Origin of the sequence: Paenibacillus sp. FSL F4-0243 (assembly GCF_037963295.1) — a bacterium.
Taxonomy (GTDB): Bacteria; Bacillota; Bacilli; order Paenibacillales; family Paenibacillaceae; genus Paenibacillus_AQ.
The window spans coordinates 4378902-4436572 of record NZ_CP150151.1 but is presented as its reverse complement, the minus strand read 5'-3'; the positions used below and the strand labels follow the sequence as shown (position 1 = coordinate 4436572).

Below are 57671 nucleotides of genomic sequence, written 5' to 3'. Positions count from 1 at the left end.
TATGCAGCTAAATCTTTTAGTTCTGTGTTTATGCCTACGATAATGCAAGTGTTCATAACACTTTTGTTCATATTTGAGAATTGGAGTATTCGCAGAGTAAAGCAGCAGGTTCAACCCAATGATCCTAACCGTTCCATCAGACAAGACGCAACTTACCGCCGTACTTGGTCATATTTTATGCTTACAGCAAGCTTCTTAATGGTTATCCTGTTTTCTGTTGTGCAACTAAACATGATATCTCTGCTTAACATGAATTTCGCTATCCCTATTATCCTAATCATAATAGCCCTTATTATCATATACGCCTTTGCCTTAACGTTCTGGGCTGGTCAGGGCGAAAGCAGCTTGAAGCGATCTGCCGATAGCTCCAATGTCAGACCTGTCCATGATGATGATAAATGGCGATTAGGTATGATTTATTTCAATCGTAAAGATCCAAACCTAATCGTCAAGAAAAGGCTCGGAGTCGGCTGGGGATTAAATTTCGGTCACCCAGTAAGCTGGCTGTTTTGGCTCGGAATTATTGTACTGTTAGTTGTGGTGCGGTAACAAGGTTTGGAGGTTAATACTCACCGGAGTATAGGCGAAGTTAGAGTTTCGAAACAGAATATTTACCGAAAAAACGCCTAAAGGGCGTTTTTTTATTATCTTTAAGTATCTCAGTAATATCTTTTTTGAATTAAATCGCATATCAAAGAGTATTTCTCGTATTAATATCTCTTTGTTACAATCAAATTGTTATCTAAAGGAGGGTATAAATTGAACTATCGCAAATTAGGAACGAGTGGTTTACATCTAAGTGAGATTGCTTATGGTAATTGGATTACACATGGTGCTCAAGTGGACAATGATACTGCCCATGCTTGTGTTCACGCTGCATTGGATGTAGGGATCACAACATTTGATACTGCAGATGTATATTCCGATACGAAAGCTGAGATGGTGCTGGGCCAAGCATTAAAAGGAGTGCACAGAGCTGATATCGAATTGTGTACCAAGGTGTGCCATCCCACAGGGACGGGACGTAACGCAAGAGGTCTGTCCCGCAAGCATATTATGGAGGCGTGCCATGCTTCACTGAACAGATTACAGACCGATTACATTGATATCTATTATGCGCATCGCTTTGACGCAACAGTATCCCTTGAAGAAACCTTCTTGGCTTTTTCGGATCTGGTACGTCAAGGTAAGGTTCTCTATGTCGGGATAAGTGAGTGGACGGCGGATCAGATAGCAGAAGGTGCTGTTTTGGCGAGAGAATTAAAGGTGCCATTGGTGGCTAGTCAACCTCAATATTCGATGTTATGGCGCGTGATGGAGACGGAGGTAGTTCAAGCTTGTGAGCAGGAAGGGATTGGACAGGTGGTCTGGTCGCCGCTTGCTCAAGGGATTCTTTCAGGCAAATATATGCCAGGGCAACCATTGCCAGAGGGTTCTCGTGCTTCAACAGCTGCGGGCTCACCTTTTATGAATAAATTGGCGGGTCAATGGCTTCGGACTGAGGTGCTTGAGGCGATCTCGAATCTCTCTACCATCGCCAGCGAAGTTGGGTTGACGCTTCCGCAATTGGCTATAGCATGGGTGTTGCAAAATCCACAAGTCTCATCTGCAATTATTGGGGCATCCAAGCCTGAGCAAGTAATAGAAAATGCCAAAGCTGCGGGAGTTCGTCTGGATAGGGAAGTTATGATGCAAATCGATAGGGTGCTAGAAGGACTCGTTGAACGTGATCCTAGAAAAACGGGCTGAATATTATATCATTCACCATTAATAACTTCTGAACTCATTTGTCCTATGATCTCTAGTAACGCGGATAAGGAGGCACGATCGGAATCGGTTCTCCAAGCGGCATAAAGGGGAATCGATGGTGTGCTTTCTTCAAAGGGACGAAATACGACACCTTCGCGCTGAAAAATAGCAACTGAAGAGGGCACAATGGAAACTCCAAGATTAGCAGCTACCAAGTTTACAATGGTGTACATCTGAATGGCTTCCTGTACAACATTCGGATACATGTCGTGTTGGGCGCAGAAGCTCATAATGAGGTCATGAAAAGGAGCTCCTAAATGACGTGGGAACGATATAAACGGCTTTAAAGCTAAAGAGCGAATGGATAACACCGGTAAATGAGCTAGGTGATGCTTCTCTGGCAAAACGGCAACAAGCGATTCATTGACTAAGGGACGATGGTCGATATGCTTGCCCGACTCTGTATAACGTACAAATCCAATGTGAATCGTTCCTTCATGTAAAGCCTGCCACTGCTGAGCAGACGTCATCTCATGTAATGTGAGTTGTACTTGTGGATAACGTTCCCGAAACATTTTTAACATATCGACCAATACTCCACCAGCTGCAGAATCTATAAATCCAATGTTCAAATGTCCGATAATTCCTTGATCGACTAATTGTGTTGTTTTAATAGAGCGTTCCAGTTGAGATAAAATGGATTTAGCCTCCTCTAGAAATACCGCCCCCGCTGGCGTTAAACGAACTTGTCTTTTGTTCCGTTCTAATAGTTTCACACCAATCTCATTCTCCAGAGCTTGAATTTGCTGGCTTAAGGGAGGCTGCGTCATATTCAGCTTCTCTGCTGCACGGTTAAAATGCAGTTCCTCTGCTACTGCGATAAAGTATTGCAATTTTTTTATGTCCATACTGTTCAATCTCCCTTGAAATGCTTCTCCAAGCAAGTATAAGGATCTTTGAACGAAAATGAAAGGAAGGGCTCGTGGTCCCCCCATAAGCCTCCCACCCCATCTTAATTTTTGACAAAAAACATTATTGCAATTAGATCGTAGAATTTGTTAAAGGGGACTAGAGATGGTTTTATTCGAGTGCACGATGCGCTAGACTAGATATGACGAACTGTTTAGATTGGTCATAAGGGGGAGAACGACGATGATAAGAGGATTAACAACAGCAGGTTTGGGTGAGATGGGTTCTAATGAAGAATATATCAGACTTGCGAGCCAATTCGGCTTTCAGTCGATAGACGCAAATCCATTGGAGTTAGTGCAGCAGTATGGTAAGGATGGGGCTGTTCAATTACTGGAAAGACATGGCATCATGTTAGGATCATTTGGTTTAGCGGTAGATTGGCGCACGACAGAGGATAGCTTCAGGGAAGGGTTGAAATCGCTTACCCAAATGGCTGAGGCCGCTGCTGTATTAAATTGTACGACATGTTGTACATATATTTTACCTTCGACAGATCTTCCGGTCGCAGCTTTTATGATTGCAGCCACAAGACGTTTAAGACTATGCGCGGAAATATTAGGCGCTTATGGAATTACATTAGCATTAGAGTTCGTAGGCCCTCATCACTTACGTACACAATGGGCAAATCCACTGATCTGGACGATGCAAGATACGTTGAGCTGGATGGAGACGATTCAAGTAAGGAACATCGGATTGTTATTGGATTCTTACCATTGGCATACGAATGGATTAACGAGTGAGGATCTGCTGAAATTACAACCGCATCAAATTGCATATGTCCATATTAATGATGCTAAACCTCTACCGATAGAGGAATTGTTAGATTTCGATCGATTGTATCCAGGAGAAGGTTCTATTGATCTCACAGGATTCTTGGGAAGCCTGAAAAAGATCGGGTATGCCGGTGTGATCGCCCAAGAAGTTCTGGCGCCAGCTTCCGCGCAAAGTTCATCTGAATTATTTTCTCGTTCTAAAGCAGGCTTCGATAAAGTATTCTCATCACTGGAAAACGTACCCATATAGAATGAACTTGAAAATATTCAAAAAAGGGAAAAGTGGTCGAAGGGAATTTTGGAACTGAAGGAGCGGTAGCGTCCGCCCGAAAGCTTTCCGTAGGAAAGCTCGCTTCGAAAGCATAGGCAGTCTGCGGATTTCAACCGTTAAGAACGGTATAAATCAAGAAATCTGCAGACAACAGCGGCCGGAAGTCCAAACATTCTCTGGAGTCGCGACCAACCCGAAATAGGAAAATCATCAGATCAATCTATTTAGCATTTGATGATCTCGCGTAAATTAAGTTCTATAAAAACTTCTGCCAAAGTGTTGGTAGAAGTTTTTTTCTGTTAGCAAACGCTCTCCCCATGTGATAGTATTTCACTAAAATACGGAGATGATTATTTAACGGATCCAATGTTAGTGAGAGGGGAACAGTCGTGTCGATTCGGATAAAATTACTGTTATCTTATACGGGAATGCTAGTCGTTAGTTTACTTATCATCGTAATGACGGCAGCTTTATTTACAATTGCATCTACAGGAGATGTTCACAGTCTTCGGGATTTTTATAAAGTGCACTATCAATTAAATCCGTTGTCGGAGCAAGAGGAATCTATTTTTTTAGAATTAAAGTATTTAGCCAAGCATGACCCGGATGAATTGCAGAACAAGGATTTGTTACTGGAATATGATTTTAAGCTAAAGACTGAGAAAGCGGGACTATTTGTAAGGCGAGTGAATGACCCTGTGTTTGAATCGCGCACCTTCAATCAACCTGAATTAAAGGATGCTTTACCTCCTTACGATCTCAATAACTATCAGATTCGTAACACGTTTAATATTAAAGAAAGATTTTATGGATATGCCAAATTTGACTTTAAATATTCGGATGGGGCGAAAGGCAGTGTTTTCGTCATCAAAGAGCATAGCCCTTTTGCGGAACTCACACGGAGGCTGCTACCAATCTTTTCATTGATATTAATTGGCGTTCTTGTGATTGCGAATGTGCTATTATATCGCTGGATTACAAGAAGTGTTATTAAGCCACTGAACAAGTTAAGGGATTCCGCAGAACGAATTCAAGAGGGTGACCTTCAATTTGAACTTAACCTGCAATCCAAAGATGAGATTGGGGAGTTAAATAAAGCGTTCGAGACAATGAGGCAGAGGTTGCAAGAGTCAGTGAGCCTTCGTCTGCAATATGAGGAGAATCGGAAAGAATTAATCTCAAATATTTCACATGATTTACGTACTCCGATTACGAATATTAAAGGGTTTATTGAAGGCATACGAGATGGTGTCGCCAATACACCTGAGAAGATGGACATGTACGTCGATATTATTTATAACAAAACCATTGGAATGGATAAATTGGTTGATGAATTGTTCCTATATTCCAAGCTGGATTTGAATCAGGTCCCATTTTCGTTCGAAGCAGTGGATATTATTGCATTCCTTGAGGATTGTATCGAAGAGATGCGCTACCATAACGAAAATAAAGGAGTTTCATTTCAGCTAGACGACAATAATTCCGAACGTATTGAGGTTATAGCAGATTTGGATAAATTAAAGCGGGTATTACTGAACGTAATTGGAAATGCGCTGAAGTATATGGACAAGCCGGACCCTTTCATCCGTTTTTCTTTGCAAGTGGATAGCGAATGGGTGACTGCTGAAGTGAAGGATAATGGAATGGGTATTGATGCCGAAGCTCTTCCACATATCTTTGAACGGTTTTATCGTGCAGAGCCTTCTCGGAACCTATCGACAGGCGGTAGCGGACTTGGTCTTGCGATAGCTCGTCAGATTATTGAAGGGCATGGTGGGTCGATATGGATGGAAAGTGAACCAGGTGTGGGATCAAGCTTGTTCTTTACTTTGAAGCGAACGACCGATGAAGGAGGATTTCATTCGCATGACAAGGATTCTGATTATTGAAGATGAGGCAACGATAGCGCAATTGGAAAAGGATTATTTTGAGCTGAACGGTTTTGCCGTTGATATATGTCATACAGGTTCTGAGGGGCTTGGGCAGGCTCTTGAAGGGGATTACAATCTTGTTATCGTAGATTTGCAGTTACCTGGCATCGATGGCTTTGAATTATGCCGCCGTATTAGGGAGGCTAAGGAAGTGCCGATCTTTATCGTATCTGCTAAGAAAGAGGAGATCGATAAGCTTCGGGCATTTAATCTCGGAGCGGATGATTATATTACGAAGCCCTTTAGTCCAAGTGAATTAGTAGCAAGAGCGAAAGCGCACCTAACGAGATATGAACGTATGCTCAGCAAGCTAGAACCAATGGAGAAGCATGAGATCCAAATCCGTGGAGTTCATATCGATAAAAATGCCCGCAGGGTGTTTGTACGTAATCATGAGGTTTTGTTTACCGCGCGGGAGTTCGATGTACTGGTCTTTTTAGCGAGTCATCCGAATCGGGTATTCAGCAAAGATGATCTATTCGAACGGATCTGGGGGATGGACTCCAGCGGAGATATCGCAACGGTTACGGTTCATATTCGCAAAATACGGGAGAAGCTGGAATCGGACCCCTCGAATCCACAATATATTGAAACAGTGTGGGGTGCGGGATACCGATTTACGGTGTAATGGCATTTTCTTGACGATTTTCGATATTTTTAAGCTCTAGTTAATACTTTATTAATAAATCGTTTCTGGGGAGTTTATTTCTTTCCTTTATCATTCAGTTATAGACATGAACAACAAATAACTTAATGATCTTAGGGGGAAATATAGTGAAAATCGTAGCTAAAAAAGCAGCAGCATTAATGGTCGCAGCAACACTAGGAGCAACCTCTTTACCCTTTGCGGTGTTAAATGTACAAGCAGCACCTACATCAGGCAACATAGGAATATCCGCAGCTGCATCTAAGTTATCAGATAAAGAAATTCAAGAAGCCGTTGAAGTACTTGCGGGATTAGGTGTGTTACAGGGTTATGCAGATCATTCGATGGGTGTGAACAATCCAATCAATCGTGCAGAATTAGCGAAAATGGTAGTATTGACTTTTAAATTACAAAGCACTGAAGAGAACACTGCCCCATTCACCGATGTGAATTCGAACGTATGGTATTACAAATATGCGTCAGTACTTGTTGGTTTAGGGATAATGGAAACGGAAGATGGTAAATTTAGCCCTAATAAAACGGTAACGGATGAAGAAATCGTGCAAGTTGTATCGAAGGCGTTGAAGCGTGATGTCTTATCGGTTAACTACTGGGCTAATAAATTGCAATTCACTTCTGGACCTGTAACACGTGGCGAAACAGCGGCCTTACTGAATACAGCACGTAAAGCAATGCCATCCGATAAAGCTCAAATTACAAGTGTGAAATCGATCAATGAAATTACATTAATCGTAACCTTAGATGCTCCTTTGACAGCTGAGAATGAGGTGTTTGCTAAAGCAAAAGAAGATTTTGTATTCAATGACGGTCTAACCTTAACGAATATGCCGCGGCTGAAATCGGGTTCTGTTGCAACGTACATTGTTCCTACATCGGTGCAAAAAGCTGGAACAACCTATAACTTAACGTACAAAGGTAAGAATGCAGGATCATTTGTAGGAAACGCAGCCAAGGTGGATATGACAGCAACCACTCAGGTAACCAACGACACCTTTGAGATTGAAGCACTGAAAACAAATGGCGTCATTGACTATGGATATGTCATCTCTGCATACAGTGGTGGACGTGGTGCTAACGCATTTGTTTTGGATGAGAACAACAGAGCAAATGGCATCACGTATCAAATCATTCCTTCCATGCAAGGTAGACAAGTAACGATTACCCCAGAAGGTGGAGAATCCATCGTTGCCAAGTATGTTCCATTTACACAATCAACAGATGGTAAGATTGAGCCGAAATTCCGGCTTCCTGAAGGACAAGTCTTGAAACCGGGTGTGAAATATACCGTAACATCTGACTGGGCCAATATTGCAAATCCTTCATTCGAAGCAAAAGAAATATCTCCACTGCAAATCTCTGGCGCTGAAGCTGTCACCGATACATCCATCAATGTATCCTTGGCTCAAGACCCTGGCGATGAATTGTTTTCGGGCCGTAGTGTACAACTAACCGCTCCAAACGGAGACAAATGGGTTGCAACCTATAAATTCTCCAGTCGTAAAGGTGCTGTTGGTGTATTCGATATTACGAATAGCGGTAAATTGGCTGCTGGGACAGTGTATACTGTAACACCACTAGGCGCATGGGCAACTTCTCAAGCCACATTCACTTCGAAATAAGGGGAGTCTACATGAAAGGTGTTGAATGTCATGCGCTTTCTCGTCTTAACATTCTTCCTCTTTATATCAGGATGTCAGACCGATGATTTCAAGGTGTTAAACAACCAAGGGCAGCAATCAACTCAGGAGGTGAATAATGAAATGGATAAGCTGAATCAAGCACTGTTAGCAGCGACTCGTCAAGGAGATAAGGAGCTTATAACAAAACTACTAACAGACGGTGCAGATATTGATGTTACAGATAATGAGGGTAGAACGCCCGCTTTAATCGCTGTACACACGAATCAACTGGATATATTCAAATTATTGCTTGAAAAAGGTGCCAACATCAATATCCGCGACAATCGCTCGGATAATCCACTTCTTTATGCAGGCGCTGAAGGAATGCTTGATTTTGTGAAGGTATCTATTGCTGCAGGTGCTGATACCTCAATTGTGAATAGGTTTGGGGGGACCGCACTCATCCCTGCTGCAGACCGTGGTCATGTGGATATTGTGAAAGAACTTCTTACAAGTTCTGACGTCAATATTGATCATGTCAATAATCTGGGTTGGACTGCATTACTAGAAGCTATCATACTAGGCGATGGGGGCAAAGAACATCAGGCTATAGTGCAATTGTTAATACATCATGGTGCTGATATTCATATAGCAGATTCTAACGGAGTTAGTCCCTTACAGCATGCGCAAAATAGGGGTTATCATGAAATGGTAGAAATGCTAATGAACAAGAGTAGTGATTCGATATAATTTTTAAAAAAGGAACTCCGCTCAAAACGGAGTTCCTTTTTTTTGTCCTTTGAAACTAGGATTACCCACCTCTATAAACCTCATAATATAGTATAATCAGACTATAATATTCAATAGTGGAAGATGGGAATATAGCACTATTAAATTTATCGAAGAATGAGGCGTACATGAGAACTTCGGAGAATAAAATTAAGTTAAGTCATATGTTATACATAGTAGTATTTATCGGTCTCTTGATTGTTGTGCGATGGGGCTGGCATAATCATTTTTCGTTGTCCAATCCACCTGCTGTGAAACAAGGTGTATTAGATTTACGTGGGGTGGATATTGAATCACTAAGCTCCTTTCCGCTGGATGGTGAATGGGAATTCTATCCTGAACAATGGGTGAACGCTACCAATATTAACAACGCTACGAAATGGCAGAGGCTTCAGGTGCCGGGTAACTGGACTTATAAATTCAATCCGGCAGATCAAGAGAAGGCATATGGATACGGAACTTATCATTTGCGTATTCTGCTGGATCAACCCTTATCTGAGCCGCTTAGCTTTTGGTTTCAATCGGTCTATACTGCTTCTGAAGTGGAGATTAATGGAACAGTCCTCTCACGATTCGGTAAGTTATCTGAAGAGAAAGAAGGCCATGTTTCTGTCACGAAGTCATTCTTGATCAGTTATGTACCGACAGATCAGAACCAAATGGATCTATTTGTTCGAGCGTCAAATTACGGGTCTCCGTTAAAAGGAGGCATTGTTAGGTCTGTAGAGTTTGGCATTCAACACGAGATAGATACAGTCTACTGGAATTCCATTGGCTTGCAGCTAGTTGTAGGGGTATTGCTTTTGATTCACGGGCTCTATTTACTGATTATTTATTTGATGGATGTGCGAAAAACAGAGTTGATTATTTTCTTTTCGATGATGGTCGCAGCAGCTGTATCTATTGGGGTTGAACATAATGGACTATTGTTCCGGTTTCTTCAAGTTGATTTTGCCTGGACATTGAAGCTAAAGGTTCTTTCATACATAGGGTTTTGCTTGTTTCTGTTCCTCATGGGAAGAGAGCTCTTTGGGAACCTGCGGAAAGGTAATGCTTTTTATAGTTATATCCTCTCACTCCTCGGTTTTACCCTATTTATAATCTTTGGTCCAGAAGAGACAGTGCTGTATTCGATCGAAAAAGGGGTCTATATGATCCTGTATTACATTCCAGTATTTTGGACGGCTTATTATTTTATGAAAATGGTATTTATTCAAGCTGAGGGAGCTCTATTTTTATTATGTTCAGTGCTAGCTGTGATTAATAATATATTGTGGGCGTCTGTCTATTACGCAGGAACCTCACAATTCATGTTTTATCCTGTAGATTTAATTGCTGCACTTGCCGCTTTTTCTACTTATTGGTTTAGGAGATATTTTCATCAATCCCATCAAAATGTGTTACTGAATGCTCAATTGGCTGAATCGAACAAATTAAAGGATCGTTTTTTGGCCAATACATCTCATGAACTACGGACTCCTTTGCATGGGATTATGAATATTGCTCAGAGTGTGCTCATAAGAAAGAAACATGTACTGGATGAAGAGAGTCAACGTGACATGGAACTGCTAATAATGGTCAGTCGGCGGATGTCGCTCATGCTGAACGATTTGCTAGATGTAGTGAGATTGCAGGATAAACGGATTGTGATGAACATCAAGGTGGTGCAAGTAAGGTCCTTGGCTGAGGGCGTGCTGGATATGTTACGCTTCCTGACCGGTGAGACTAAGGTGGAGCTTCGCATGGACATTAATGAGGATTTGCCGTGTGTATATGCTGATGAGGAACGATTGGTACAGATTCTGATTAATCTAGTTCATAATGCGCTTAAGTTCACCGAACAGGGAAGTGTTGTACTGTCAGCAGAACAAGTGGATGGGCAGGTATGGATCCATGTTACGGATACAGGAATTGGTATGGATGAGGCACTGAGAAAGCGTGTATTTATGCGTTATGAACAAGGAGCTTACGGTGAAGGTGGTATCGGTCTGGGTCTTAGTATTTGTAAAGAGTTGGTTGAGCTGCACGGTAGTGAATTATTATTGCAATCGCAGCCGGGCAAGGGAAGTAAGTTCAGCTTCAAATTACCTGAAGTAAATGAGAGTGTACAGTCTTCCATTTCTGATATTCATATAGAAAAAGATACGGACCCATTGTCACCTTTCAGTGAATGGATCACTGCTGAGGTATCTACTATGGTGGCCGCCACATACTCCACGAAGGAAGTAGAGCCACTCTCGAATACAGACGCTGATATTATTCGTGTTCTGGCGGTTGACGATGATTCGGTCAATCTAAAAGTTTTGCAAAATATTTTGTCAGATGGAACATATCAGATGGTGACTGCGACTTCTGCACGTGAAGCGCTGGATAAGTTAAACCATGATCGATTCGATCTGATCATCGCTGATGTGATGATGCCGGGTATGTCTGGTTACGAAATGACTAGATTAGTCCGCGAGCGGTTTACGATGTATGAATTACCTATTATTCTACTGACTGCACGCAGTGAGCGGGAAGATGTCTATGCGGGCTTCTTGGCTGGAGCAAACGACTATGTTACCAAGCCGGTAGATGCAATGGAGTTGAAGTATCGTGCCTTATCACTTTCATCTATGAAGCGAGCGGTCAATGACCGGTTGAGGATGGAGGGTGCTTATTTACAAGCGCAGATCCATCCACACTTTCTCTTCAATACACTGAATTCGATCATGTCCTTAAGTGACTTTGATACTGCCAAAATGAGAGAGTTATCAGATGCGTTCACAACTTATCTGCGCATAAGTTTTGACTTCTTAAATGCAGGCAAGCTCGTTACGCTGTCACAGGAGCTTGAGCTGGTGGAGAATTATATATATATCCAGCAGCAGCGTTTTGAGGAGAGACTCCATGTGGAATGGAAAGTAGATGCGAATCTTGAAATGTTGATGCCTCCGCTTACGATTCAACCACTAGTTGAGAATGCTGTTCGACATGGCGTCTTAAGTCGGGCTAAAGGCGGAACACTGCGTATTCACATTGAGACACGTGCGGATGCTGTTCATTTTAACATTGTAGATACAGGGATTGGAATGGACGAAGCACAAGTCAGCATGCTGTTAAATCCGAATGGCTATAAGAATCAAGGTATTGGACTGCTTAATACGGATAGAAGATTGACACAACTATATGGACGTGGCTTGCAAATTCAAAGTATCCCTGGTTTGGGAACTACGGTGTCATTTATCATTCCTGATAAAGATTAATTGTGATCATGGGGGAACTCCTTGGAGTTATCCCTTTTTGGTGTTTTCTTTAGGAAATTATGTGAATATTTCACTATTGTTGCATCATTGATTGTAAAAATAAAAGCTACCTGCCATTATTACAGAGAAAGGAAAATTTGTAATCAAAAAATCATTCATGATAGGAGAATTAGAATGACTAATAACTTATTTGTAAACGAGACAAGAGAACAACTGAGCTGGATGAATTGCCCCGAACGTTGGGAGTTTACAGACTTAGATGAGCTTACAATAATTGCACCACCTAAATCGGATTTTTTCCAAGACCCGGCAGGAAAACATATGGTAAGCTCAGCGCCATTCTTATCTACACCTGTTGGAGATTCATTTGAATTGACAACCAGACTTCGTGTCGAAATGCGCCATAAATATGATTCAGGATGTCTCATGTTTATGATGGACCATTATAACTGGGCCAAAATTTGCTTTGAGTTTGACGGACAGTATCCCATAATCGTGTCTGTGGTGACAAGGGAAGGGATGTCAGATGATTGTAACTCCGTACAAGTTGCTGTGGATAATCCATATTTGCGTATCACCAAGCAAAATCATTGTGTTACTTTCTCCTATTCAGAGGACGGAGCGAACTGGGCACTGATCCGATATTTTGGAATGAAGGAAGGTGCTGAATGCGTAGCGGGTGTTGTCGCACAATCTCCCCAAGGTGAAGGCTGCTCATTGAAATTCGACTATTTGAGTTTGTCGGAATCGAAGGGTGAAAGCCGCTTCTAATGGATCAATTTTTAATGAACAATCCTTTTCGGTCTAACTGTAATTGTTTTGAAGTGAATTGGATGATGAATTCCTCCACGGCGGATATGGTAGCAATGATACATACAAAGACATTCCAAATGGTGTGATCGATGTGGAGAAGCCATAGAGGAGTTATAAATAAGAGGAGTCCGGTCAGTTTATTGCCATAGGTGTGAATGCTTGCGTAAGTTTTGAATCTTCGGAGGGCAACCCCTATCGATGTTAGACGGATGACCGCGATCATGAAGATCCATATCATGATTTCGAGCGTAAGTCCCAGAAGCGGATATAGTGTAAATAAGGAGACCGCTATCAGTATCGTGTCGGCTGCGGAATCCAGTTTTGCTCCAAGGCTACTTGTTGTGTTCGTCATTCTAGCAATAGGTCCATCGATCAGATCGGTGACCCCGCAAAGGATATAAATTACAAGGAAGGCCAAACTTAGCGGATCGAGGAATAATAACAACATTGCCAAAATGATTCTGCCAAACGTAATTCCATTGGGTATTCTCTTCATCATTTAATCCCACCTTTGTATACGACCTTATCTTATTTCTATTTTACCAGAGGAGTGCAAATTCTATAAAAAACAAGCCGGAGCGAATGCTCGCTCCGGCTTGTTTCTATGTTTGTTAAAGCTTATTGCGCGGATACAGACTTGAACCATTCGTTAACTTCTTTAGTGATTTGGTCACCGCCATTGGATTTCCAATTGGCAACGAATTGGTCAAAGGAGTCTACTGGCAGTTTGCCATAAATAATTTTGTTGAAAGTTTCCATTTCGGACTGACGAAGCAGGTTCCATTTGGAAACCATTGTTGGTGTAGCAGCACCAGTAAAGTAGTTTTGTTTACGAACGTCTAGTTGTGACATAACCACTTTTCCTGCCGCCCAGTTTTCTGGTTTACGGAACTCTGCCATTTGTTTTTCATAAGGTGTTACAGGTGTCTCGCCGTCAGCAAGTTTAACCAAAGTCTTCATAAACAGATCAGGAATACGGGCCGGACCTGTTAAGAATGGGAATTCATTGGAGAAGTCTTTAATCTTGTCTTTATCACTTGTTGGTTCTCCATCAATCATATCCCAGTCGTAACCTTTAGCAAAGCCATATTCATATTGACTGCCTGCAGCAGGGTTAGCTAAGTTATCAAGCAAGTAGTTATAGTACAAGAAAATAGCTTCTGGATGCTTAGCATCCTTGTTAATCATGATACTAGCATTTACACCGGAATTCTGCCATTTGGTTCCAATCAAACCATCTGGTCCTGCTGGAACCGGATAACCTTTAATCTTCGCTCCAGGTACATTCTTCATAAGATCGGGAGCTGGCCAGTCTGGAACCCAGTTGGCGCCTGGCAGAATACCAGCTGCACCTTTCGTGAAGCTCTCAGCGGATTTACCTTCATCCCAAAGGGCGGAGTCCGTGTGAATATATCCTTTATCCATCCATTCGCTAAGCTTTGCGAGTGCTTGCTTAGCACCTGGGTTAATGGAACCATATTCAAGATTGCCATCTTTATCTTTGTTCCATTGTTCCTCAATTGTACCGTATGCCCCGAATAACCAGTCTAGTTGGCCCATCCAGGTATTTGTGTTGTTTTTCAAAGAAATTGCAAGCGGGTACACATCTTTAGGCGCTAACCCATCAGGGTTTTCGTTCTTAAATTTATCCATGATGTTCTCAAGATCGGCGATGGTCTTAGGCGCTTCCAGCTTCAGCTTTTCCATCCAATCTTCACGTAACCACAAGAGCGTATCATCATTGTCGGTATATTCAAGGATCGGCAGATTATATTTCTTACCGTCTTTAGTGAATGGGTACCAAAGTTCTGGATGTGCTGCAACGTGATCTTTCAGAATTTTGTTTGCATACTTATCAAACAACTCATCAATAGCGATGAACTGACCGGAATCAATAAGCTGATTGGTCAATACTGCGTTAGTTGGTGCAAAAACGAAATCAGGAAGCTTTTCGCCGGAAGCAATGGCAAGTTGAAGCTTTTGTCTGTATTGATCGTCATTTGCAGGATACCAAGTATCTTTATGCTTCATACCCAATGTTTCAAGCATCCAGCGATCGTGAACGTTGTTTTCTTTGGTATCACCTTGAACATACTTCTTAGGCATCAATACGGCACTGAACTCGATCGGTGGATCGTATTTGCCTTTTGCGAAAGCAGCATCTGCTTCGGATTGGGTATTATTGGTAGCGTTACCATTTTTGGCATTCTCATTAGATGTGCCGCTACTGCCACATGCTGTGAGAGTGATAAGTGCTGTGACCGTGAGAAGCGACCACATTTTCTTGAACTTGATCATTCTTCAATTCCCCCTACTGTGTATGATCTTTACAAGTGTAACTTTAACAACTTGTCGGGGATGTCATCTATATGAGATTTTTAGTTTCGATAGGACTCTATCATGTTATTTGTTAGTATCTCTATATTCCTGCGGCGTTACCCCAAACTGCCGTTTGAATACTTTGATAAAATAAGCAGGGTCCATATATCCAATCTCCATGCTGATTTCATAGACTTTTTTATTGGTGGTCTTCAGCTTATGACAGGCACGATCCATCCGCAAGCGCGAGATATAATCGCTAATGCCTTCACCTGTTTCAATCTTATAAATTTTTGATAAATGGGTCGGATGGAGGTTTACATGGTCAGCCAGAACACGTAATGATACATCATCATGCAAGTTCTTATCCGTATAATCTTGAATTTTCTTTACATACTCGGAACGTATGTCTTTGATTTCGTTGGATGTGCCTTCTTTTAGATTGGCTAGAACACTTAGCGACCATTTTCTTAGTTTACTAATGCTGGTAAAAGCATCCCCACTTTGCAACGCTTCTATATCGGTCCCCATTAAGTTTGCTAGCGTATGACCATTGCGATGTGCAAGATTCGTGAAAGAAGCAGTAATTAAAAAGCCAGCCTCCATGCAATGCTCCCAGGATTCAGACCATTTCTCATCCAGCTCGGCACAGACGGCAAGCAATTTCTCTTCGGCCGCATCCCAATGTCCACTCTCCAGTAGATGAATCAAAGAGGGTGGGGTATAAAGAGCGTCTAAAGGCCCTTGTGCTGAGGGAAGCTCTAAGTCACTGACCCGCATAATGAATTCTCGCTCATCTCCGACAATTTGGCGGAAAGAGGAGGAGGCCTGATGAAAACGATTCGACAGCTGCTCAGGAAACTTGAACCACTCCGTGATTACAATGGATAGTGAGCCTTTCAGAAATTGCTTGACCTTATATTGAAGTTGTAAAGAAAGCTTCTCTAATATGGATTCTTTTCCAAGATCAGTTTCTTGTTCTTTAAGCTGTAGCAGAAACACAAGATATCCATGTTCCTCTTTAACGCCCCAGACTTCCATAAATTCTCCCATAATCTCTTCAGCCATATTAATAATCGCATATTCAATCAAGGTTTGATCGGTATTATCAAATTCTCTGAATTCTTCTTCCATTCGTACCAGCATCAATGCGGCTTCTCCGGATTGAAAGGGCAGATCGTAACTCACGAGCTTCCGTTCCCATTCACCGGCTTGAAAACGATGACCTTGTAAGGCATCCAGTAGCAAACGCCCCCGTAAAACAGGGAGGTTCTCCCGGAGGGTAAACTGGGTTCGTTTAAGAGAACTTATAAGCTCCCATTCAGCATTCAATTGATTGATCGCATTTTTGACTGCTCCGAGCAATTCGTCATCAGTCGGCGGTTTAAGCAAGTAATCCACGGTCTTGTTCTGAAGTGCTTTTTTGGCATAATCGAATTCTGAATGGCCGGATAAAATAATACATTTAATTTTTTTGTTATGTTTTCTTATCCGCTCTATCAATTCGATTCCCGTCATTTCTGGCATTTGAATATCTGAGATTACTATATCAATGGGATGCGTATCGATAATTTGTAGCGCTTCACGTGCGGAATAAGCTTTATGCACATGTTCAATTCCTAGCGTATGCCAGGGTTTAGTCATGGAAAGATTATCTACCCAGTGTGCTTCGTCGTCTACTATGATCATCTGCATGTTGTTAGTCTCCTTGATGTTCCTTTAATTTATAACTATCATCCTCAGTTGGGATTTCCCAGATAATTTCTGTTCGGAATCCACCGAGAGGGGATGGCTTGAAGGTAAGACTTGAATGATTGCCGAACAGGTGAATGATCCGCTGATTTGTATTCCAAAGACCACAACCCATTTCCTCCTGCAAAGGCTCCTGCATTTTACGGTTTAATGCTTCTAGCTGATCGGGATTCAAGCCAGGACCATCGTCATCGATATAAATTCTACAGAAACCGTTTGACTTCTCACCACTAATCTTGATCTCACCTGATGAATAGGACTTCGCTACTCCATGAATCACAGAATTCTCCACCATAGGTTGAAGCATTAGGCGAGGTACAGATTGGCTAAGCATATCCTCAGGAATATCAATATGATAATCAATTCTGCCATTACGCAGTTTCTGGATATCTAAATAGTTGACCAAGAGCTTGATTTCTTCCTCCAAAGAAGCCGTCTCCCGTTCCATCCGGGTGGTATAACGATAGTAAGCACTTAGATTATAAGCCATTGAGACGACTGCGTCCTCATCTTTCATCTGGGCCATATTGATAATATAACCAAGACAGTTATAGAGAAAATGTGGATTAATTTGCGCTTGAAGCTGCTTGAGGGTAGCTTCTCTAGCACGGATCTTTTCATTAAATACATTTTCTATCAGGTCTTGAATTTGATGGGACATATCGTTAAAACGACGGAACAGAAACGAAAACTCATTTTGCTCATTGCTATGAAGCCGAACGGAGTAATCTCCTTGCTGTACGCGCTGTAAACCACTGACTAGTTTTTTAATCGGATATTGAACGTTTCTATACAGCAGAATGGAAGAGGATACTCCCACAACAAACAGCAGAATCATTGTGATATAGAATAAATCTCGACTAAGAGAAATCGGTTTGAGAATTTGATAAAGGGGGACAACATCTACTAAATGCCAATCCAAAGAGGCTGATTTCACAGAACTGACCAAATAGTTCTTCCCATTTAGCTTCACTACATCCTGAGTTGTATTCTCCGGAGAGTGATTATCCAGGTAATTAACTAGTTCGTCGGATAGCTGCTTGTCCGCGCTACGGTTGAGGATCGGTTTCTCCCCTTTGTGATAGAAGAACGGATCGCCTTGCCCACCTGCTTTGTACGAATCGAGCATGTTCTGAATGTTCGTATAACTGAAGCTGGCTTCAATGACTAGGCTACTTCCTGTTAATGTCCCCGGCTGAGCTAAGGAATCCGTTAAGAACCAGTAAAAGGATTTTAAATCGCCTTGAGATTCCACACCATGATCACCATACGTCCATCTTCCGCTCATATTTGCTTTTAAATAATCCTCATCATACCCGATGGGTCTGTCGTAATTGGCGATGACATCTTTATTCTGCTGTGAATGAACGGCGTATCTGGTCGGCCAAATATCTGTAACCCCAGCTTGAAGCACCATCTTTTCCTGGAGAATATATCTGGTCTGCATCTGATCATATCGATCTTCCCATACATTTAGTCCATTGAATGCCCTGACGTTGGGATCTCTTGAGAGAATAAGGGTGAAGTCCATCATCTGATTAATTCGAGAATCGATCTGATTGGATAAAAAAGTGAGTTGTTTCGTATTGGACGTCTGCAACTCTTTGCCAACAACCTCGAAGGTGACGTTATTTGAAAAGGTATACATGATAATGATGGGAATGAATAGGAGTATGATCAAGCTGTTTATTTTGGCAAACAGACTAAATCGAGATTGTAAGTTTCCTCTAAGTATTGTAAAGCGCTTCCATAAATTCATAAATGCCCCTCCAGATGTTGTCCTAATAAAACCCTATCAAGCCTAACAATGTTATATAGTCAAACCTGAGAAACGCCTGATACTATTTATAGCAGAGATCCCCATCACACACAAAATATTTTTTTTGGGAACAGGAGAGAGCTATGGAGGCTAATATGGAGGTTAACTCGATACCACAGGCGAGCCTAGAAAGTCAGCCGAGTAAAAAAAGAAAAAAAGGCTTTAATCAACCATGGATTCTCCATTTTATGGTGTTGCCAGCGGCAATCATGGTTTTTATTTTTTCTTATATTCCGATGTCCGGAATTCTTATGGCATTTCAAGACTATAAACCTGCACTAGGTTTTTTTGATTCCGAGTGGGTCGGACTTAAGCATTTCAGGTACATGTGGGAGAATGATTATTTCCTGTCCATTACGTGGAATACGTTATTTTTTGCTTGCTCTAAAATTGTTTTGAACTTGATTATTCCGTTTATCTTCGCCTTATTGCTTAATGAGGTAAGAAGAATGGGCCTTAAAAGAACTATTCAAACACTCGTTTATCTTCCGCACTTTCTGTCTTGGGTTACACTTTCAGGGATTCTCATTGATATCCTTGCTCAGACAGGTATTGTCAATCAATTCCTCACATCTGTATTCGGCATCAAGCCGATTTTCTTCCTAGGAGACGGCAACTGGTTCAGGTTCACTATCATTGCTAGTGATGTTTGGAAAGAGTTTGGTTTCAATACGATTATCTTTTTAGCGGCACTTTCGGGTATCAATCCATCACTTTATGAAGCTGCTGAAGTGGATGGGGCGGGGCGTTGGAAACAAACGATGTATATCACAATTCCTGCGTTAATCCCAATCGCTATCGTAATCGCCACCTTGGCACTGGGTAATGTGCTCAACGCAAACTTTGACCAGATCTTTAACTTGTACAGTCCATTGATCTATCAGCAGGGAGATATCATTGATACTTTCGTGTATAGAGAAGGTCTACTAAGCGGACAGTTCAGTTTCGCAACCGCAGTTAATCTATTCAAATCGTTAATTAGCTTAGTCTTAATTGTAGTCTCTTACCGACTTGCTTATAGATTTGCAGGGTACAGAATTTTCTAGAAAGGATGACAACTGATGTACCATAAAACAATTCCATATCGAATATTCAGTATTATCAATAATGTGTGCTTGACTATCCTTTCCGTGCTCTGCCTGCTACCTTTGTACCACTTACTCATGGTATCTCTTAGTGCATCCGCACCTGCTAATGCTGGATTAGTCACATTCTGGCCGATTGGCTTTACCTTTGAAGCCTATGCAAAGACGTTTAATAATGTCAATTTCCTTAACTCCTTGTGGGTGTCTGTGGAACGGACAGTACTCGGAACAGGACTAGCGCTGGTAGTAAATACGGTTGCAGCTTATGCGCTGTCTAAGGAAACAAGAGTCTTTCGTGCAAGAAACGTTTATCTTTGGTATTTTGTTGTCACCATGCTGTTCAGCGGTGGTCTGATACCGGGTTACATTCTAATTCTGAAGCTTGGTCTTATGAATTCATTGATGGCACTTATTCTTCCTGGATTAGTTGCTGTATTTAACATCATTTTGCTTCTGAATTTCTTCCGTACCGTACCTAAAGATCTTGAGGAAGCAGCTTTTATTGATGGGGCAGGACACTTTCAGACCTTTGTGAAAATATATTTACCGGTCTCCTTACCTGTTATTGCAACCGTCTCTCTATTCCTTATGGTAGGACACTGGAACGCTTATTTTGACGGTATTATTTATATCAGAGATGCAGACAAGCTTCCGCTAGCGACGTTTATGCAGACGATTATCGTTCAGGCAGATATGTCTAAGCTTGATCCGGCAGCCGTTGCTAATTTATCACAACGAACCATCCGGGCCTCGCAGATTTTTATAAGTGCTTTGCCAATTCTATTGGTTTATCCTTTCCTGCAACGTTTCTTTGTAACTGGGATTGTGGTAGGTGCTGTAAAAGAATAATCTCTTTTTAGAAAAAGAGTTTGAAGAAGGAGCTACGGTTCTAGTCCAAGACTAGAACATGTAGCTCTTTTTTTATTTAGACGGATTTCATGGCTAAACTGGATAATTATTGAAAACAATAAAAATATTCAGAAAATTTTCATATGACGATCAAGCTAACATAGGCTATAATGAGGTCTAAAAAAGAAAAAAAAGAAAACGGGGCATAAGAATGAATCAATTTAAAGGTGAAAAAAATCTTCTCTCAGAGAAGAAGGAGCGTTTCTCTTCCGCCGGCTTTATTTTCGCAGCGATTGGGAGCTCAGTAGGACTGGGGAATATGTGGAAATTTCCGTATATCACTGGGGAAAATGGGGGAGCGGCTTTCTTCCTTCTTTTCATTGTATGTTTAGTGTTGATCGGTTTACCCGTATTGTTGGCAGAGTTGGCCATCGGTCGTAGCGGACGTGGAAGCGCGGCTACTGCATTTGTACGAGCCGGAGGCGGGAAGAACTGGATGGCAGTCGGATTTCTGCAAGTCCTTGCACCATTTTTAATTCTTTCCTTTTATATTATTGTTGCAGGATGGACGTTGAACTACGCAATGATTGCCTTCAATGGACAATTGTTCAGTTCCAGTAATTATGCAGGTGAATTCAGCTCCTTTATATCTGGACCTATGCCAATTGTTTGGCAGGGGATAGCAATCCTTATAACGGCGGGTGTTGTTATTCTTGGAGTATCAGGCGGGATCGAGAAATTTAATAAGGTATTGATTCCTGGTCTGGTCGTTCTCCTAATTGTATTAATGGTTCGTGCTGTTACCTTACCAGGTGCAAACGAAGGAGTAGCTTTTTTCCTAAAACCAGACTTTTCGGTGCTGACGGCGGAATCTGCGCTAGTCGCTTTGGGACATGCCTTCTTTTCACTTTCACTTGGGATGGGGATTCTCCTGACTTACGGCTCTTATGTGGATAAAAAACAATCGCTAGGAACTGCTGCACTCGCAGTCGGGGCAGGAGATTTGTTATATGCGTTTATCGCAGGATTGATTATTTTTCCGACGACATTCTCATTTGGCATTGCACCTGATCAAGGTCCTTCGCTAATTTTCATTGCTTTGCCAGCAGCTTTCTCAGCAATGCCATTTGGTGCATTCTTTGGTGGTTTGTTCTTTATCTTGCTGGCGATTGCCGCTTTAACTTCTGCCGTATCTCTGCTTGAGGTGCCTGTATCTTTCGCGATGGAGCGCTGGAATTGGAGCCGTAAACGTTCAGTTTGGATTTTGTCATTAGTATGTTTCCTCCTCAGTATTCCTTCGGCGATGTCACTGGGAATGGTCCCTGAGCTATCGTTTGGCGGCAAAGCGTTGTTCGATTGGGTGGATTTTGTAACTTCTAACATTATGTTGCCACTAGGCGGTTTGTTGGTTACCATCTTTGCCGGTTATTTCTGGAAAGGGGCAGCAGAAGCGGCTGGGCTTAAGGCAGGTTGGTTCCGCGTTTGGTTGTTTATGCTCCGGTATGTTGCGCCGATTCTGGTGTTCTTGGTGTTGCTTCATACTTCAGGGATTATTAAATTTTAATTCAATTTCTAAAAAGTCATCAAAAAAAGCTCTACGACCCTTGTGGTTGTAGAGTTTTTTTTGATATTGAAGATAAATACATTAATCCTCTAAATCCTACTTGACTAGGTGGATTAATTGGAATATAGTATAAAAAAAGATTGAACGAATCAATTCAAAACTAATAATTGTATACAATTATACAAATATATTGTTGAGGCTCTTGCCCGACAGATTATCGATGAGGAGCTACATAAATATGGCGATACGATCACGGAGGTTGTCAAAGGATAATACCTATGATGCATTAAAACAAAAAATTATTGATAGTGAATTAGAGCCGAATCAGCCTGTACATGAAGAAAATTTGGCAGCGTTACTAGGGGTTAGTCGTACTCCACTAAGAGAGGCGATACAGAGATTGGAGAACGAGGATTTTCTCATTCGACAGCCAAATGGAAGACTGCGGGTGGCTTCTGTGACACTCAAAGAGGTTGAAGAAATATTCCAAATTCGCAGCATGCTTGAAGGCTATATCGCAAGAAATGCAGCTAAGCATGCTACAGAGAACGATATTGTTAATTTAACGACGATGATTACAAAAATGAAACACTCCTTCCAACTTGGCGACAATCAGAATTTTGTAACCTATGGATTTGAGTTCCATGATTATTTATCAGAAATCAGCGAACTAAAAACATTCGAGAAAGTTCTGAATCAATTAAGAGATCATTCCCTTCGCTATTGTAGATTCGTCTCCATGCATGGAGATTGGAATACACAGGCGGATGAAGAACATGATCTTATCTTGCAAATGATCGCTGACCACAATGAAGATGGCGCTGAAAAAGCAATGCGAGATCATATTTTAAGCAGTCTAGCTACTGCACTTGACCGGATTAAAGGTATTGAAGAAAAGTTGGAAGCATAAAGAAAGGGGAGCACTTTACTATGAATATACTTAATGAGGTTGATCAAGCATTAGCGAATCAATTAATTGATGTTCGTAGAAACCTACATAGAGAGCCTGAATTAGCTTATGAAGAATTTAAGACCACAGAGAAATTACGGGAATGGCTGACCCATGCCAATATTCATATTCTAGACCTTCCTTTACAAACCGGACTTATCGCAGAGATCGGACAAGGTAATGGACCTGTTGTAGCTATTCGCTGTGATATTGATGCGCTTCCGATAGAGGAACAGACTGGATTATCTTTTGCTTCTGAGATTCCTGGAAAAATGCATGCTTGTGGGCACGATTTTCACACGGCTACGATTCTAGGAGCTGCCTTATTGTTAAAGGCACGTGAAAGTGAATTGCCTGGCAAGGTTAGAGTATTGTTCCAACCAGCAGAAGAAACAGGGCATGGAGCGGAGAGTGTCTTAGCATCAGGAGGACTCAAGGGTGTTGACGCTATATTCGGTTTACATAATTCACCAGACCTGCCTACAGGAGCTTTTGGAACAAGAACAGGAGCTTTAACAGCAGGTGTTGATCGGTTTGAAATTACGATAAAAGGTGTCGGCGCTCATGCTGCTTATCCTGAAAAAGGTGTGGATTCCATTGTCACTGCGGCTCAGATCATTACCTCGCTACAAACCATCGTAAGCCGTCAAAACAGTACCACTGAACCGGTTGTGTTAAGTGTCACCAGAATTAATGGGGGCTTCACATGGAATGTCCTACCGGAAAAAGTGGAATTAGAAGGTACGGTGCGAACTTACAATGAAGAGATTCGTCGCCAGATTCCAATCCAAATGACCCGAATCATCGAAGGAATTGCTGCAGCTGCTGGGGCAGAGGCTAAGCTACATTGGTATCCAGGACCACCAGCAACGATTAATCATGGCGAATGGGCTGACTTTACCAAAGAGGTCGCTTCAGATGCCGGATATATAGTACATGACATTCCACCGCAAATGGGAGGAGAAGATTTCTCCTTTTATTTACAACAGATACCGGGTGCTTTTGTAAATATAGGATCAGGCCCAGCCTATGCTTTACATCACCCTCGATTCGATGTGGATGAAGCTGCGATTTTACCCGCTGCGAAGTACTTCGCTTTATTGGCAGAACAAGCGCTGGTGAAGCTACAAGTCAAAGCTTAATTGATCTCCTAGACCTAAATCCTAAAGATGATTGAGAGGAATGTATATGATTGAACTAAAGCAGGTTTCCAAAACGTTCACTCGGAAAGGAATCACGATTGATGCTCTTAAAGGGATCGATTTAAAGGTCGATAAAGGCGATATCTTTGGCGTTATCGGCTATAGTGGTGCGGGGAAAAGTACATTAATTCGTTTAGTCAATTATTTGGAAAGACCTACTGAAGGACAGGTCTTCGTTGCTGGGCGTGATTTAGGAACCTATAACGATAAAGAGTTACGGGCGGCTAAGAAGAATATCGGCATGATTTTTCAACATTTTAATCTATTAGAATCTAAAAAAGTATTTGATAATGTAGCGATTCCTCTAGTTCTCTTAAAAAAGAATAAGAATGAAATCCGCCAGCGTGTACAAGAGTTGCTAGAGTTTGTTGGATTAAGTGACAAAGCAGGGAGTTACCCTAGTGAATTATCAGGTGGACAGAAGCAGCGGGTCGGGATTGCCAGAGCGCTTGCCTCGAATCCATCCATCCTATTATGTGATGAAGCGACTTCTGCCTTAGATCCACAGACGACACATTCTATCTTACAGCTATTAAAAAAAATCAATGCAGAGTACAACATTACTGTGATGATCATTACACATGAAATGTCTGTCATTCAAGAGATTTGCAACAAGGTGGCGGTGATGGAAGAGGGCCGTATTATTGAGCAAGGAAGCGTTCTAGATGTATTCGGTAGTCCGAAGCATAAGACCACACAAAATTTTGTGAAGACGGTTATTCAGAACAGCATTACGCCAAGCGTCCAAAAATCCATCAAAACAGAACCCGGAAGTGTTCTTTATAAACTTAATTTTGTTGGAGAAAGCGCCTCTGAGCCTATCCTGTTCGAGATGATTCGATCCTTCGATATGAAGGTCAATATTTTATTTGCGAACACGACCGAGATTCAGGAAACGACACTGGGTACAGTAATTATTCAATGCAGTGGAGATACAGCTGAGATTAACAATGCGTTATCTTTCTTAAAACGTCATGGAGTCGTCGGTGTAGAGGAGGTAGAATCTAATGTTTTCGACCACATTAACAGGTGATCAATTTCTGCAGGCGATTATTGAAACGATTCAGATGGTTGGCGTCTCCTTGTTTGTTGGCTCATTGATAGGGATACCCTTTGGGATATTGCTTGTAATCACTCGTCCTGGTGGGGTTTTGGAGAACAAAGCGCTTTACGCCATACTAAATCCGATCATCAACATTATACGCTCTCTGCCTTTTATTATTTTACTTGTAGCGATTGTACCTTTCACACGTTTGATTGTTCATACTTCGATTGGGACAAGCGCAGCGATCGTACCTTTAATTATCTACATCGCACCTTATATTGGCCGTTTAGTAGAGAACTCCCTGCTTGAAGTGAACCCGGGAATTCTCGAAGCTGCTGAAGCGATGGGGGCAACGCCATTTCAAGTGATATGGTACTTTTTGTTGCCAGAGGCGGTTGGATCATTAATTCTGTCTTTGACAACGGCAACGATCGGGTTGATCGGTGCAACTGCAATGGCTGGAACGGTAGGGGGCGGCGGTGTCGGCGACTTGGCGATTGTATATGGGTACCAACGTTTTGATACGGTTGTCGTGGTAGCTACTGTTGTTATTCTCATTATTTTAGTGCAAGGCATTCAATCTTTAGGCAACACGCTAGCAAGAAAAATTCGCCGTTATTAGTCATTACATATTCCGGGAGGGAGTTTGGCAGATGAGTGAATGGAGCAAGCAAGATCGATTTAAAGCGATATTATCTGGAGAAAAGGCAGATCGCCCAATTGTAAGTGGTTGGCGACATTTTATCGACAAAGAACAAACTGCAGATGATTTAGCGCAAACTACGATTTCTTTTACGAAACAATATGATTGGGACTGGGTCAAGATCAATCCTAGAGCAACTTATTTGGCGGAAGCTTGGGGCAATCAATATGATTTTACGGATTATCAGACTGTATTTCCAAGGCAGCAAACAACAGCAATTCCATCAGCGGTTAATCTATGGGATATCGAAGTTAAAAAGGCGGTGCATACAGCTTCCTTGGCCGAACACTTAGAGAGTGTTAGAAAAATTCGTCAAGGACTACCTGATACCCCACTAATCCAAACGGTATTCTCTCCATTGACTGTATTGCTATTTATTGTAGGACGTTCTGCTTATGTTACAAAAACAGTGTTTGGCATTGAGCATCCGGTAACTTTGGAGTCGTTATTTAAGGAGCATCGTGCGGCAGCGCACCATGCGTTACATGCGATTTCATTAACCTTAGCCGATTATGTACAAGAGCTGCAGCAAGTGGGTTCTGACGGTTTGTTCTACGCTGTGACAGGCACCGCTCACCCAGGATTATTTGATGAAGCCATGTTTGACGAGTTCTCCAGACCTTATGACTCTATTGTCTTAGAAGCTGCAAGCTACGGCAAAAACATTCTTCATACTTGTGGGGCTTATGCCCAGCCTGAGAAATTTAATGATTATCGAATTGATGGAATCAGCTGGGATACTGTAGCCGAGGGGAACCCTGGTTTAGAGGCGGATCTTAAAGCTACTAAAGTAGGTGGCGTCGATCATGGGCTGTTCGCTGTAAACGATATCGCACAAATTAAGCAGCAGGCTAAAGAAGCACTGACATTAATGAAAGACCAGCCTTTTATTCTTTCTCCAAATTGCGCTATCCCACTTAATGTGACGGATGAGGCGTTAGCACAGCTAAAACAATCTATATTTGAATAGGAGATGAAGTTATGAAAAAGTTGATAGTAGTGTTGATGATAGGGGTTCTAGCGGTGTTGACGGCTTGCGGGAATAGTCAATCCGATAATTCTGGAGATAAGAAGAAGCTTACCATTGGATTTGGTGTGGGAACCTATGAGGAGCAATTCCGCCAATCGATCCTTCCAATCCTAGAGAAACAAGGCTATAGCGTTGAAATTAAGTCCTTTTCGCAAAACATGCAGGTCAATCCTGCGATGAAGGAAGGCTCCATTGACGCAAGTATCTTCCAAAGCACAGCATACATGGAGGCAATCAACAAAGAAATCAAAGCAGACATGGTAGGAATTGCTTATGCGCCTGGTGCACCACAAGGTCTTTATTCCGTAAATCATACTACACTTGACGATGTTAAAGATGGTACAACCGTAGCTGTTCCGAATGATCCGGTGAACCAAGAGCGTGCACTGCGTATCCTGGAAGAATTGGGTTGGATCAAGATTAAAGATGGCGCAGGCGTAGCTGATTTTAACATCAACAGCATGGAACCGGATAAATATAACATTGATATTAAAATATTGGACCCTGCTCAAATCCTAGTTTCACTGCAAGATGTTGATTACGGCGTTGTAAACGGGAATTATATTGCTAATTCAGACAGAAAGATTACGGATGCCTTGAAAATCGAAAATACGCCTATGGAACACAGAATTATCGTATCGGTTAATAAAAAGGATGAAAATACACAGTGGGCGAAAGACTTGAAAGCAGCTTATGAATCTAAAGAGTTCGAAGAATATATTCGTGGAATAGAGAAATATGATGGTTTCATTCTGCCTGAAGCATGGGACAACAATTAAGTAAGGAAGTGAACGCAAGTGACACAAGAAAAGATTCATTTTATTGGTGGAGGACAGATGGCGGAAGCGATCATTCGTGCATGTATATCCAATAACACCCTGTCGGTAGATCAAATTAGTGTATCTGACATTAATGAAGCTCGTCTTCAGTTTTTGAGTACCAAATACGGAATAGATACGAAGAGCTCACAGGAGCAAAGCCTATCTACTGCAGATCTGATTGTGGTTGCGGTGCGTCCACAGGATGATTTAACTACACTTGGACAAATCGTACAACAATTCGCTTCACCTACCGCAGTCATCGTATCGATTGTGGCAGGTGTGACGAATGTCCAATTAGCAGGTTATTTTGGAGCTGAGAGGTCCATTATCCGTGTCATTCCAAATACATTGACGGATACAGGCTACGGATATAGCGGTGTAGCATTAAATGCTTACGCTAGCCGTGATCAAGTGGAGCATTTCTTACTCGGATTTGGTAAAGTGCAATATCTGGATGAGACATTCATGGATATTTTCACTGGATTTGGTGTGGCTGGCCCCAACTATATTTATTATTTCATTGAGTCTTTTGTAGATGCAGGTGTGCTTGCCGGATTGCCGCGTGAGCAAGCCTGGAATGTTGCACTGGAGAATATGATGGGATCGGTAGCTATGCTGCAGCAGACAGGGCTGCATCCAAGACAGCTGCTTGATATTAATAATTCACCTGGCGGAGTTGGGATGCATGGCTTGTACGAATTAAATAACAGTGATTTCGCAGCAGGTCTGCAAAGAAGTGTTCTGGCAGCTGTGAAGCGTACTACTGAGCTAGGAGTGAAGTAATCATGGCAACAGTGAAATGGGATCACTTAGTACACTACGTCAATGATCTGTCTAAACCGGTTGAAATCTTTAGAGCTCATGATTTGGTTGCTTTTAAGGGAGGTTCTCATAAAGATTGGGGAACCTATAACGCATTAAGTTATTTCGGGCTAACCTATCTCGAATTTCTGAGCATTGAGAATCTTGAGCTGGCAAAGGCAACTGAACATAATCTAGTGGTGAAAGACGCTGTAAAACTTCTGCCGGAGCATGAAGTCTTAAGCAGAGTAGTCATCCGGACAGATGATATTGAAGAAGTAGCGGCTTCCCTGAAAGCAGCGGGTTTATCACTATCTCCAATCATCGATGGGAAGCGTCTAGATAACGAGGGAAGATTAATCGAGTGGCGCATGATGACTATCGGTGGTGACTTTCAAGGCCTAGTCTATCCGTTCATCATTCAATGGAGCGGGACAGATGCAGAGAGGTTAGAGAGATTATCATCGTCTGGAGTCATCCAGCCTCATCCTGCAGGTCATGTTGAAATCGTGCGCGCTGTATTCCATGTCTCCGATCCTGCAGCTACCGCTAAACATTGGGGATCGATATTCGGATTGCCTGTAGCAGAGTCAGGGGACGGTACCTTCAAACTTGCGATAAGAGATAAGTCTTTTGCTTTCGTGCAAGGGGATGAGAACCAGTTCAAGCAGGTGATTTTTGAGACTGATTCGTTAGCGCTGAAAGGGAAGACGGTTCAGATCGGTGACGGGGAGTATGTTTTTGTTTAAAGGAAGTAGCATATTTACATTTTTGATTTCTTTTTAAATACAAAGCCAGACCACCAAGCAATGTACTTAATTGCTTGGTGGTCTGGCATTTTTGCTTAAGAGGATGTCTTGCGCGTTTCTAAGGGTCAAGAGGGTAAATACACTATGAGCATTTGTGGGAGAGATCCGGTGTTTTTCAGATTTTAATTGTTCATAAAAGTGGTTGTATAACGTTTTGTGAATATTTATAATAATGGTTAATTGTGGAAATTGGGAATATTAGTTATGAAATGGTTTCCGGAAACAGTGTTGAAAATAGGAAAGTTTTAGTGACGTGGGTCAGCGAGGTCAAAAAGTTCTAGGGGGTCGTTTGTGTGAAAAGAGCAGTACTAGTATTCTTTATTTCTTTATTTATTCTTTCGGGATGCAGTTTGATTAGTGAAGAACCAGATTATTCGAAAGAGAAAGCTGAGGTTACTTCCTATCTGGAGCAGACATATGGTCTCCAAATTGGAGAAGTTGATGTGTGGTACGAAAAGTATGAAAATAATGCTCACGGTACTAAAACAGGAGATCTTATTGCCGAGGCCTTTGACAAGAGAGACCCTAGCTTAGCTATTCAAATCCAGAAGCGCCTGGAAACAGGCAAGTTTGAAGATAACTTCAATAATGATGCTTTCGAACTGAGACAAGAAGTTTTCAATATTCTAGAGAAGTACAACCCAGATAATCATCTTAATAAATATCAAGGTATCTATCCTGAAAATATCTCAGGACCAGTACTTATTAGGGACAGTTCTACCGACTTGCACTTAGGTGTGATGTATGATCGCATCGACATCGACAAGCAACTAGAGAAAAACTGGTTAGCAGAGGGGGAAATTATCTCAGCGCTTATTAGGTACTTTGAAACTCACCCGGATAGTGCTCATAAAGAAATAGAGTTTTCGGTGGATTACATGTTTTATGAAAAGGGTAATTTTGATATGGATAGCTATATAGTTGATCATAAGAATAGAGGGTATTTTGGTACTTACGAGGGGTTGATTGGAGTTATGCTTGACAATTACGATCCATATATAGATGCTTTGGATGAAGATGAGAAGCCCAAAGTTATTTTCAAGTATCAGATTTATAGCGGAGACTATTCAAGAATCACGAATGTCGAAGACTACAAGAAAGCTGCTCATGCCTTCTGGGACAAGTGGTATCCAAATGGATGGGAGCGTTAATATCTGTTGCATCAGACGCATACACTTATCGCAAAAATGGTACGTTCGAGTATAACTATGTGTATCGCTTTTGGGAATCCTCCTTCATTTGAAATCCTCAAATAGCCTTACACCAATCATTTGAACGAATTGCTTAGCCGCAACGGATAGCTTTCTTTCTGTCTTAGTGGATCGTGAAGAGGCATATGTACAAAGGTACAGTCGATTTCACCATCTATTAAATGCTTAGTGATCTCAGGTGTCTTCCCATGTGAGAGACGAATGAGGTTGGAGAGATTAACATCGTCCAGATCCATCCACCCTCAACCTTCTGGGCATGTTGAAATCGTACACGCTATATTCCATGTCTCCGATCCTGCAACCACCGCTAAACATTGGGGTTCGATATCGATATACGGAGTGCCTGTAATAGAGTCAGAGGACGCTAGCTTCAGCCTTAAGATAGATGATAAGTCGGGCATCGCTACTTCGAGCAAGTCTTTTTTATGTCCAATGACTAACCTTAATCTATAATGTTTAATATCGATGGGAATGTGATTTTTGTTTGTCAGCACGTGCCGTGTTTTTCCTTCGGTTAATTAGGTGATAGTCCATACTTTTAGAATAGTGGCGCATATTATATTTTAGGAAGTAAAAGGGAGGGATAATCAATGAGCGGTGGAGTTGGAGGCAGATTTACTTCTACTGGAGAAATTTTGGTTCTTTATATCTTATTGGTAATTATATTATCTGCTTGTTTCTTTGTATAATAGCAGGCTATCAGAAAGAACAATAGCCACTGTTCCAAGGCTATTGTTCTTTTTTTGCAAATGTTGATGGACATGCCAATCCTTTATTTCGTTCCAATAACGAGAATAAATCCGATGTATTCATGATAACGGTCCATTATACTGTTGTACTTACTGATCACTTCCCAAATCGTGTGGTCAAGAAAGGAATCAGTATCCATTTGTTGATAATGGTCTGGATGCTCTGTAAGATCCTCACTTGATTTAGGAAACAAGAAGGGACCATCTATCTGTGAATGATAAAATCCCATAGTGTTTACTAATGCTGACCATTTATTAAAGTCCCATAGATTCTCAACATGATAAAATGTACTAATCACTTGATTGATTTCTGTAGACATAGGTTTATATTGAATCATTTCTCTATCAAAAAGCTTGCCTCCAGTCCGCAAAACCCTATAATATTCCGAAAATGCCTTTTCTGTATCAGTGAAAATGGATACAGACTCAACAAGAATCACATCAAATGACTCGTTAGGAAAAGGAAGCGAACTTGCGTCACCTACTAAGAATTGAATTAAAGAATTCTCTTTTTCAGCCCGTATTTTTGCTTTTGAGATCATATCTGGGTGAATATCTATACCTATTACATCATGACCTTGTGCAGCTAAATAACAAGATGTTCTGCCAGTGCCACAACCAACTTCAAGGATTTGGGAAGCAGGTGGTAGCGGATATTGTTCAAACTGCTTTAAAGTTGCAGTAAACCCTCCAGGATGAGCATTTCCAACACCTAATTTAGCAAGCATATTCAAATATTCCATGAGTGTAAATTCCTTTCACTGCGGGTCTTATTTTATAGTATGAAAAAAAAATAACTTTGTACCGCAGTGCTAAATATTAATGACTTAAGAACATACATAAAAAGAAAATGTTGGTTTATTTTTAAGTTAAAATCCAGGTCGTCAAGCAATGTGCGTAATTGCTTGACGATCTGGATTTTTTTGCTAAAAAGGATATGAATGTCCGTTCTTTTAGTAGTCTCCGATTACGAGTTGGGGTTTTATTTAATTTATTCAAGAACACTTGAAAATAATGTAAATGTAGAGTATTGTAAGTGATAAGTAGTAAGTAGTAAGTAGTAAGTAGTAAGTAGTAAGTAAATCAAAACGCTCACCATACGGAATAAATATCATCCAGTAAATACGAATTTATGGATAGGGGTGGATGGTTATGATGGATTTAAAATTAGCACCAAGTTTTTCAGTGATCGCGCTTAATGCACAGAGAAGTCTTCATATGACTACTGTCAAGAAAGTGTCTTTACGCTGTATGGCAGCAGCGGTTATATTGGAGCTTTACTTAGAGGGATGTTTTACGCAAATAGAGAACAAGTTAACTTTGCCCAAGGAAGGATTGGATCAAGCTCATTCAACACTTTATAAAGAAACGGTTCTACAGCCCTTGCTTCATAAACATGCTGAAGTGAAGGGTGATCTTAATTGGTGGGTAAAAAAGGCCTCCATGCTGTCTAACAAACAATTAAAAAAGTTCGAGACCGCGATTTCAGATTATCTTAAAGCAATGGATTTGCTTGAAGATATCCCAAGTCTGTTAGGGAGCGATATGTATTTTGATACTGCCGAAGTTGAAGTTAGAGCGTATCGCAGTAATATGGAGGCGTACTCAAGCATTACAGAGAACATTCGCGCAGAGATTTTGGAAGAGGGTTCAGTAACGGATGAGGTCATTTGTATGCTGTGGCTGCTTCGTGAATGTGGATGCATGCATGATTTCTTCTCGCTAAATGAAATAGAAAAGGTAAATATCAAACTACATGTTCTATACCAAAGTAATGTATGGGCAAAGGCATTGCTTCCAATACAAATTCGCCATGGAATTGAGCTGGGAATCAAACGCTTTTTAGAATTGAAGACAAAGTTTGCGAAGACTTTTATCGGTAGTAGCATCAATCTTGTATTCCCTGCCCTAGAGCCATCGCGAGCTGTCTTTATAGAAACAGAGTCTTGGTTTGATAATTCTAATCAAAGACTAGACGCAGTTATTACAAGATTATTGTCCTATGGACATGAAGTTAAGGTGATGGAGAGAGGATCGATTGCGACCCTTAAAATTGATAATTTGTTATACGATGCGATCCCGCATTTTGTAATGATGAAAGTGCCAATCCAAGGTGTGCGTCTTGTTCCGAAGCGCCCGCTGTAAAGGAGTTGGTAATCAATGTCTAGACAACGTTCCATGGAGAATATTTTGGCTTCAGAGTATGTATCTATAGGTGAATTGGTAAGAATCACAAACTCTCGTTATAGTACACTCAAACATTACACAGAAGAAGGCATGCTTCCCTTTGAACAGGCCGAGGAGAATTTAACACGCAGATATAAAAGAGAGGAAACCGTCGCACGCATTCTTTGGATCAAAGAGATGAAAACAAACGGTTTATCTATCCCGCAAATTAAAGAAGCTCTAGGAATGAATTAAACATCGGGATTCCCGGTGTTTTTGCTTTTTTTAGTCAAAGAATTATAAACCCTCAGATAGCCGTGCCCCAATCATCTGAACAAATTGCTCAGCCGCAACAGACAGCTTTCGATCCCGTCGTACTGCAAAACCTATACTGCGAGGTAAAAGCGGATCTTCTAACTTCAACTCATGAAGCTTTCCACTGTGAAGATCCTCTTGCACGAAAGAACGGCTGATAAAAGCTGCCCCATACCCTAATCTGGCGAACTCTGCTAGCAGTTCTATACTCCCCAATTCAATATCTGGAATTACCGATAATCCCTTAGTCGCAAACCATTGTTCAACAAATACTCTAGTGCTGCTCCCTTGAGAAAATAGGATTAAAGGCAGCTCTGATACTTCTCTCATGGTTAGTGAACGACTAGCTAATTCTTGATAGGCTTCACCTACTACAAAACAATCCTCTAACACAGCCAGCTTCTGTATATTTAGCAGTGGATCGTGAAGCGGCATATGGACAAAGGCGCAGTCGATCTCACCATCTTTTAAACGCTTAGTGATGTCTGGCGTCTTCCCATGAGAGAGACGAATTCGTATACCTGGGTATGTGCTATGAAAGGTATTCAACTGCGGCAACAAAAGATGCTTGATCAGATAATCACTGGCTCCGATTCGTATTTCTCCCTCATTTAACTGCTTCAAGCTCTGCAGATGCTTCTGTGCAGAATCCAGCATGGAAAAGGATTGCTCCACATATTCAAATAGCGCTCGTCCTTCTTCTGTAAGCTCTACACCTTTGGACAGCCTGTGAAATAGCTTCAGTCCTAAGGCTTCTTCCATTTGTTTAATGGCATAACTCACAGAAGGCTGTGTAATATGTAGTTCCCCTGCAGCTTTTGTTAAATTTCGATGACGTGCCGTTTGCCAGAAAATACGATACCACTCCAAGTTGAACATGTGGTATAGATCACCTCTATATCATTATAGTGAAAATCCAATTTCATTTATTTCATTTCATTCATTATAATCAGGCTAGAGGAATAATTCAAAGGGGTGGATGAAGTGGAATCCAATCAACCGGACTTAGAAGCACGTTCTCCATGGTCAACGAATAGCGATAAACACATAGTGAAGATTAGCCCAGCGAAAGCGGTAATCAATGGAACGATAACCATATCAGGAAGCAAAAGTCTGACGAATCGGGCCTTGGTAATCGCTGCTTTAGCTGATGGACGTTCAGAAATAAAGGGAATATTAAGAAGTGATGACTCTTACTGGTGTATTGAATCATTAAAGAAACTGGGGATTCCCGTTGTGATAGAAGAAGAGACAGCTGTTGTTGATGGATGTGGCGGCAACTGGCCGAATCCGACTGGTGAGCTATATGTAGGAGCGGCTGGTACGGTTGCGAGATTCTTACCGGCTGCACTCGCGGCAGGAACTGGCACTTGGACAATGAATGGAAGTAAACGGCTTTGTGAGCGACCACTCGCGCCATTACTCAATGCATTAACAACCCTGGGTGCACAATTTGAGTATAAACAAGCCGACCGTTGTTTACCTTTTACATTAGAGGCAAAAGGTCTGCAAGGAGGAAAGGCAACCCTGCCCGGCTCCACTTCAAGTCAATTTATAAGTGGATTACTGCTAGCCGCACCGTATGCCAAAGAACCGGTAACCGTGTATATTGATGGAGAAGTTGTGCAAAGAGACTATGTAGAGATGACCCTTACTATGATGACCTCCTTTGGTGTAAAACCAGAAGTATCTCAGGACGGTCAATCGATAACGGTTCCTGCAGGAAAGTATCAAGGTCACACGATCACTTTAGAGCCTGATGTATCCACATGCTGTTACTTTTGGGCGGTAGCTGCACTTACGGCAGGACGTGTACGAATTGAAGGGATCAATGCTAGCAATACAAGTCAACCTGACATCGAGTTCTTAGACGTTCTGGAGGTAATGGGCTGTACCGTTGTTCGTGGGGAGAACTTTGTTGAAGTACAAGGTGTCCCACGGCTTAAGGGTGGATTCACAGTGAGTATGAAGAAGTGGTCGGATCAAACACTAACAATGGCTGCTATGGCTATTTTTGCAGATGGACCAATCACTCTAAAGGATGCTGCACATATCAGACATCATGAATGTGATCGGATATCCGCGATATGTGAAGAAATAAGTAAGCTCGGAATACGTGTGGAAGAGTTTGAGGATGGTCTAACGGTATATCCGGGCCAGCCACTCCCAGCTTTACTAAATTCTCATGACGATCATCGGATGGCTATGGCGCTTTCTTTAATCGGCTTGAAGATTGAAAATATTCAGATTATCGACCCTGGTTGTGTCTCAAAGACCTGTCCAGATTATTTTGACCGGTTGTCAGCGTTAGGCGTACAGGTCCAATACTAAATAAGGAGTGCATATATAATGGCAGGAAATACATTCGGTGAAGTGTTCAAAATTACAACCTTTGGTGAGTCACATGGTGTGTCGGTAGGGGTCATAGTGGATGGTGTAACACCAGGCGTCGAGATTAACGAAGCGTATATACAGAAACAGATGGATCGGAGAAAACCGGGCCAATCTTCAGTGACTACTCCTCGTAAAGAATATGATGTTGTCCACATACAATCTGGAGTATTTGAGGGGAAAACAACAGGTACACCGCTCTTTGTAGTTCTTCAAAACCACGATATGAGACCAGAAGCGTACAGTGAGATCCAGGACGCTTTTCGTCCGGGCCATGCCGATTTTACTTATTTAGAGAAATACGGCATTCGGGATCATCGCGGTAGCGGACGTGCTTCAGGTAGAGAAACTGCGGCAAGAGTGGCCGGAGGTGCGATAGCTCGTAAGTTGTTAGAGAGAAGAGGCGTACAGGTAGTAGCGTACACACAAGAAATCGGAGGCATAAGATGTGAATCCTTCGATGAGGGTGTGATTGAACAAAACGCTGTCCGTGCCTGTGATCCAATTGCAGCTGACAAAATGATTAAAAAAATTGAGGGGTTAGCCGAGATTGGGGATAGCTGTGGTGGCATTGTAGAATGCCGTATTCGTGGCGTGGTTCCGGGTCTTGGAGAGCCGGTCTTTGATAAATTGGATGCAGAGCTGGCGAAAGCTATGCTGTCCATTGGCGCTGTTAAAGGGATAGAATTTGGAGCTGGCTTCGAAGCAGCAACGATGCTGGGGAGTGAGCATAATGATGCGAGGAATAGCGATGGTTTTCTAACTAATCATTCCGGAGGAATCATCGGGGGGATTAGCACAGGACAAGAAATCGTATTTCGGATCAGTGTAAAGCCTACTTCGTCTATCTCTGTGCCACAGCAAACGACTAACATCAAAGGGGAAGAACAAGAGATACGCACCGAAGGCAGACATGATCCATGTATTTGTCCGAGAATCGTACCTGTCGTAGAGGCTATGGCTTGTTTAGTACTGGAGGATCAATACAAACGACAAGCTGCTATGCTTGGATAATTCAAAAGCGGCAAAGCCCATTAGCACATATTGCGCTAATGGGCTTTTTATTGTTCACGCATCGATTTCACCCCATATAGAAACCTCATTTAGTATATTATGGAATTAGAAAAACAGAAAAGAACTCATACAAAATACAAAATAAAGGAGGGGCGTTAATAAACAACGACAGAGAACCAGTAAAATTTCAAAAAGAAACTAAGAACGGGTTAAAAAAGGTGGTTTTATGAGAATATTCACGTTAGGTATTGTAGTATTGATGTTATTTGCATCTGTTAAACCGTCAGAGAAATTAGCAGCAGAAAGCTTAAGTGAATTGGCTAATCGTAAATTTTCTATAATAGAAGATCAGATCCGTGAAGATGATTATGATTCCATTGTAACCTTTGGTAAAGCCTTCATTAATCTATATACCGGAGCTGTTGCAAAACAAGAAACTGTAGTATTTGAGAACTATATCTCGAATGCAAATCTTCTTAATTTCACAAATAAAATGTTGGAATTGACACAGAAGCAGAAATTGAGTGGTGCCAGTAGTGTGAATTTCGGCCTTGATAATGAGTTTAAGGAAGAAGTGTTTAAAAAACTTGATAAGAATCTTTACTATTTAAGCTTACCTTTTTCAAGCGAAGGGTCTGGAATGACTTGCAAACTATTAGTTCAATCTTCAAACAAGTCATTGGAAATTGTTGATTTGTACTTTGGATACAAAGATGGTGTAGATACTTTCACAACGGGTCACCCTGCAGAAAGGAAGATTAACAATCCACAAATATGGGATGATCAAGAATGGGTTGACGGTGTTTTTGAAAAGCTTGAACGATATGAAACCGAACTCTCCGTCAAGTAGACAGTAGAAGAATAGGGGGCCGAGCAGCTACTTGCTTTCAATATTCAGCGGTAACAATAAAAGCAGCGGTATGTTAAGGCTGTAGTTTCCAGACCTAGCACCGCTGCTTCATTTTAAGGTATTCTAATCTAATTCTGCTATTATTTCAGGGCTTTACCCAGGACTCGTTCAGATCCATTTCCCGAATACAATCAGCCGAGTCATTCCTGTTGTTACTAATCATTGGTGTGACCGGGTACACTTGCATTTCATCTGCTGAATAAGGCCGCAGAATCGGATTCAGTGCTTCCAGATCATTTGTCTCCTCATCAAGCCATCGAGTGATATCCTGTGGGGACAAAATCGCCGGCATCCGGCTCTCAAATTCGCTAATCAGTGGATTGGCATCTGTCATGACCAGAGAGCAGGTGCGAAGAGGCTCCCCGCGCGTATCCCGCCAAATTTCGTATAGACCAGCCACTCCGAACATACTGCGGTTATTCATGACTACCCGAACGGGATAAGTCTTCTTGCCTTCTTTTTTCCAATAGTAAAATCCGTTGCACGGAATAATACAGCGCTGCTTGTCCACCATCTTGCGATAGGTTGGATTCTGATGCACATTTCGGAGATCCGCATTGATCGCATCTTTACCCCAATAAGGAACGAAGCCCCAGCGGAACTCATCCAGAATTCGCTCACCATCCTGCTGTAATACGACAGGCATATCCTGTGTGGGACTAATATTATAGCGGTCTTTATAGTAGTACATCACCCGTTTGATTTCAAAATGATCCCTAATGTCTTGTAGTTCGGCCGCCAGAGAAAAACGTTGACACATGAAACATCAGCCTCCTTTTGTTTCGTAGTGTTTGTAAAAGGAGGTAAATTATTCATGATTTCCATAGTCCTATTTTAGCAATCACTCCGTTTCTTTATAGCTTAACCTAGCTCCTCGGAATCTTCCCTCCATATTGCGCCCTTAGCTGCTGCAATTTGTCCAGCTTGCTCAGACTACTCTCCCTGTTTACTAAGCCTACCCCAAGAATCAGATTCTCGATAATATACGTGGGACCGACCATGGAGTGAAACTCCCAAACCTCACCTCTTCCGGCATACAGTACAATATCTGCATCTTGGGATCGAGGATACACGAGTCTATCGGTGATCAGGATGACCTGGTAATTAGCTTCACGTGCATGGTCCAGAATCACTTCGATTTCAGGTAACAGTTGAACGAAGCCAAAGACAAGCAATACATCTTTTTGATCAGCATGCATTAAGGTCTCTAGCAGTTCGTGACCGCTGGGGGCCATTTTTTTCATCTGTATTCCAAAACGTGCCATACGATAAATCATCAGCTCTGCCAGTCCAGCACATGGACCAGGGCTATATACATACACAATTCGTGCTGTCGACAGAGCATCCACTGCGCGCTGCAGCGCCTCGTCGCTTAAATAGCGGCGTGTTTCTTGCAGATGATGTAAGCAATTGTCCAGCAGCACTTGAGGGAGTGAACTATCATCCGATCTTTGCATGGCATCACGCATTTTTATGGAAGGAGTAGACTCGAAGCGGAAACGGAGTCGGCTCTTGAAATCCTTGGCATGCTTGTATCCAGCCGCTTTCCAGAACCGTGAGACGGAGGCGATACTTAATTGAAGCTCATCTGCCATTTCCTGTTCGGTCATGTAGACCACACGTTGCTCATTTTTTTGAATGAAGTCAGCAATAATTCGTTGATTTGGTGAGAAAGCGCGACGATTCCAATCCTTATACATTCTCTCATTCCTCCTAATATGAAGTAATAAATAGAATATAACGTGCGAAGATGTTGTAAATATTTTTACAACGTTAAAAATACTGAAAAAAATATTACTCCCATTTAACAATTGGTAAAAGTTGTGCTGACATGACCTTCTTATAATAAAGATAAATTCCTGTAGGGAGGCCAAATATTCATGAGTACGATAAAAACACGCTACACGCTGACCCAGTCACAAAAAATGATGATTTTTGTACTGTCGATGTCGCTTTATGGCTTGTCCAATATGTTTACGGAGCTTGTGCCTGGGATCAAACTAGGCCCCATTGAATTATCGATTGAATATTTCGCTTTCATTCCTTTGACCTTATGTATGCTGTTTCATCCATTGTATGCGGCTATTGGGGCAGCTGTAGGTGAAGTGATCTTCGGGGAACTGATGTTAGGTCAATTTGGTGGGCTGGGAGAATTGGAGAAATTCATCACTTTCTCACTGGCGATGTATACTGCTGGCCGTATGGTATCTGACCCGAAGAATCGTAGACAGGTTGGAGTGGCGGCGATTACTGGCGTAGCGATTCACCAGTTCTTTAGCTCTGTTGTGGATATAGTGAAAGTATGGGTGGGTGTAGAAGAACTTGAAGCTGTTAAAGGTCTGGCAGAGAGTATCGTTGTAATCGAGGGAGTTGGCTTTTTGAACGATGTACTCTTCTCCGGTATCTTGTTCGCCTTAATTCCAACTATGTATCTGGTTCCACGTTTATATGGAAAAATCGAACCTTTGCTTGGCATGAAGCCGCGTGAACGGAACATGAAATATGCAACAGGGGCTTGGTTATCTCCTAAGCTTGTCATTTTTGGAACGCTTCTGGTCATGGTTGCGCTTGGATCGGAATTGCTCTCGGAATCCGGATGGAACTTTGGTGACTTTGAGTTTGCATGGGCAGAGTCCAATGAAGAGAGCTTAATCTGGCTGAGTATGCTGGTAGCGGCAATTGTTGCAGCAACAGCGATTATATCCCTGATTCGGCGTTCAGCACGTAAAAGACAGGAAGCGGGTCAAGTAGATGCGTAATTCAATACTCGAACTGAACGGAGTTACCTTTACTTATCCAGGAGCCGAACAACCTGTACTGCAAGATGTATCCTTGCGGCTAGAAGAAGGAGATTTCATTGCTATTATCGGCAGTAATGGTTCGGGAAAATCCACGCTGTGTAAATGCTTTAATGGCCTGATTCCTCATTATTACACAGGGGACTTCACTGGAGAGGTGACGATCTGTGGACAACCGGCGGATGGGAAAAGTGTAGCTGAGCTTTCCAAGCATATAGGGTATGTTTATCAGGATTTTGAGAATCAATTGGTGCGTCCGACGGTTCTTGATGATGTGTCGTTTACGCCACTCAATTATGGATTTGCCGATTACAAGGAACGGGGAGAGCGAGCACTGGCACTAACCGGACTTAGTGATTTAAGAAATGAATTCATCTGGCAATTGAGTGGCGGGCAAAAACATTTGCTCGCTTTAGCCGGAGCACTAGCGATGGATCCAGAAATTCTGGTCATTGATGAACCGGTAGCTCAGCTGGATCCGCAGCATGCCCGCCATATCTATGATATTTTGCGCCGTTTGAATGAGGAGCATGGGAAGACCATTGTAGTGATCGAACATCATGCGGAATTTATTGCAGACTATTGTAAGCATGTTGTCCTGATGGATAAGGGGAGAATGCGCTGGCAGAAGCCGGTGCGTGAAGCCCTCTCATCTGTAAAAGAACTGCTGGAGCTGGGCATTTATCCCCCCGATGTGACTCGGGCAGCTTGGCTGTTGCAATCTGATGCGCGGCTAACCCAATTCCTTCCCTTGAGTGCTGAAGAAGGGAACGCCCACATGATATTACGGCAGCATGCGATCCAGAGAAATGATCCATCTGACTATATGAAGGAGCAGTCCCTTACTGTAATTCGGGAAGAGAAGAGTGTCGTTCAGATGGAGAATGTACACCTCTCATACCGTACGATTCATAAGACGAAGCATCCAGTCTTGAATGGTGTTCAGTTAGATCTGCGGCAGGGTGAGTCTATCGCTCTTATTGGCAACAACGGAGCGGGTAAATCTTCATTGATGAAGCTGATCGCTGGGATTGTTAGGCCTACAGCAGGAACCATTAATGTCAAGGGGATAACCGTGAACGGGCTACCACCTGAGCGTCTCTCCGGTACCGTAGCATATGTATTTCAGAATCCAGAGGAAATGTTTATTGAGGATTCTGTACGCAAAGAAATTTCTTATTATTTGAAGGCGCGGAAGATAGCGGATACGGAAGAGAGAGTAAAAGAAATGCTGAGGGCATTCCGACTCAGTGAATTAGCAGAACGTGACGCTCGTCTCCTGAGTGGAGGTCAGCAGCGCCGAGTGTCGCTGGCCATAGGTGCCGCTGTTCGGCCTGCCGTCATGCTGCTTGATGAACCTACGGCAAATCTAGATATTTCGACCAAACAAGAAATGGTTCATGTGCTGGATACACTTCGCAGTCATGTTGAGACAGTGGTGATCGCGACACATGATATGCAGCTTGTGTCTGAATGGGCGACTAGGATTATCGTTATGCATCAAGGCAGGATTATTGCTGACGGAACGAAAGATGAAATCTTCGCTGACGGACTTCTATTACGGAGGGCAGGTCTGGCTCAGACACAATTGATGGAGCTGAGTCGTATGCTCGGTTTGCCCGAAATTTGCAGCAGCTTAGAGGAATTCGTAAGTCTAGTGGAAGTGAAAAAGGAGGTAACTGCAATCCATGGAAGCCGTTAAACGGGCACTTGACCGTATATCTGTAGAACAAATTAAACTGGAACTCTTAGGGACTGCTTATAACAGCAGCAGTACTTTTCTGGGGAGGCTCGACCCGCGAACGCTGCTACTTTGGTATTTGTTCTTTGCCATTGTGCCTTGGTTTGTACATAACCGTACAGTTCTCTTAGGGATGTTCGTGCTTATGGTCTTAACGACTGTCCTCTCCCGAGTCAGCCCATACATTATTTTTATATTGTGTCTGGGATTAATCAGCCAAATTGGGTGGATGTTCATCCTGTCTCTCTTTTTCGGCGGAGGAATTGAATCGTTGCTGCCTATGTTGACGCTGACACTTAAGCTTTCAGTGATATCACTAGCGAGTATTACGGTGTTCTCCAGTCTTGATCCGGAAAGACTTAGCGACGGCCTGCTATCCTTAGGGATTCCTGATACATTTGCTTTCAGCTTATCTTATGGTTATCGTATTTTGCCTACGTTATTGGAGGAATTCCATCAGATTTTGTTATCCTTCAGACTGAGAGGGCAACGACCGCTGCAACATGGTTTGTTGTATTGGAGAACAGCAACGTATTATTTGCGCATTGTGATCCTGGCTTTTTATCCACTCATGCTAAACACCGCTAAACGTTCCCGGACTACGATCGAGGCGCTTGAGACTAGGGGATTTAGCTACGGTCTGAATAATAAGAAAGTGAAGAAGATCAAGTTATCTTATTTGAAAATGAAGCGGTCCGACTGGTACTTTTTATCCGGATCCACCGTTTATGTTATTTTGCTTTTCTGGATCGGCTACCTCTACCCTAAACTGGTGTATTAACATCACTCATAAGCTCAAAGGAGACGAATTAGACATGAATATTGATCTGCATACCCACGGTAAATTATCTAAGAAATCGACCTTTTCCCCTGAATATTTTGCTGAAATGATGTTTGAGGCGAAAGCGAATGGATTACAGGCAGTAGCTTTGACCGAGCACTTTAACACTTCTAATTTCTTTGCGATGTATGAGACGCTGGACCAGACTTATCCTTATAACGGACATTATTATGATGTAAACGGACTTAAACTGTTTCCAGGTATGGAGGTGGATATCGCGGAGACAGGTCATATCCTGCTGATCGGTCTTAAGGAGAATGTTCTAGCAGTTCGCGCTTTACTGGATGAACATACGCAGGAGGGGGATTTTATTCCTTTCAAGGATCTGCTGGAAATGGCTGACGAACATAACCTTTGGAAAATCGGAGCTCATCCTTTCCGTACTTCTACGCCTTTACATCAACTGGACCCGGAGCTGCTTCGGAGATTAGATGCTTTTGATTTCAATGCAAAGGATATTTACATGCAGGGGGCAGAGACTTATAAGAACCTGATCACACCATTTGCTGAAAAGCTTGGTGTACCTGTGATTGCCGGTAGTGATAGTCATCAATGTCTGCAATATGGGAGTGTTCTGAATCGGTTGAATATTACCTGCTCGACGGTTGAGGAATTGAAAGAAACCGTTAAGCAAGGAAACTACGAAATTGAGCTTTCGCCTTGTCTTCACACCAAAGTGAAAGCTTCGGTCATGATGAAGAAACTTTTGAAGCAGCTCATTGGTGAAGCACCTTCCAGAGATGATGCAGAGGTTGGCAACGTGGTCTAGCCGATTCCAAACATTCCTGTTATACTTTTTTCGTGAATGTAATCGGAGGTGGTACTGTGCTAATGCTGGTTTGCCCATTAGCTAGAAGTTCCTCACGCAAAGCCTAAATTAGGGCGATACTTTGCGTGAGGTGCGATAGGATGGATGATCGCCCAAACTAAATATTATCGTTTCTAATAATGGGCTTTGCACCTTATGAAATTTCAAAATATAAGGGGCTGAAGAGCAATGAATACACCATTTATTAGAAACCATCAATATAATTTTATTAAAAAACAAACAGACTTCCTTCTAAAAACACTGCGAACTGTAGCGGATCGAAGAGTCTTGGAGACGGTAAGATATCGTTCATCGTTGAATGTATTAGAAGCTTTTTCAACACTAAGTGATAGTCAGCAACAGTTGCTGCAACAAATATCTGCCTTTGAGACTGCATACGATTTTCAGAAGTATCTTAGTGGATTAGAGCCTTATTTAGAACCTTTTCCACAGATTACACCGAAACAGATTCAGAAGTTATTCCCTAAGAATAAGAAGCTGAAGGTACCTGATTTATCAGCAATCGACTTTCGATATATGACATATTTGAGCTGGATAGATATTGCTACCAATAAACTATTTATTGTATATCCGTTCGAAGGGCAGTTTATCGGTATTGAGGGTAGAATGACACCAATGAACAAGAAGGGGTATTGCCTGTTCTGTAATCGGCAGCAGCAGCTCGCCTTCTTTACGGTCAAGACCAGGCTTGCAAAATCTTCGCCGGATGATTACTCCTCCATTGGCCAATATATTTGCATAGAGAGCCAAGAATGTAATCATAGGATTACGGATACAGCAGCGTTAGAGAGATTCATTCTCTCCACTCGTGCATAATGTTAGGATTAGCAAAGGCTGCTTTTGTAGGTAGCTTCAGACTATAGAGCAATAGGGTTTTGAAACGAATGATTTCCGTTTCGAAACCCTATTTGCTGTTCGTTCAATTCTGAATTAATTATTTTGAATATTGTTGAAATAGAAACAAAAAAATAATGTGATATACTATTGTTAATGCAAGAGTGGGTAGGAGGACAGGTCATGAACAAAGAAGATCAGATCCTAACGGGTGTCAGGGACCTATATAATAAGATGGTTTGGCTTAACAAAGATAAGATGGAAGCAAGTCTTAAGGGTTATACATCTTCCGAAGTACATTGTATTGAATACATTGAAAAAAATGTAGATTCCAACGTAACAAAACTTGCGGAGTCCTTTTTTATGACTCGCGGTGCTATAAGTAAATTAACTAAGAAACTCATAGAAAAAGGCCTGATCGAAAGCTACCAGAAGTCGGATAACAAAAAAGAAATCTATTTTAGGCTTACTGAGCAAGGAAAAGTAATTTATAAAATCCATGAGAACCTTCACAAAGAGTTTCAAGAGCGGGATAAAGCCGTCTTTGCGCAGATAACCGAGGAACAATTTGATAGTATGCTTAGTTTCGTGGAAAAGTATAGTAGTCATTTGGATGCGGAAATAAAGAAACAGGGTAAAGATATTAAATCGGAATAAAATTTGAATAATGAAAATGAAACCACATGCAGTCGTGCTCTATGGAGAACGGCTGCATTTTTATTGTTATTATTTTGTTGACAAGGAAACAAAATGGCGATACGATAAACATGTTTCCTAGGAATCAAAACAGTGACTTTAAGGAGTGAACATAAATGTCCATATTTAAATCACACAATGAACAGAACACAGGACAATCCGTAGATAAACACGCATTAATATTCGGTCTTATCTCTGTGTTTCTTTGCGGAATAGGCTTTAGTATCATAATGCCTGTCGTCCCATTCTTAGTGCAGCCTTATACTAGCAGTCCGGGAGAACAAGCAATAGTTGTTACGATGCTGACCTCGGTATATGCAGTCTGTGTATTTTTTGCAGCCCCCGTACTTGGAGCTTTGAGCGACAAATATGGCCGGCGTCCATTACTCTTAGTATGCCTGTTGGGTTCCGCCGTCGGGTACTTGGTTTTTGGCATAGGAGGGGCTCTATGGGTACTATTTGCTGGACGTATAATCGAAGGGATAACAGGCGGGAGCATAAGCACGATCTTTGCATATTTTGCAGACATTATTCCTTCGCAGCAGAGAACCAAATACTTCGGATGGGTGAGTGCAGTTGTAGGTGTTGGCACCGTCATTGGCCCAACGATTGGCGGATTACTTGCTAAGTTTGGTTATTCTGTTCCCTTGTATTTTGGAGCAATCATAACTTTATTGAATGTTGTTTATGGATTCTTTTTTATGCCAGAGAGCCTTGCCAAGAAGAATAGACTGAAGGAGATTACCTTTGTAAGACTGAATCCATTTTCACAGCTTGCAAACTTACTTTCCATGAAAAACTTAAATAGGCTGCTAGTCTCAGCGTTTTTACTCTGGATTCCTAACGGATCTTTACAGGCAGTATTTTCTCAATTTACGATGGATACTTTCAGCTGGAAGCCTGCACTAATCGGACTTATGTTTTCGATTATGGGTCTCCAAGACATCATCTCACAAGGTTTGATCATGCCAAAGCTGTTGAAGAAGCTTAGTGATAAACGTATAGCAATTCTTGGAATGGCTTCGGAAATTATCGGTTACAGTTTTATTGCGTTATCTGCGTTGTTCTCATTCTATCCTCTTTTTATCGCTGGAATGTTTATATTTGGCTTTGGGGATTCGATTTTTGGGCCTTCATTTAACGGGATGCTTTCCAAATCTGTCGATTCTAGTGAACAAGGTAGGATTCAAGGAGGTAGCCAATCTATTCAGGCTTTAGCAAGAATGATTGGGCCTATCATTGGAGGTCAGATTTATGTATCACTAGGCCATGCCGCACCCGCATTTATGGGGATGATCCTTATAGCAGCAGCCATACTCGTTTTGTATAAGCGTCCGGATGTAATTATGTAAACTACCTACGTTTAAGAACATATAAAAATAGGGTTTCAGAACTCTGGGACAAGTTCTGAAACCCTATTTGTCATAGTTATTGTTTGTTTTTGGAATCTTTATTGATAACCCGTGCAGGACGAGTTACCCAGTTCGTACGATTCATCGGCTTAACTGTATCAATTCTGGCATTTGACGGTTCACTTGAAGCTTCAGTCGCTTCTGTTTCAGTAGATGTTGTAACTTCTTGATCCACGCTTTTTTTTCTTGATAGTCCTGTTCCATCATGCTTGCCTCGGTTCCATACTCTTCCCTTACTCATACATACACTCCATTTCTATACGCTTATTCATAAACCATATCATATTAGGACAAGTTAAGGAAGAAAGACATAAGCACAAATTGAAGGATTTTTCAAGTTATATTGGTTACTGGAGATTTCATTTGGCGATAGCTATAATAGTACTGATATTGAAAGGAGAGTACTTATATTATGGCAATCAAGATCATAACAGATAGCGGTTCTGACCTACCCCTTGACTACATGGAGAAGTATAATGTTTCCGTGGTCCATCTACCGGTTCATTTTGGGCATGAGTTAATGCCTGCGGATACGGATACGAAAACCTTTTATGCTAAAATGAGTGAATCCAAGGAGCTACCTACTACGGCAAGTCCAAGTCCAAACCAATTCCTTGAGACATTCAGGCAAGTAGAGGAAGGTACTGACATTATGGTCATTTGTATGTCCTCTAATATTAGTAGCACTTATCAGACGGCTATGATCGCTATGGAAATGTACCAAGAAGAAGGACACACCAATGCGATAGAGGTTATAGATTCCAAGACCTTTTCTGGCGGGTTGTCGCTGATCGTGGGCCTTGCGGCGAAGTGGTCACAGACTTGTTCAAGTCTGCAGGAACTGAAGGACAAGGTGCTTCAGCAAATGGATGAAGTTCGCGCATATTTTACACTGGATACACTTGAGAATGTAATGAAGGGCGGACGTCTAAGCCGTATATCAGGAGCGGTTGCTTCCGTGCTAAATATCAAACTACTGCTTAAAATCAGCGAAGAGGGTACTGTTGAGGTAGTGGAGAAGACCCGGGGTCTTCCAAAGGCATTAAACCGACTGCTTGCGCATTTGGATGAGAAGCAGCATGACTACGAGAAGGCTGTTATCGCTATAGTACACAGTAATTGTGAGAAGCTTGCACTTGAGATTAAAGAACGCATCTTACAAAAGCACCCGTTCAAAGAAGTTTTACTCTCAAGTATGGGACCTGTAATGGGAACCTATGCGGGTGAAGGTGGAATTGGTGTTGCTTTTTAATAGGACTCCGAGGGCGTTTATATTTGCCAGCAGGTGTTCAGATTTCTGGAATTATACGATCGTACATGGGACGAGTTCCTGTGTGCGATTTTTATTTAAATATAAGAATTTGATGGATGTAATAATTTAGCTATTCTTTAGATTGCGTTTAGGTGGGTTTAATAATCGAAGATTATAGTTAGATGGGGTGATTACTGTGTATACAATTCTAATCGCAGATGATGAAGCAGAAATTGTGGAATTGTTGAGATTATATTTAGAGAAAGAGTACAACATTGTGGAAGCGAACAGTGGGACTGAAGCGTTAATGCAAGTGCAGAACCAAAAAATTGATTTAGCGATTCTTGATATTATGATGCCTGGTCTAGATGGACTGCAATTATTGAAGAAAATTCGTGAGTTCCATCATTTCCCGGTGTTGTTTTTATCTGCAAAAAGCGAACATTACGACAAAATACTGGGACTTGAACTCGGTGCCGACGATTATATTTCTAAACCGTTTAATCCATTGGAAATTGTAGCTCGTGCAGGAGCTTTACTGCGGCGGGTACATCATTTTGACGCACAGATTATTGAAGAAAAGGCAGCTGAACAAATTGTGTTGGGAGAATTGAGGCTGGATCAAAGCCAGTGTCTGCTCTATCGTTCAGGAGAACCCGTCGTTCTTACTTCTACTGAGTACAAAATTCTGGAATTAATGATGAAACAACCGGGTCGGGTCTTTACACGAAAAAAAATATATGAGGCGGTATGGGAAGATTTCTATGTGTACGAAGATAATAGTATCATGGTACATATCAGTAATATCCGGGAAAAGATCGAGGAAGACTCCAAAAAGCCGGTTTATTTAAAGACTATTAGAGGGCTGGGATACAAAATTGAAGCGCCTATGGAGCAATAGAGATCAACGACCTTTACAATCATCGCTGACGCTGGATTTTTTGTTATTCATCTGCATTTTGTTTTTTCTTGTGATTGTTTATTATTTGTTCATTAACCTTGATGTGACCCATATGTTCGAAAAAAATAAAATCGCTGATCCTGATTTGAAGGTTGAAGCGAGTGCCTATCGAGATAATCTGGAGCATGGGATAGAAACCAAACGGCTTCTGCGTAGCGGTGGGTGGATTGAGATCTTGGGTCAAGACAAGAAGGTCATCGACGTAGTTGGAGATAAGAAGGACGATGTAACACAATATACCGACAATCAGCTCTTAAATAACCTGGAAAACGGAGAAGATCAGGCGTACTTCTACTCGTTGACTACACGTAATAATGAGAATGAATCAGAGTGGCTGCTTTTGAAAATCCCTAGAGAAGTTATCGACATTTCAATTAATAGTGATCCATTAGTTGAATACTTCAACCACTCGCTTTCATACTATGTTTTTTTAGGAGTTGGAATGGTTCTCTTGCTTATTATCGTGTACAGCTATTGGGTGGCACGAAGAATCAGGAAGCCGCTGCGTATTATTACGCTTGGTTTGAAGCAGATGATTGAAGGAAATTATGATACTCGTATCTCGCTATATGCAGAGAAAGAATTTTCGCAAATTGGGGAGACTTTTAATTATATGGCGGACGTAATTGAGAAGACAACGAAAGAAAAACGTCAAGCAGAGGAAAGTAAGAAACGCATGATGGTTGATCTTTCTCATGATCTGAAGACACCCATTACGAGTATACAGGGGTTTGCACAGGCGTTGGTTGAAGGCCGTGGTGAGGACGAAGAACGCCAGAAACGGTATTTAACCTATATCTATAATAAATCCTCGCAAGTGACCAAGCTGATTCAAAATATGGTGGAGCTACTTAAAATAGATTCCCCAGATTTTTTATTACGAATGGAGCGTCATGAATTGGGCGAGTTTATTCGTGAAATCGTTGCAGACTCCTATGGTGAGATTGAACAAAAGAACTTCATCCTGCAGCTGAATGTTCCTGAACAGGAAGTGTTCGCAAGCTTCGATGCGGAGCTACTCTCGAGCGTAGTTCATAATTTGATCTCCAATGCTTTGACCTATAACCCGCCAGGCACTCATCTGCGAGTGGAGGTTATCCCCTCGGAGAGCGAGGTTACCATTGAAATTGCAGATACCGGAGTAGGCATTCCTGAAGAGCTTTGGTCAACGCTTTTTGATCCGTTTGTTCGAGGAGATAAAGCGCGGTCAACTACAGGTGGAACGGGTCTTGGTTTATCCATTGCTATGAAAAATACAGAGAAGATGGGTGGAACGCTTCATCTCAGTCGCGGAAAGAAGGAACCAACGGTATTCACCATACGTATTCCCAAATAACGAGATGAAAGACACCCGAAAATAGAAGATAGGAGAGAACTATGGCTAAACTGAACACATTTATTCGAGTTTGTATAGCGATCCTTTTGGTGTTAGGCATCGTATTTTTAGGCTCACAAGTTAATTTTATTTTCAGTCCAATCTTGTCTTTATTTAATGTTATTATCGTGCCCTTAATGTTGGCAGGATTTTTCTATTATTTACTCCGACCTCTAATCAATACTTTGGAGAGATATAAACTAAATCGCTCTGTTGCGATCATCATCGTATATGTGGTCATTGCATTGCTCTTGTTTGGTTTTAGTATTGGAGTATGGCCTTCACTTCGAACACAGCTAATTAATTTTGTCGATAATATGCCAAATCTGATCGCAGCCGTGAATCAGCAGTTATTGAGGCTCGAGGACAGTGGATTCTTGGCTTCTATTATCCCAGCAGATATGGATCTTGCTTCCCAATTGACTGAATATTTGAATAAAGGATTTAATCTGATTTCGAACTACGTAACGGGACTATTCTCCTTTGTTTCAAATTTCGCGATTATTTTATTTACCTTTCCTATTATGTTGTTTTACATGCTTAAGGAAGGTGGGAAATTTGGTCGTAAGATTGTAAGTTTCTTTCCAAAGAAGTATCGTGGAGAAGGGACTACAATGATGAGTGAAATTGACAGTGCGTTAAGTGGATTCATTGTTGGTCGGGTATTAGTCAATCTGGCACTTGGTGTTCTGATGTATATTGGTTTCCTTATTATTGGACTACAGTATGCATTGTTATTGACAGTGATTGCTGTTGTGATGAATTTTGTACCTTTCATTGGTGCAATTCTCTCCAGTATCCCAATTTTCATTATCGGATTCATCCAATCGCCGTCCATTGCAGTATGGTCCATCATCATCGTTCTTGTAGCGCAGCAAATTCAGGATAATCTGATTGCTCCCTACATTTTTGGGAAAAAGCTTGATATTCATCCGCTGACAACGATCATCTTAGTGTTGGTTGGTGGAGATATAGGCGGGATTATTGCGATATTGCTGATTATTCCATTGTATATGATTGTGAAAATCCTCTTGACCAAAGTGTATAATTTGTTTGTTAAGAACCACAGGGCAGAGTCAGAGGTAGAAGTAGAGGTAGAGGAGAGCCTTTAATATCTCTTAAATTAGCAAATATGGAGGTTGTTTATATGAATGAAGGAACGGAGCAAGGATTAATTCATATCTCAGATGATGTAGTCACATCGATCGTTGGACAGGTGGTTCTGGAAACGCCAGGTATTGCTGGGATGTCAGGAAGTAATATTTCGGACAACTGGGCCAAACGTTTGGGCGGTAAAAATGTGAAAAAAGGATTGTCTGTAGAAGTGAAGGAAGTAGACGTTGCCATCGACCTGCGGGTTATTGTTAATTACGGATGTGTGATTCAAGAGGTCTGTTATATGCTGCAAAAAAATGTGCGTAATGCTGTGGAGAATATGATGGGCTTGTCCCTTGTTTCGGTAAATGTGAAAGTTGAGAAGGTAGCCCTTCCAGTATAAGGATATCTCTCAAATAGGCACCGTGATATAGGCTTCTGCATAGAATGGAGCAAATCCATTTACGGAGGTCAGAGCATCCATGTCGACATATAACACTGGGCAAGAGCAGAATGTGATTTATCAGGCCGATCCTACGGTGATCCGGCACCTGCACGGTGTCCGTGATTCCTTGCATCAATCTTGCAAGCCCTACCTAAACCATAGGGTGAATGTACAGACTTTAGATGGCTTAGTGCATGAAGGCACTATTGCCGGAGTAGATAATAAACATTTGTATTTGAACGTTGCAGTAAATGGGCAAATGCCGCGCGGATATTATAACCCTTACCAACCGTATCATCCGGGTCATGGTCATGGTCATGGTCCGTATCCCGGCCCGGGTCCTTACCCAGGTCCTCCTAATAATAATGTGATCTTGCCGCTTGTGTTGTTCGAACTGCTGGCTATTTCTTTACTCTAAAGTTGAATTCTATTGAATAAGAGCATGTACTGGTTTTGCGATCGTACGTTGACGCGACTAGTCATGTTCTTTTTTTGTGTAATTGATGTGTACTCTTGATATAATTGCTGTAATACTGGAGGTGTGTCATATGATTAAATATCCGATTTTGAACAAGAATGCGACAATAGGGGTAACAGCACCTTCATCTGGAGTAGGCGCTCAAAATGCAGAGTTAATTAAGCTTACTTCAAGCCGTTTGGAATCTAAAGGATTTAATATGATTTGTGGGGATACGGTATGGACGCAAGAGAAAGCCAAATCCGCACCGGCCAAAGTTCGTGCTCAGGAGTTTAACGAGATGATGGGCAGTGAGCATATTGATATCCTTATTCCGCCTTGGGGCGGAGAATTGTTAATTGAGGTTCTTGAATTTATTGATTTCGATACTATGAAGGACAAGTGGATCTTAGGTTATTCAGATATTAGCGTGCTGTTGCTTGCAGTTACGTTAAGAACGGGGATTGCTACGGCCCACGGGACTAACCTTGTTGATTTAAGAGGAGAATATTCAGATGATACCACAGCCATGTGGGAAGCTGTTCTAGAGACGAAAGCAGGGGATTCTATTGTCCAGCATTCATCGCTTAAATATCAGGGGGAATGGCAACATGATGCTCCTACGCCTTATGTTTTTCACTTGACAGAAGATACCCGTTGGAAGACAGTATCCTCTGGTCCTGTAACTATGAAAGGGCGTCTGCTAGGGGGCTGTATAGATGTAATTAGGCATCTGATTGGCACACCATTTGGCAATCTGCGGCATTTCCAAGAACAAATGATTAACAATGAACCGATCCTATGGTATTTGGAAAACTGCGAACTGAATACGGTTGATGTACGTAGGTCATTAGTTCAGATGAAGCTAGCAGGTTGGTTTAAGAATTGTTCTGGCATTATGTTTGGCAGAAGTCCTGCTAATCGACCAGTAGAGAACTACACGGCCGAAGACATCTACGCAGAGCTTTCTGAGGAGCTCCAGTTACCTATTGTGTATGATATCGATTGTGGTCATATTCCACCGCAAATTACGCTTATTAACGGTGCGTATGCTGAAGTTGATGTGACGGACGGAGTAGGAACGGTAAAGCAATTTTTCTATGAATAAATGCATACAAAAAAAAGGGACAACCATTTGGGTTGTCCCTTTTACTATTAGTTCTGTGTATTTACAATTGCAGTGATTTCCTCATCCAGGTCTAGCCTTACATCTTCGCGGTATGCACGAATGCCATATTCGCTAAGCATGTAACGTAGAATCGCCTCGATCATGTTGGACTCAACTAAATATTGACTACGTCCCTGTACCCAAACCTCAGCAGAGTATCCGGTGTCTTCGTCCCAGCTCAGTTCTACTTGAACATCTTCAGGGCGAACCGCTTTACGTTCAGCCATGTGTAGGCAGAGGGCATTGATGATCTCATCCATGCTTAGAACCATTGTTGACATTAGTAACGCCCACCTTGATCTTCTAAGCGACGACGTTCTTTTCTGCGACGGAAGAAGGACATCACGAGCATTACGAGCACATAGATAGCAAGCATATTAATGACGAATCCTAGAATGTTACCGAAGGCACCCATACCGGCGAACATTCCGCCGAACAGTAACCCAGCCAAACCACCGATCATCATACCTTTCATTAAGCCACCACCGCTGAAGAATCCCCGTTTCGTATTCGCAGTAGATCCTGCTGTGGAGCTTTTAGTGCTATCGCTTTTTCTTACGTTATCGGTTGTTGATTTTTTTGGAGTTGTTGAATAGCTGCGAGTGCCGGATTTAAAACCGCCACCACCTCGCTTCGCATCCACAAAGTTCGGGGTAGCTACGGCGAAAAATAGAGTAAAGGCCATTACAATCATCATTACGCGTTTCATTGGTTTCATTTAGTACGAAAACCCTCCTGTGAGTATGAATTTGTGTGCATGTTCAGTATTACGCAGCTAGTCCTACTAGGTTTCAATTTTTATTTAAAATATAAGAAAGTATATGCTTGTCATAATTTATACTTTTTTAATCAGAAAAAAAGCGTGGATCCAGGATCCACGCAATTAGCAGATAGAAGGTAGTTACTTAAATCATTTATACCCATCAACGACAAGCTCAAGCGCTCCGGTAGCCGGATCGATGATCATGCCATGCACTGGTACATTTGGGGGTAGTAATGGATGCTTATTGATCAGATTCACAGTTTGGGATACCCCTTCTTGGATATTGTCAAACCCGCGTAACCACTTGGTAAGCTTGATCCCGGAATTCTCCAGCGTGTTTAGCACCTCTTCGGATACTCCGCGTTCTTTTATGGAATTGATCATATGATCTGCATTGAGGGAAGCCATACCGCATTCATAGTGCCCAACAACGATAACTTCCTCCGCGTCAAGTTCATATAACGCAACCATGACACTACGCATAACACTACCAAAGGGCTGAGAAATAACCGCTCCGGCATTTTTGATGATTTTGACATCACCGTTCTTAAAATTCATCGCTTTTGGTAATAGTTCAACCAGACGGGTATCCATACAAGTGATAATCAACATTTTTTTATCTGGATAGCGGCTTGTTAAATACGCTTCATACTCTTTATTCTCTACAAAACTCTTATTAAAGTTAATAATATCGGATACATGGCTCATGGCTATTCTTCCTCCCTAAAATCACTGAATTGTACTTACATTACGCATATCTCTTACCAGGATATTTTTTCCGTAAATCTGTGAATCACTGTCTAGCTTAAAGGAAGAGAATCTTTCCTCGGCATCCAGACGCATCTTGTCCTCATAAAAGATTTCCTGCTGACGGCTTACGATAAAGGGAAGGGAATCACTTTCCATCCTGGAATCGCCGTCCTCCACTTCTGAAACAATCAGTAATACATTAATTCCGTCACACCCGCAGCCTTCCGTATCATAAAAGAGCTTGAAAAATCCTGGCCGATCTTCAAGCCTTTCCTTCAACTTCCTTTCTGCGAGAGGTGTAACTTGAATCATCATAGCCTGTTCACGCTCCTTTGAATTTTGTGCGAAGCAAGATCTGCTTCTTATGTAACCCATTGAATATTTTAAATTAGAGATGTAATCTCTGAAGTTGATTATACTCATTCAAAAAAGTATCATCAAGAGGAGTCGGCAAAACAGAGAAAGCAGGTGTAATAAAATGGAACAGCAAGTGAAGGAACAGTGGGAGAAATTTAGCGAGTTATTATCAAAAATAAGTGGATATTCAGAGGCCATAGAATTACTTCACTGGGATTTACGCACCGGTGCGCCACGTAAGGGAGTAGAGGTTCGTTCGGGTACGATTGGGATGCTGAGTGGAGAACTGTTCAGACTCGGAATTTCGGAGGAAATGGGAGATTTTACAACATTTTTTACCCGTCCTGAAGTGATTTCCCAGCTATCACATGATCAGAAGAAGATCGTTACCGATTGCCGTAAAGAATATGAGCGCAGCAAGAGCATCCCTTCCAAAAGATTTGAGGAGTACGCTGTCCTGTCCGCACATTCCCAAACCATCTGGGAAGAAGCCAAGGAGAATGATGATTTCGCTACTTTTGAACCTTACTTAAGCAAGATAGTTGCTCTAAAGCAAGAATTTATCGATTATTGGGGTGTAAAAGGAACGCGGTACGATACGCTTCTTGATATGTATGAGCCTGATCTTACGGTAGAAAAAGTGGATGAAGTATTCAGCCGCCTGCGCAGCCGTTTGGTACCATTGGTAGAAGCTATCGCTGCTTCGCCCAATAAACCGGACACAAGCTTCTTACAGCAGATCTTCCCTAAAGAACAGCAGGAAAAGTTCGGCAACTTTATTTTAGAACAAATGGGCTACGATTTTGACGCAGGTCGTTTAGATGAGAGTGTGCATCCTTTTGCAACAGGATTGAATCCAGGCGACGTTCGTATTACAACCGCTTATCTGCTTGATAATGTGACTAGTGCCATATTCAGCTCACTACATGAAGGTGGACATGCGCTTTATGAGCAAAATATCAGCAAGGATTTTGTTGGAACACCGCTGGCACAAGGTGCATCGATGGGGATTCATGAATCTCAGTCGAGACTATGGGAGAACATGATCGGACGCAGCCGGGCTTTCTGGCAACGTTATTACGGGGATCTTCAACAACAATTCCCGGAACAGCTTGCAAATGTGGAGTTGGAAGATTTCTACCGGGCGATCAACAGCGTGGAGAACTCATTTATCCGGATCGAAGCAGATGAGCTTACATACAATCTGCACATTATCGTGCGTTATGAGATCGAGAAGCTTATTTTTAATGAAGGCCTTTCTGTAAAAGACTTGCCTCAAGTATGGAATGCTAAGTATCAAGAGTATCTGGGTATTACTCCGCCATCTAACGCACTTGGTGTGCTGCAAGATGTCCATTGGTCTGGCGGGGATTTCGGATACTTTGCTTCCTACTCCTTAGGTAATATGTACGCTGCACAGATTCTGAATACACTTCGCAAAGAGTTACCGGAGTTTGATGAGTTAATTGCTGCAGGGAACCTGTTACCTATTAAAGAGTGGCTAACCGATAAGATCTATCGTTTCGGCAATAGCTTAACGCCTTCACAAATTATTGAGCAAGTA

The 57671-nt window shown here is 41.9% G+C and carries 57 protein-coding genes (2 of these 57 cut by a window edge); 42 read left to right on the top strand and 15 right to left on the bottom strand.

The window, feature by feature from the left end; genetic code table 11:
• On the top strand, window positions 1-549 hold the 3' portion of the coding sequence (locus tag NSS87_RS19800) for a DUF1648 domain-containing protein (RefSeq protein ID WP_339242229.1). Its footprint begins 540 nt before the window's first position; only the last 549 of its 1089 coding nucleotides appear in the window; the start codon falls outside the window, past its left edge; the stop codon is at window positions 547-549.
• 210 nt (window positions 550-759) lie between these two features.
• Entirely contained in the window at window positions 760-1749 is a 990-nt protein-coding gene (locus NSS87_RS19795; protein WP_339242227.1) for an aldo/keto reductase family protein, read from the top strand.
• A gap of 8 nt (window positions 1750-1757) precedes the next feature.
• On the opposite strand, the gene NSS87_RS19790 is transcribed toward NSS87_RS19795, so the two are convergent.
• On the bottom strand, window positions 1758-2657 hold the full coding sequence (locus NSS87_RS19790; protein WP_339242225.1) for a LysR family transcriptional regulator: 900 nt from the start codon (window positions 2655-2657) through the stop codon (window positions 1758-1760).
• Window positions 2658-2901: 244 nt separating this feature from the next.
• On the opposite strand from NSS87_RS19790, the gene NSS87_RS19785 reads away from it, so the two are divergent.
• The 7 genes from NSS87_RS19785 to NSS87_RS19755 all read left to right on the top strand — a co-directional run bounded on the left by NSS87_RS19785 (window position 2902) and on the right by NSS87_RS19755 (window position 12787).
• Entirely contained in the window at window positions 2902-3744 is an 843-nt protein-coding gene (locus tag NSS87_RS19785; protein ID WP_339242223.1) for a sugar phosphate isomerase/epimerase, read from the top strand.
• 410 nt (window positions 3745-4154) lie between these two features.
• The gene (locus tag NSS87_RS19780) at window positions 4155-5654 is read left to right on the top strand and encodes a HAMP domain-containing sensor histidine kinase (RefSeq protein WP_339242222.1); all 1500 of its coding nucleotides are present in this window, start codon (window positions 4155-4157) and stop codon (window positions 5652-5654) included.
• Window positions 5632-6324, top strand: a complete 693-nt coding sequence (locus tag NSS87_RS19775; protein ID WP_339242220.1) for a response regulator transcription factor — start codon at window positions 5632-5634, stop codon at window positions 6322-6324. Before NSS87_RS19780 ends, NSS87_RS19775 begins: the two co-directional genes overlap by 23 nt.
• A gap of 146 nt (window positions 6325-6470) precedes the next feature.
• On the top strand, window positions 6471-7982 hold the full coding sequence (locus NSS87_RS19770; protein WP_339242217.1) for an S-layer homology domain-containing protein: 1512 nt from the start codon (window positions 6471-6473) through the stop codon (window positions 7980-7982).
• A gap of 141 nt (window positions 7983-8123) precedes the next feature.
• Window positions 8124-8732, top strand: a complete 609-nt coding sequence (locus NSS87_RS19765) for an ankyrin repeat domain-containing protein (RefSeq protein WP_339242215.1) — start codon at window positions 8124-8126, stop codon at window positions 8730-8732.
• A 167-nt stretch (window positions 8733-8899) separates the two neighbouring features.
• Entirely contained in the window at window positions 8900-12016 is a 3117-nt protein-coding gene (locus NSS87_RS19760) for an ATP-binding protein (protein WP_339242213.1), read from the top strand.
• Between the two features lie 174 nt (window positions 12017-12190).
• Window positions 12191-12787, top strand: coding sequence for a DUF1349 domain-containing protein (locus NSS87_RS19755; protein WP_339242211.1), 597 nt, complete (start codon window positions 12191-12193; stop codon window positions 12785-12787).
• Window positions 12788-12791: 4 nt separating this feature from the next.
• Here the strand turns inward: NSS87_RS19755 and NSS87_RS19750 are convergent, their stop codons facing one another.
• From NSS87_RS19750 to NSS87_RS19735, 4 genes are all read right to left on the bottom strand, one after another.
• Complete coding sequence (locus tag NSS87_RS19750; RefSeq protein ID WP_256716279.1) at window positions 12792-13328, bottom strand: CDP-alcohol phosphatidyltransferase family protein; 537 nt, start codon at window positions 13326-13328, stop codon at window positions 12792-12794.
• Window positions 13329-13447: 119 nt separating this feature from the next.
• Window positions 13448-15127: an ABC transporter substrate-binding protein gene (locus NSS87_RS19745; protein ID WP_076299279.1), complete on the bottom strand. Its 1680-nt coding sequence runs from the start codon at window positions 15125-15127 to the stop codon at window positions 13448-13450.
• A gap of 105 nt (window positions 15128-15232) precedes the next feature.
• Window positions 15233-16843 (bottom strand): response regulator, encoded by a 1611-nt coding sequence (locus NSS87_RS19740; protein ID WP_339242207.1) that lies wholly within the window; start codon window positions 16841-16843, stop codon window positions 15233-15235.
• 4 nt (window positions 16844-16847) lie between these two features.
• Entirely contained in the window at window positions 16848-18659 is a 1812-nt protein-coding gene (locus NSS87_RS19735) for a sensor histidine kinase (RefSeq protein WP_042189548.1), read from the bottom strand.
• 155 nt (window positions 18660-18814) lie between these two features.
• Here NSS87_RS19735 and NSS87_RS19730 point away from each other — a divergent pair, with 155 nt between their 5' ends.
• The 12 genes from NSS87_RS19730 to NSS87_RS19675 all read left to right on the top strand — a co-directional run bounded on the left by NSS87_RS19730 (window position 18815) and on the right by NSS87_RS19675 (window position 30728).
• Window positions 18815-19765 carry an ABC transporter permease subunit gene (locus NSS87_RS19730; RefSeq protein WP_042132288.1) on the top strand — a complete coding sequence of 317 codons (951 nt, stop codon included), beginning with the start codon at window positions 18815-18817 and terminating at the stop codon, window positions 19763-19765.
• 15 nt (window positions 19766-19780) lie between these two features.
• Entirely contained in the window at window positions 19781-20653 is an 873-nt protein-coding gene (locus tag NSS87_RS19725; protein ID WP_042129067.1) for a carbohydrate ABC transporter permease, read from the top strand.
• A gap of 211 nt (window positions 20654-20864) precedes the next feature.
• Window positions 20865-22217 carry a sodium-dependent transporter gene (locus NSS87_RS19720; protein WP_339242205.1) on the top strand — a complete coding sequence of 451 codons (1353 nt, stop codon included), beginning with the start codon at window positions 20865-20867 and terminating at the stop codon, window positions 22215-22217.
• Between the two features lie 238 nt (window positions 22218-22455).
• Window positions 22456-23127 carry a GntR family transcriptional regulator gene (locus NSS87_RS19715; protein WP_042189543.1) on the top strand — a complete coding sequence of 224 codons (672 nt, stop codon included), beginning with the start codon at window positions 22456-22458 and terminating at the stop codon, window positions 23125-23127.
• A gap of 20 nt (window positions 23128-23147) precedes the next feature.
• A complete protein-coding gene (locus NSS87_RS19710; RefSeq protein WP_339242203.1) occupies window positions 23148-24308 on the top strand; it encodes an amidohydrolase in 1161 nt (386 codons plus the stop codon).
• Between the two features lie 46 nt (window positions 24309-24354).
• Window positions 24355-25401, top strand: a complete 1047-nt coding sequence (locus NSS87_RS19705) for a methionine ABC transporter ATP-binding protein (RefSeq protein ID WP_339242201.1) — start codon at window positions 24355-24357, stop codon at window positions 25399-25401.
• Window positions 25376-26035 (top strand): methionine ABC transporter permease, encoded by a 660-nt coding sequence (locus NSS87_RS19700; RefSeq protein ID WP_042189536.1) that lies wholly within the window; start codon window positions 25376-25378, stop codon window positions 26033-26035. Before NSS87_RS19705 ends, NSS87_RS19700 begins: the two co-directional genes overlap by 26 nt.
• A 31-nt stretch (window positions 26036-26066) precedes the next feature.
• The gene (locus NSS87_RS19695; protein WP_339242198.1) at window positions 26067-27086 is read left to right on the top strand and encodes a uroporphyrinogen decarboxylase family protein; all 1020 of its coding nucleotides are present in this window, start codon (window positions 26067-26069) and stop codon (window positions 27084-27086) included.
• Between the two features lie 11 nt (window positions 27087-27097).
• Window positions 27098-27925 (top strand): MetQ/NlpA family ABC transporter substrate-binding protein, encoded by an 828-nt coding sequence (locus NSS87_RS19690; RefSeq protein ID WP_076299273.1) that lies wholly within the window; start codon window positions 27098-27100, stop codon window positions 27923-27925.
• An 18-nt stretch (window positions 27926-27943) separates the two neighbouring features.
• Window positions 27944-28750 (top strand): pyrroline-5-carboxylate reductase, encoded by an 807-nt coding sequence (proC, locus tag NSS87_RS19685; RefSeq protein ID WP_339242196.1) that lies wholly within the window; start codon window positions 27944-27946, stop codon window positions 28748-28750.
• Between the two features lie 2 nt (window positions 28751-28752).
• Window positions 28753-29517: a VOC family protein gene (locus NSS87_RS19680; protein ID WP_339242194.1), complete on the top strand. Its 765-nt coding sequence runs from the start codon at window positions 28753-28755 to the stop codon at window positions 29515-29517.
• Between the two features lie 353 nt (window positions 29518-29870).
• Complete coding sequence (locus NSS87_RS19675; protein ID WP_339242192.1) at window positions 29871-30728, top strand: hypothetical protein; 858 nt, start codon at window positions 29871-29873, stop codon at window positions 30726-30728.
• Between the two features lie 116 nt (window positions 30729-30844).
• Here the strand turns inward: NSS87_RS19675 and NSS87_RS19670 are convergent, their stop codons facing one another.
• Window positions 30845-31024, bottom strand: a complete 180-nt coding sequence (locus NSS87_RS19670; protein ID WP_042189524.1) for a hypothetical protein — start codon at window positions 31022-31024, stop codon at window positions 30845-30847.
• Between the two features lie 354 nt (window positions 31025-31378).
• Here NSS87_RS19670 and NSS87_RS19665 point away from each other — a divergent pair, with 354 nt between their 5' ends.
• On the top strand, window positions 31379-31477 hold the full coding sequence (locus tag NSS87_RS19665) for a YjcZ family sporulation protein (protein ID WP_231573297.1): 99 nt from the start codon (window positions 31379-31381) through the stop codon (window positions 31475-31477).
• A gap of 83 nt (window positions 31478-31560) precedes the next feature.
• On the opposite strand, the gene NSS87_RS19660 is transcribed toward NSS87_RS19665, so the two are convergent.
• Complete coding sequence (locus NSS87_RS19660) at window positions 31561-32280, bottom strand: class I SAM-dependent methyltransferase (protein WP_339242188.1); 720 nt, start codon at window positions 32278-32280, stop codon at window positions 31561-31563.
• A gap of 409 nt (window positions 32281-32689) precedes the next feature.
• Here NSS87_RS19660 and NSS87_RS19655 point away from each other — a divergent pair, with 409 nt between their 5' ends.
• Together NSS87_RS19655 and NSS87_RS19650 are read left to right on the top strand one after the other, a co-directional pair.
• Window positions 32690-33682, top strand: a complete 993-nt coding sequence (locus NSS87_RS19655; RefSeq protein WP_339242186.1) for a hypothetical protein — start codon at window positions 32690-32692, stop codon at window positions 33680-33682.
• Between the two features lie 15 nt (window positions 33683-33697).
• Window positions 33698-33958, top strand: coding sequence for a helix-turn-helix domain-containing protein (locus NSS87_RS19650; protein WP_042189518.1), 261 nt, complete (start codon window positions 33698-33700; stop codon window positions 33956-33958).
• Between the two features lie 42 nt (window positions 33959-34000).
• On the opposite strand, the gene NSS87_RS19645 is transcribed toward NSS87_RS19650, so the two are convergent.
• Window positions 34001-34897 carry a LysR family transcriptional regulator gene (locus NSS87_RS19645; RefSeq protein ID WP_339242183.1) on the bottom strand — a complete coding sequence of 299 codons (897 nt, stop codon included), beginning with the start codon at window positions 34895-34897 and terminating at the stop codon, window positions 34001-34003.
• 105 nt (window positions 34898-35002) lie between these two features.
• Between NSS87_RS19645 and aroA the strand changes: the two genes are divergently transcribed.
• The 3 genes from aroA (at window position 35003) to NSS87_RS19630 (ending at window position 38273) form a co-directional block, all read left to right on the top strand.
• Window positions 35003-36349, top strand: a complete 1347-nt coding sequence (gene aroA / locus NSS87_RS19640; protein WP_339242181.1) for a 3-phosphoshikimate 1-carboxyvinyltransferase — start codon at window positions 35003-35005, stop codon at window positions 36347-36349.
• Between the two features lie 18 nt (window positions 36350-36367).
• Window positions 36368-37423, top strand: a complete 1056-nt coding sequence (gene aroC / locus NSS87_RS19635) for a chorismate synthase (RefSeq protein ID WP_042189513.1) — start codon at window positions 36368-36370, stop codon at window positions 37421-37423.
• Between the two features lie 226 nt (window positions 37424-37649).
• A complete protein-coding gene (locus NSS87_RS19630) occupies window positions 37650-38273 on the top strand; it encodes a hypothetical protein (RefSeq protein ID WP_339242179.1) in 624 nt (207 codons plus the stop codon).
• 145 nt (window positions 38274-38418) lie between these two features.
• Here the strand turns inward: NSS87_RS19630 and NSS87_RS19625 are convergent, their stop codons facing one another.
• Together NSS87_RS19625 and NSS87_RS19620 are read right to left on the bottom strand one after the other, a co-directional pair.
• Window positions 38419-39093: an SOS response-associated peptidase gene (locus tag NSS87_RS19625; RefSeq protein WP_042189511.1), complete on the bottom strand. Its 675-nt coding sequence runs from the start codon at window positions 39091-39093 to the stop codon at window positions 38419-38421.
• A gap of 106 nt (window positions 39094-39199) precedes the next feature.
• Complete coding sequence (locus NSS87_RS19620; RefSeq protein ID WP_339242176.1) at window positions 39200-40033, bottom strand: MurR/RpiR family transcriptional regulator; 834 nt, start codon at window positions 40031-40033, stop codon at window positions 39200-39202.
• Between the two features lie 180 nt (window positions 40034-40213).
• On the opposite strand from NSS87_RS19620, the gene NSS87_RS19615 reads away from it, so the two are divergent.
• The 7 genes from NSS87_RS19615 (at window position 40214) to NSS87_RS19585 (ending at window position 47424) form a co-directional block, all read left to right on the top strand.
• The gene (locus tag NSS87_RS19615; RefSeq protein ID WP_339242174.1) at window positions 40214-41092 is read left to right on the top strand and encodes a cell division protein FtsQ; all 879 of its coding nucleotides are present in this window, start codon (window positions 40214-40216) and stop codon (window positions 41090-41092) included.
• Window positions 41085-42833, top strand: a complete 1749-nt coding sequence (locus tag NSS87_RS19610; RefSeq protein WP_339242172.1) for an energy-coupling factor transporter ATPase — start codon at window positions 41085-41087, stop codon at window positions 42831-42833. Before NSS87_RS19615 ends, NSS87_RS19610 begins: the two co-directional genes overlap by 8 nt.
• Complete coding sequence (locus tag NSS87_RS19605; RefSeq protein WP_042189505.1) at window positions 42820-43653, top strand: energy-coupling factor transporter transmembrane component T; 834 nt, start codon at window positions 42820-42822, stop codon at window positions 43651-43653. The genes NSS87_RS19610 and NSS87_RS19605 overlap by 14 nt, the downstream gene beginning before the upstream one ends.
• 34 nt (window positions 43654-43687) lie before the next feature.
• A complete protein-coding gene (locus NSS87_RS19600) occupies window positions 43688-44482 on the top strand; it encodes a PHP domain-containing protein (RefSeq protein ID WP_339242170.1) in 795 nt (264 codons plus the stop codon).
• 228 nt (window positions 44483-44710) lie between these two features.
• Window positions 44711-45358 (top strand): elongation factor G-binding protein, encoded by a 648-nt coding sequence (locus NSS87_RS19595; RefSeq protein WP_042189501.1) that lies wholly within the window; start codon window positions 44711-44713, stop codon window positions 45356-45358.
• A gap of 201 nt (window positions 45359-45559) precedes the next feature.
• The gene (locus NSS87_RS19590; RefSeq protein WP_042189499.1) at window positions 45560-46033 is read left to right on the top strand and encodes a MarR family transcriptional regulator; all 474 of its coding nucleotides are present in this window, start codon (window positions 45560-45562) and stop codon (window positions 46031-46033) included.
• Between the two features lie 155 nt (window positions 46034-46188).
• Window positions 46189-47424, top strand: a complete 1236-nt coding sequence (locus NSS87_RS19585; RefSeq protein WP_042189497.1) for a tetracycline resistance MFS efflux pump — start codon at window positions 46189-46191, stop codon at window positions 47422-47424.
• A gap of 76 nt (window positions 47425-47500) precedes the next feature.
• Here NSS87_RS19585 and NSS87_RS19580 read toward each other — a convergent pair whose 3' ends face one another.
• Window positions 47501-47725, bottom strand: a complete 225-nt coding sequence (locus tag NSS87_RS19580) for a hypothetical protein (protein ID WP_042189495.1) — start codon at window positions 47723-47725, stop codon at window positions 47501-47503.
• Window positions 47726-47896: 171 nt separating this feature from the next.
• On the opposite strand from NSS87_RS19580, the gene NSS87_RS19575 reads away from it, so the two are divergent.
• The 7 genes from NSS87_RS19575 to NSS87_RS19545 all read left to right on the top strand — a co-directional run bounded on the left by NSS87_RS19575 (window position 47897) and on the right by NSS87_RS19545 (window position 54177).
• A complete protein-coding gene (locus NSS87_RS19575; RefSeq protein ID WP_042189493.1) occupies window positions 47897-48736 on the top strand; it encodes a DegV family protein in 840 nt (279 codons plus the stop codon).
• Between the two features lie 196 nt (window positions 48737-48932).
• Window positions 48933-49637, top strand: a complete 705-nt coding sequence (locus tag NSS87_RS19570; protein ID WP_042189491.1) for a response regulator transcription factor — start codon at window positions 48933-48935, stop codon at window positions 49635-49637.
• Window positions 49638-49749: 112 nt separating this feature from the next.
• Window positions 49750-51033 carry a HAMP domain-containing sensor histidine kinase gene (locus NSS87_RS19565; protein ID WP_339242166.1) on the top strand — a complete coding sequence of 428 codons (1284 nt, stop codon included), beginning with the start codon at window positions 49750-49752 and terminating at the stop codon, window positions 51031-51033.
• Window positions 51034-51074: 41 nt separating this feature from the next.
• The gene (locus NSS87_RS19560) at window positions 51075-52184 is read left to right on the top strand and encodes an AI-2E family transporter (RefSeq protein WP_042189487.1); all 1110 of its coding nucleotides are present in this window, start codon (window positions 51075-51077) and stop codon (window positions 52182-52184) included.
• A 35-nt stretch (window positions 52185-52219) separates the two neighbouring features.
• Window positions 52220-52570, top strand: a complete 351-nt coding sequence (locus NSS87_RS19555) for an Asp23/Gls24 family envelope stress response protein (RefSeq protein ID WP_042129003.1) — start codon at window positions 52220-52222, stop codon at window positions 52568-52570.
• Window positions 52571-52649: 79 nt separating this feature from the next.
• On the top strand, window positions 52650-53030 hold the full coding sequence (locus NSS87_RS19550; protein ID WP_339242163.1) for a hypothetical protein: 381 nt from the start codon (window positions 52650-52652) through the stop codon (window positions 53028-53030).
• A gap of 130 nt (window positions 53031-53160) precedes the next feature.
• Window positions 53161-54177: a S66 peptidase family protein gene (locus NSS87_RS19545; protein ID WP_339242162.1), complete on the top strand. Its 1017-nt coding sequence runs from the start codon at window positions 53161-53163 to the stop codon at window positions 54175-54177.
• 47 nt (window positions 54178-54224) lie between these two features.
• Here NSS87_RS19545 and NSS87_RS19540 read toward each other — a convergent pair whose 3' ends face one another.
• From NSS87_RS19540 to NSS87_RS19525, 4 genes are all read right to left on the bottom strand, one after another.
• Entirely contained in the window at window positions 54225-54509 is a 285-nt protein-coding gene (locus NSS87_RS19540; RefSeq protein ID WP_076299354.1) for a YxcD family protein, read from the bottom strand.
• An 8-nt stretch (window positions 54510-54517) separates the two neighbouring features.
• Window positions 54518-54946 (bottom strand): membrane protein, encoded by a 429-nt coding sequence (locus tag NSS87_RS19535; protein ID WP_042194151.1) that lies wholly within the window; start codon window positions 54944-54946, stop codon window positions 54518-54520.
• Window positions 54947-55147: 201 nt separating this feature from the next.
• A complete protein-coding gene (locus NSS87_RS19530; protein WP_042189481.1) occupies window positions 55148-55708 on the bottom strand; it encodes a carbonic anhydrase in 561 nt (186 codons plus the stop codon).
• A gap of 21 nt (window positions 55709-55729) precedes the next feature.
• The gene (locus tag NSS87_RS19525) at window positions 55730-56065 is read right to left on the bottom strand and encodes an iron-sulfur cluster biosynthesis family protein (RefSeq protein ID WP_042189479.1); all 336 of its coding nucleotides are present in this window, start codon (window positions 56063-56065) and stop codon (window positions 55730-55732) included.
• Between the two features lie 163 nt (window positions 56066-56228).
• Here NSS87_RS19525 and NSS87_RS19520 point away from each other — a divergent pair, with 163 nt between their 5' ends.
• Window positions 56229-57671, top strand: the 5' portion of a protein-coding gene (locus NSS87_RS19520; protein WP_339242159.1) for a carboxypeptidase M32. The gene runs 75 nt beyond the window's last position; the window shows 1443 of its 1518 coding nt (coding positions 1-1443); its start codon is at window positions 56229-56231; its stop codon lies off the right edge, out of view.

Excerpts from the sequence above, each read along its gene's own strand:
- NSS87_RS19790 (WP_339242225.1), bottom strand. The coding sequence starts at position 2,657 with ATGGACATAAAAAAATTGCAATACTTTATCGCAGTAGCAGAGGAACTG.
- NSS87_RS19785 (WP_339242223.1), top strand. The coding sequence starts at position 2,902 with ATGATAAGAGGATTAACAACAGCAGGTTTGGGTGAGATGGGTTCTAAT.
- NSS87_RS19775 (WP_339242220.1), top strand. The coding sequence starts at position 5,632 with ATGACAAGGATTCTGATTATTGAAGATGAGGCAACGATAGCGCAATTG.
- NSS87_RS19765 (WP_339242215.1), top strand. The coding sequence starts at position 8,124 with ATGGATAAGCTGAATCAAGCACTGTTAGCAGCGACTCGTCAAGGAGAT.
- NSS87_RS19760 (WP_339242213.1), top strand. The coding sequence starts at position 8,900 with ATGAGAACTTCGGAGAATAAAATTAAGTTAAGTCATATGTTATACATA.
- NSS87_RS19755 (WP_339242211.1), top strand. The coding sequence starts at position 12,191 with ATGACTAATAACTTATTTGTAAACGAGACAAGAGAACAACTGAGCTGG.
- NSS87_RS19750 (WP_256716279.1), bottom strand. The coding sequence starts at position 13,328 with ATGATGAAGAGAATACCCAATGGAATTACGTTTGGCAGAATCATTTTG.
- NSS87_RS19745 (WP_076299279.1), bottom strand. The coding sequence starts at position 15,127 with ATGATCAAGTTCAAGAAAATGTGGTCGCTTCTCACGGTCACAGCACTT.
- NSS87_RS19740 (WP_339242207.1), bottom strand. The coding sequence starts at position 16,843 with ATGCAGATGATCATAGTAGACGACGAAGCACACTGGGTAGATAATCTT.
- NSS87_RS19735 (WP_042189548.1), bottom strand. The coding sequence starts at position 18,659 with ATGAATTTATGGAAGCGCTTTACAATACTTAGAGGAAACTTACAATCT.
- NSS87_RS19730 (WP_042132288.1), top strand. The coding sequence starts at position 18,815 with ATGGAGGTTAACTCGATACCACAGGCGAGCCTAGAAAGTCAGCCGAGT.
- NSS87_RS19725 (WP_042129067.1), top strand. The coding sequence starts at position 19,781 with ATGTACCATAAAACAATTCCATATCGAATATTCAGTATTATCAATAAT.
- NSS87_RS19720 (WP_339242205.1), top strand. The coding sequence starts at position 20,865 with ATGAATCAATTTAAAGGTGAAAAAAATCTTCTCTCAGAGAAGAAGGAG.
- NSS87_RS19715 (WP_042189543.1), top strand. The coding sequence starts at position 22,456 with ATGGCGATACGATCACGGAGGTTGTCAAAGGATAATACCTATGATGCA.
- NSS87_RS19710 (WP_339242203.1), top strand. The coding sequence starts at position 23,148 with ATGAATATACTTAATGAGGTTGATCAAGCATTAGCGAATCAATTAATT.
- NSS87_RS19705 (WP_339242201.1), top strand. The coding sequence starts at position 24,355 with ATGATTGAACTAAAGCAGGTTTCCAAAACGTTCACTCGGAAAGGAATC.
- NSS87_RS19700 (WP_042189536.1), top strand. The coding sequence starts at position 25,376 with ATGTTTTCGACCACATTAACAGGTGATCAATTTCTGCAGGCGATTATT.
- NSS87_RS19695 (WP_339242198.1), top strand. The coding sequence starts at position 26,067 with ATGAGTGAATGGAGCAAGCAAGATCGATTTAAAGCGATATTATCTGGA.
- NSS87_RS19690 (WP_076299273.1), top strand. The coding sequence starts at position 27,098 with ATGAAAAAGTTGATAGTAGTGTTGATGATAGGGGTTCTAGCGGTGTTG.
- NSS87_RS19680 (WP_339242194.1), top strand. The coding sequence starts at position 28,753 with ATGGCAACAGTGAAATGGGATCACTTAGTACACTACGTCAATGATCTG.
- NSS87_RS19670 (WP_042189524.1), bottom strand. The coding sequence starts at position 31,024 with ATGGATCTGGACGATGTTAATCTCTCCAACCTCATTCGTCTCTCACAT.
- NSS87_RS19665 (WP_231573297.1), top strand. The coding sequence starts at position 31,379 with ATGAGCGGTGGAGTTGGAGGCAGATTTACTTCTACTGGAGAAATTTTG.
- NSS87_RS19660 (WP_339242188.1), bottom strand. The coding sequence starts at position 32,280 with ATGGAATATTTGAATATGCTTGCTAAATTAGGTGTTGGAAATGCTCAT.
- NSS87_RS19655 (WP_339242186.1), top strand. The coding sequence starts at position 32,690 with ATGATGGATTTAAAATTAGCACCAAGTTTTTCAGTGATCGCGCTTAAT.
- NSS87_RS19650 (WP_042189518.1), top strand. The coding sequence starts at position 33,698 with ATGTCTAGACAACGTTCCATGGAGAATATTTTGGCTTCAGAGTATGTA.
- NSS87_RS19645 (WP_339242183.1), bottom strand. The coding sequence starts at position 34,897 with ATGTTCAACTTGGAGTGGTATCGTATTTTCTGGCAAACGGCACGTCAT.
- aroC (WP_042189513.1), top strand. The coding sequence starts at position 36,368 with ATGGCAGGAAATACATTCGGTGAAGTGTTCAAAATTACAACCTTTGGT.
- NSS87_RS19630 (WP_339242179.1), top strand. The coding sequence starts at position 37,650 with ATGAGAATATTCACGTTAGGTATTGTAGTATTGATGTTATTTGCATCT.
- NSS87_RS19625 (WP_042189511.1), bottom strand. The coding sequence starts at position 39,093 with ATGTGTCAACGTTTTTCTCTGGCGGCCGAACTACAAGACATTAGGGAT.
- NSS87_RS19620 (WP_339242176.1), bottom strand. The coding sequence starts at position 40,033 with ATGTATAAGGATTGGAATCGTCGCGCTTTCTCACCAAATCAACGAATT.
- NSS87_RS19615 (WP_339242174.1), top strand. The coding sequence starts at position 40,214 with ATGAGTACGATAAAAACACGCTACACGCTGACCCAGTCACAAAAAATG.
- NSS87_RS19610 (WP_339242172.1), top strand. The coding sequence starts at position 41,085 with ATGCGTAATTCAATACTCGAACTGAACGGAGTTACCTTTACTTATCCA.
- NSS87_RS19605 (WP_042189505.1), top strand. The coding sequence starts at position 42,820 with ATGGAAGCCGTTAAACGGGCACTTGACCGTATATCTGTAGAACAAATT.
- NSS87_RS19600 (WP_339242170.1), top strand. The coding sequence starts at position 43,688 with ATGAATATTGATCTGCATACCCACGGTAAATTATCTAAGAAATCGACC.
- NSS87_RS19595 (WP_042189501.1), top strand. The coding sequence starts at position 44,711 with ATGAATACACCATTTATTAGAAACCATCAATATAATTTTATTAAAAAA.
- NSS87_RS19590 (WP_042189499.1), top strand. The coding sequence starts at position 45,560 with ATGAACAAAGAAGATCAGATCCTAACGGGTGTCAGGGACCTATATAAT.
- NSS87_RS19585 (WP_042189497.1), top strand. The coding sequence starts at position 46,189 with ATGTCCATATTTAAATCACACAATGAACAGAACACAGGACAATCCGTA.
- NSS87_RS19580 (WP_042189495.1), bottom strand. The coding sequence starts at position 47,725 with ATGAGTAAGGGAAGAGTATGGAACCGAGGCAAGCATGATGGAACAGGA.
- NSS87_RS19575 (WP_042189493.1), top strand. The coding sequence starts at position 47,897 with ATGGCAATCAAGATCATAACAGATAGCGGTTCTGACCTACCCCTTGAC.
- NSS87_RS19565 (WP_339242166.1), top strand. The coding sequence starts at position 49,750 with ATGTTCGAAAAAAATAAAATCGCTGATCCTGATTTGAAGGTTGAAGCG.
- NSS87_RS19560 (WP_042189487.1), top strand. The coding sequence starts at position 51,075 with ATGGCTAAACTGAACACATTTATTCGAGTTTGTATAGCGATCCTTTTG.
- NSS87_RS19555 (WP_042129003.1), top strand. The coding sequence starts at position 52,220 with ATGAATGAAGGAACGGAGCAAGGATTAATTCATATCTCAGATGATGTA.
- NSS87_RS19550 (WP_339242163.1), top strand. The coding sequence starts at position 52,650 with ATGTCGACATATAACACTGGGCAAGAGCAGAATGTGATTTATCAGGCC.
- NSS87_RS19545 (WP_339242162.1), top strand. The coding sequence starts at position 53,161 with ATGATTAAATATCCGATTTTGAACAAGAATGCGACAATAGGGGTAACA.
- NSS87_RS19540 (WP_076299354.1), bottom strand. The coding sequence starts at position 54,509 with ATGGTTCTAAGCATGGATGAGATCATCAATGCCCTCTGCCTACACATG.
- NSS87_RS19535 (WP_042194151.1), bottom strand. The coding sequence starts at position 54,946 with ATGAAACGCGTAATGATGATTGTAATGGCCTTTACTCTATTTTTCGCC.
- NSS87_RS19530 (WP_042189481.1), bottom strand. The coding sequence starts at position 55,708 with ATGAGCCATGTATCCGATATTATTAACTTTAATAAGAGTTTTGTAGAG.
- NSS87_RS19525 (WP_042189479.1), bottom strand. The coding sequence starts at position 56,065 with ATGATGATTCAAGTTACACCTCTCGCAGAAAGGAAGTTGAAGGAAAGG.